The sequence below is a fragment of the Mycolicibacterium novocastrense genome (assembly GCF_001570485.1).
In the GTDB taxonomy this organism is placed as follows: domain Bacteria; phylum Actinomycetota; class Actinomycetes; order Mycobacteriales; family Mycobacteriaceae; genus Mycobacterium; species Mycobacterium novocastrense.
In genome coordinates this window covers 1-42,341 of record NZ_BCTA01000030.1, presented here as the reverse complement: position 1 = coordinate 42,341, position 42,341 = coordinate 1, and the positions used below count along the sequence as shown (strand labels likewise).

At 67.0% G+C, this 42,341-nt stretch carries 37 protein-coding genes, 1 tRNA gene and 4 pseudogenes; 22 read left to right on the top strand and 20 right to left on the bottom strand.

Annotated features, from left to right (window positions below; all coding sequences use genetic code 11):
• Positions 1-139: 139 nt before the first annotated feature.
• Positions 140-529, top strand: coding sequence for a nuclear transport factor 2 family protein (locus RMCN_RS12955; RefSeq protein WP_067389720.1), 390 nt, complete (start codon positions 140-142; stop codon positions 527-529).
• A gap of 48 nt (positions 530-577) precedes the next feature.
• On the opposite strand, the gene RMCN_RS12950 is transcribed toward RMCN_RS12955, so the two are convergent.
• Both RMCN_RS12950 and RMCN_RS12945 read right to left on the bottom strand, forming a co-directional pair.
• Complete coding sequence (locus RMCN_RS12950; RefSeq protein ID WP_067389716.1) at positions 578-886, bottom strand: hypothetical protein; 309 nt, start codon at positions 884-886, stop codon at positions 578-580.
• A gap of 66 nt (positions 887-952) precedes the next feature.
• Positions 953-2,926 (bottom strand): acyl-CoA dehydrogenase family protein, encoded by a 1,974-nt coding sequence (locus RMCN_RS12945; RefSeq protein WP_067389713.1) that lies wholly within the window; start codon positions 2,924-2,926, stop codon positions 953-955.
• Between the two features lie 101 nt (positions 2,927-3,027).
• Here RMCN_RS12945 and RMCN_RS12940 point away from each other — a divergent pair, with 101 nt between their 5' ends.
• Entirely contained in the window at positions 3,028-3,741 is a 714-nt protein-coding gene (locus tag RMCN_RS12940; RefSeq protein ID WP_067389710.1) for a VIT1/CCC1 transporter family protein, read from the top strand.
• A gap of 714 nt (positions 3,742-4,455) precedes the next feature.
• Complete coding sequence (locus tag RMCN_RS12935) at positions 4,456-5,202, top strand: cytochrome P450 (protein WP_234787652.1); 747 nt, start codon at positions 4,456-4,458, stop codon at positions 5,200-5,202.
• An 8-nt stretch (positions 5,203-5,210) separates the two neighbouring features.
• On the opposite strand, the gene RMCN_RS12930 is transcribed toward RMCN_RS12935, so the two are convergent.
• Positions 5,211-5,960 (bottom strand): acyl-CoA dehydrogenase family protein, encoded by a 750-nt coding sequence (locus tag RMCN_RS12930; protein ID WP_234787651.1) that lies wholly within the window; start codon positions 5,958-5,960, stop codon positions 5,211-5,213.
• Between the two features lie 12 nt (positions 5,961-5,972).
• Positions 5,973-6,335 carry an acyl-CoA dehydrogenase family protein gene (locus RMCN_RS31475; RefSeq protein WP_234787650.1) on the bottom strand — a complete coding sequence of 121 codons (363 nt, stop codon included), beginning with the start codon at positions 6,333-6,335 and terminating at the stop codon, positions 5,973-5,975.
• A 118-nt stretch (positions 6,336-6,453) separates the two neighbouring features.
• Here RMCN_RS31475 and RMCN_RS12925 point away from each other — a divergent pair, with 118 nt between their 5' ends.
• The 3 genes and pseudogenes from RMCN_RS12925 (at position 6,454) to RMCN_RS12915 (ending at position 9,007) form a co-directional block, all read left to right on the top strand.
• Entirely contained in the window at positions 6,454-7,656 is a 1,203-nt protein-coding gene (locus RMCN_RS12925; RefSeq protein WP_067389707.1) for an acyl-CoA dehydrogenase family protein, read from the top strand.
• Between the two features lie 28 nt (positions 7,657-7,684).
• Positions 7,685-8,166, top strand: a pseudogene (locus tag RMCN_RS12920) (MlaE family ABC transporter permease); the annotation flags it as partial.
• 46 nt (positions 8,167-8,212) lie between these two features.
• Entirely contained in the window at positions 8,213-9,007 is a 795-nt protein-coding gene (locus RMCN_RS12915; RefSeq protein WP_067389704.1) for a FadR/GntR family transcriptional regulator, read from the top strand.
• Between the two features lie 4 nt (positions 9,008-9,011).
• Here the strand turns inward: RMCN_RS12915 and RMCN_RS12910 are convergent.
• The 7 genes and pseudogenes from RMCN_RS12910 to RMCN_RS12880 all read right to left on the bottom strand — a co-directional run bounded on the left by RMCN_RS12910 (position 9,012) and on the right by RMCN_RS12880 (position 16,609).
• Positions 9,012-10,144, bottom strand: a pseudogene (locus tag RMCN_RS12910) (CaiB/BaiF CoA transferase family protein).
• Between the two features lie 124 nt (positions 10,145-10,268).
• Positions 10,269-11,402: a DUF7064 domain-containing protein gene (locus tag RMCN_RS12905; RefSeq protein ID WP_067389701.1), complete on the bottom strand. Its 1,134-nt coding sequence runs from the start codon at positions 11,400-11,402 to the stop codon at positions 10,269-10,271.
• A gap of 91 nt (positions 11,403-11,493) precedes the next feature.
• Positions 11,494-12,348: an acyl-CoA thioesterase gene (locus RMCN_RS12900; RefSeq protein WP_067389698.1), complete on the bottom strand. Its 855-nt coding sequence runs from the start codon at positions 12,346-12,348 to the stop codon at positions 11,494-11,496.
• A gap of 29 nt (positions 12,349-12,377) precedes the next feature.
• On the bottom strand, positions 12,378-13,952 hold the full coding sequence (locus RMCN_RS12895) for an AMP-binding protein (RefSeq protein ID WP_067389735.1): 1,575 nt from the start codon (positions 13,950-13,952) through the stop codon (positions 12,378-12,380).
• Positions 13,953-14,032: 80 nt separating this feature from the next.
• Positions 14,033-15,463: a FadR/GntR family transcriptional regulator gene (locus tag RMCN_RS12890; protein WP_067389695.1), complete on the bottom strand. Its 1,431-nt coding sequence runs from the start codon at positions 15,461-15,463 to the stop codon at positions 14,033-14,035.
• Positions 15,464-15,467: 4 nt separating this feature from the next.
• On the bottom strand, positions 15,468-16,211 hold the full coding sequence (locus RMCN_RS12885) for an enoyl-CoA hydratase/isomerase family protein (protein ID WP_067389692.1): 744 nt from the start codon (positions 16,209-16,211) through the stop codon (positions 15,468-15,470).
• Positions 16,212-16,336: 125 nt separating this feature from the next.
• Positions 16,337-16,609: a Zn-ribbon domain-containing OB-fold protein gene (locus tag RMCN_RS12880; protein ID WP_110765832.1), complete on the bottom strand. Its 273-nt coding sequence runs from the start codon at positions 16,607-16,609 to the stop codon at positions 16,337-16,339.
• Positions 16,610-16,653: 44 nt separating this feature from the next.
• On the opposite strand from RMCN_RS12880, the gene RMCN_RS12875 reads away from it, so the two are divergent.
• From RMCN_RS12875 to RMCN_RS12845, 7 genes and pseudogenes are all read left to right on the top strand, one after another.
• Positions 16,654-17,823, top strand: coding sequence for a thiolase family protein (locus RMCN_RS12875; protein WP_067389690.1), 1,170 nt, complete (start codon positions 16,654-16,656; stop codon positions 17,821-17,823).
• Positions 17,802-17,999 (top strand): annotated as a pseudogene (locus tag RMCN_RS31995) (hypothetical protein); the annotation flags it as partial. The gene RMCN_RS12875 and the pseudogene RMCN_RS31995, both read left to right, overlap by 22 nt.
• Positions 18,000-18,018: 19 nt before the next feature.
• On the top strand, positions 18,019-19,395 hold the full coding sequence (locus RMCN_RS12870) for a class I adenylate-forming enzyme family protein (protein WP_234787649.1): 1,377 nt from the start codon (positions 18,019-18,021) through the stop codon (positions 19,393-19,395).
• A gap of 23 nt (positions 19,396-19,418) precedes the next feature.
• On the top strand, positions 19,419-20,273 hold the full coding sequence (locus RMCN_RS12865) for a mycofactocin-coupled SDR family oxidoreductase (RefSeq protein ID WP_067389688.1): 855 nt from the start codon (positions 19,419-19,421) through the stop codon (positions 20,271-20,273).
• Positions 20,274-20,293: 20 nt separating this feature from the next.
• On the top strand, positions 20,294-21,298 hold the full coding sequence (locus RMCN_RS12860; RefSeq protein WP_067389732.1) for an LLM class flavin-dependent oxidoreductase: 1,005 nt from the start codon (positions 20,294-20,296) through the stop codon (positions 21,296-21,298).
• Complete coding sequence (locus RMCN_RS12855) at positions 21,295-22,320, top strand: spirocyclase AveC family protein (protein ID WP_082680865.1); 1,026 nt, start codon at positions 21,295-21,297, stop codon at positions 22,318-22,320. The genes RMCN_RS12860 and RMCN_RS12855 overlap by 4 nt, the downstream gene beginning before the upstream one ends.
• 228 nt (positions 22,321-22,548) lie before the next feature.
• Positions 22,549-23,136: pseudogene (locus RMCN_RS12845) on the top strand (amidohydrolase family protein); the annotation flags it as partial.
• Here RMCN_RS12845 and RMCN_RS12840 read toward each other — a convergent pair.
• A complete protein-coding gene (locus RMCN_RS12840; protein ID WP_067389685.1) occupies positions 23,129-23,566 on the bottom strand; it encodes a MarR family winged helix-turn-helix transcriptional regulator in 438 nt (145 codons plus the stop codon). The pseudogene RMCN_RS12845 and the gene RMCN_RS12840 overlap by 8 nt on opposite strands.
• 92 nt (positions 23,567-23,658) lie before the next feature.
• Here RMCN_RS12840 and RMCN_RS12835 point away from each other — a divergent pair, with 92 nt between their 5' ends.
• Complete coding sequence (locus RMCN_RS12835; protein ID WP_067389682.1) at positions 23,659-25,698, top strand: ABC transporter ATP-binding protein; 2,040 nt, start codon at positions 23,659-23,661, stop codon at positions 25,696-25,698.
• Positions 25,695-26,540 (top strand): CbiQ family ECF transporter T component, encoded by an 846-nt coding sequence (locus tag RMCN_RS12830; protein ID WP_067389679.1) that lies wholly within the window; start codon positions 25,695-25,697, stop codon positions 26,538-26,540. Before RMCN_RS12835 ends, RMCN_RS12830 begins: the two co-directional genes overlap by 4 nt.
• A 3-nt stretch (positions 26,541-26,543) precedes the next feature.
• Here RMCN_RS12830 and RMCN_RS12825 read toward each other — a convergent pair whose 3' ends face one another.
• Genes RMCN_RS12825 through RMCN_RS12815 form a run of 3 tightly spaced genes read right to left on the bottom strand, consistent with a single transcriptional unit; the run spans position 26,544 to position 29,555 of the window.
• On the bottom strand, positions 26,544-27,875 hold the full coding sequence (locus RMCN_RS12825; protein WP_067389676.1) for an ABC transporter substrate-binding protein: 1,332 nt from the start codon (positions 27,873-27,875) through the stop codon (positions 26,544-26,546).
• Positions 27,872-28,699 (bottom strand): carbohydrate ABC transporter permease, encoded by an 828-nt coding sequence (locus RMCN_RS12820; protein ID WP_067389673.1) that lies wholly within the window; start codon positions 28,697-28,699, stop codon positions 27,872-27,874. The genes RMCN_RS12825 and RMCN_RS12820 overlap by 4 nt, the downstream gene beginning before the upstream one ends.
• Positions 28,686-29,555 (bottom strand): carbohydrate ABC transporter permease, encoded by an 870-nt coding sequence (locus RMCN_RS12815; RefSeq protein WP_084377382.1) that lies wholly within the window; start codon positions 29,553-29,555, stop codon positions 28,686-28,688. Before RMCN_RS12815 ends, RMCN_RS12820 begins: the two co-directional genes overlap by 14 nt.
• A gap of 46 nt (positions 29,556-29,601) precedes the next feature.
• Here RMCN_RS12815 and RMCN_RS12810 point away from each other — a divergent pair, with 46 nt between their 5' ends.
• The 4 genes from RMCN_RS12810 to RMCN_RS12795 all read left to right on the top strand — a co-directional run bounded on the left by RMCN_RS12810 (position 29,602) and on the right by RMCN_RS12795 (position 33,543).
• Positions 29,602-31,122, top strand: a complete 1,521-nt coding sequence (locus tag RMCN_RS12810; RefSeq protein ID WP_067389667.1) for a TldD/PmbA family protein — start codon at positions 29,602-29,604, stop codon at positions 31,120-31,122.
• Positions 31,119-32,492, top strand: a complete 1,374-nt coding sequence (locus RMCN_RS12805; protein WP_067389664.1) for a metallopeptidase TldD-related protein — start codon at positions 31,119-31,121, stop codon at positions 32,490-32,492. Before RMCN_RS12810 ends, RMCN_RS12805 begins: the two co-directional genes overlap by 4 nt.
• A 52-nt stretch (positions 32,493-32,544) precedes the next feature.
• Positions 32,545-33,351 carry a carboxymuconolactone decarboxylase family protein gene (locus RMCN_RS12800; protein WP_067389729.1) on the top strand — a complete coding sequence of 269 codons (807 nt, stop codon included), beginning with the start codon at positions 32,545-32,547 and terminating at the stop codon, positions 33,349-33,351.
• A 118-nt stretch (positions 33,352-33,469) separates the two neighbouring features.
• A tRNA-Ile gene (locus RMCN_RS12795) sits at positions 33,470-33,543 on the top strand.
• Between the two features lie 158 nt (positions 33,544-33,701).
• Here the strand turns inward: RMCN_RS12795 and RMCN_RS12790 are convergent.
• Positions 33,702-34,025, bottom strand: a complete 324-nt coding sequence (locus tag RMCN_RS12790; protein ID WP_234787648.1) for an excalibur calcium-binding domain-containing protein — start codon at positions 34,023-34,025, stop codon at positions 33,702-33,704.
• A gap of 416 nt (positions 34,026-34,441) precedes the next feature.
• Here RMCN_RS12790 and RMCN_RS12785 point away from each other — a divergent pair, with 416 nt between their 5' ends.
• From RMCN_RS12785 to RMCN_RS12775, 3 genes are all read left to right on the top strand, one after another.
• On the top strand, positions 34,442-35,116 hold the full coding sequence (locus tag RMCN_RS12785; protein WP_131808546.1) for a glycine-rich domain-containing protein: 675 nt from the start codon (positions 34,442-34,444) through the stop codon (positions 35,114-35,116).
• Positions 35,117-35,177: 61 nt separating this feature from the next.
• Entirely contained in the window at positions 35,178-35,981 is an 804-nt protein-coding gene (locus RMCN_RS12780; RefSeq protein WP_067389723.1) for a crotonase/enoyl-CoA hydratase family protein, read from the top strand.
• A gap of 144 nt (positions 35,982-36,125) precedes the next feature.
• A complete protein-coding gene (locus tag RMCN_RS12775) occupies positions 36,126-37,433 on the top strand; it encodes a S1C family serine protease (protein ID WP_064414254.1) in 1,308 nt (435 codons plus the stop codon).
• Between the two features lie 49 nt (positions 37,434-37,482).
• Here the strand turns inward: RMCN_RS12775 and RMCN_RS12770 are convergent, their stop codons facing one another.
• The 4 genes from RMCN_RS12770 to RMCN_RS12755 all read right to left on the bottom strand — a co-directional run bounded on the left by RMCN_RS12770 (position 37,483) and on the right by RMCN_RS12755 (position 42,047).
• On the bottom strand, positions 37,483-38,790 hold the full coding sequence (locus tag RMCN_RS12770) for a cytochrome P450 (RefSeq protein ID WP_067389658.1): 1,308 nt from the start codon (positions 38,788-38,790) through the stop codon (positions 37,483-37,485).
• 4 nt (positions 38,791-38,794) lie between these two features.
• The gene (locus tag RMCN_RS12765; RefSeq protein ID WP_064405940.1) at positions 38,795-38,980 is read right to left on the bottom strand and encodes a hypothetical protein; all 186 of its coding nucleotides are present in this window, start codon (positions 38,978-38,980) and stop codon (positions 38,795-38,797) included.
• 530 nt (positions 38,981-39,510) lie between these two features.
• Positions 39,511-41,139 (bottom strand): ABC transporter permease, encoded by a 1,629-nt coding sequence (locus RMCN_RS12760; protein ID WP_067389655.1) that lies wholly within the window; start codon positions 41,137-41,139, stop codon positions 39,511-39,513.
• Entirely contained in the window at positions 41,136-42,047 is a 912-nt protein-coding gene (locus RMCN_RS12755; protein WP_409366051.1) for an ABC transporter ATP-binding protein, read from the bottom strand. The genes RMCN_RS12760 and RMCN_RS12755 overlap by 4 nt, the downstream gene beginning before the upstream one ends.
• Positions 42,048-42,341 lie beyond the last annotated feature (294 nt).

Sequence of the window (42,341 nt, the reverse complement as noted above, 5' to 3'; positions counted from 1 at the left end):
CGCCACCACACGAAAACCACTACCCAACAACACAACTCGGCATCACACCGAACCCACACCAATTACCACGCAAAATCCGGGCTAGACCGGCCACGCTCTCGCGGCCGAAGTTATCGGATGCGCACAAAGGAAGATCGAAATGTCCGAGCAGGAAAACAAGGAACTCATCCGACGCGGGTACGAGGCTTTCGCAGCCGGAGACATGGAGTCGTTGATGAGTCTGTTCGACGACGACATCGAATGGGTTCAGCCCGGCGAGAGCGCTGTCAGCGGCACTTACCACGGCAAGACCGAGTTGATGGAGTACCTCGGCCGACTTGCGCAGAGGCCGATCAGCATCAGGGTCGACCAGATGACCGCCGAGGGGGACACCGTCGTCGCACTCACGGAAATCAGCGTCGACGGCCAAATCGGCCGGGATGCAGACGTATTCACGGTTCGTGACGGAAAGACAATCGCCGTGAGGATCCATGGCGACACCGCCCTGATGGAGCGCGTGTACGGGAAGAAGGAGCTGGCCGCGGGCTGAGCGCCACGTGCAGGATGGCTCGTCGTCACGGGGCGGCGGGCCGTCCCGTCAGGCACCGCAGTAGATGGGCGTCCCGGTGAACAGGTCCCTACCGCAGATGGCGCCGGGCGCCGGCGGCGGCGCCGGATAGAGGCGACCGCTCTCATCGATGAGATCGTTGCCCTGATACCGGTACTGGTGGCAGACGTTCCAATTCCAGTCCAGGTTGCGGTCCGACGCTGCCGAGGGCGGACTCTGGCCGGGGCACCAGCTGAACCAGTAGTAGTCGGCACCGGCGCCGCTCGCCAATCCCAATCCGGCCAGCGCAAGACCGCCGGATACCGTCGCTGCTGCGGCGAATCGCGAAAGTTGTTTCATGATCGCTTCCTTCGTCGTGAGGTGCGATCAAGTACAGACCGTCAGAGCGGCTACCGATCCCAAGAACTACTTCGGTTCGATCGTGCCCGAGCTGATCGCGTTCTGCTCGGTGTGCTCGTCGGCGTCGGGGATGCGCTCGGGATGCAGCATCTCCGCGTAACGCAACTGTTCGGGGATGCCGAAGCCGTCGACGAGAAGTTCGGCGTACGGGCGCAGCGTCCGGCAGCGTTCGTTGACGCCACGGGTGACGGCCTTCGCGCGTTCGGTCGAGATGAACCTGTGCTCGATGAACCACGCTCGGTCCTTTTCGATCACCGACAGCGCGTACAGATCGCACACCATGTTCAGGATCTTGCGCGCCTCTTCGTCCTCGCACGCATCGATGCCGGCGACGAAGGCTTCCAGGATCACCCGGTCGATGTGGGCCTGGGCGCAGTGCAGCACGTGGTCCTGCACCGCGTTGAAGGCGTCGAACTCGCTCATCTCCTTCGACTTGCCCTGCAACCGGCGCGCCACCGTGGACAGCATGTATTCCTCGCGGTCCTCGAACATCTTGACCTGAGTGCCGCGGTTGAACAGGCTGCCTTCCTCCTCGTTGTCCTGCCGGGTGTCGAGGATCGTCTGCATGATCGTCTCGGCCGCAGTGCGTTTGAGCACCCGTTCACCGGCGAAGTTCGCGGCGAACCGCACCCATTCGACCGGGCTCATGCTCTTGACGTCGTCGGCGTACGCGGTGAGCAGTTGCTTGGCCACCAACTGCGTCAGGACGTGGTTGTCGCCCTCGAAGGTGGTGAACACGTCGGTGTCGGCCTTCAATGCGATCAGCCTGTTCTCGGCCATGTAGCCCGCCCCGCCGCAGGCCTCGCGGGCCTCCTGGATCGCGCGGGTGGCGTGCCACGTGTTGGCGGCCTTCAGCCCCGCCGCGCGGCCCTCGAGCTCACGCTGCTCCTCCGGGTCGGGATCCTCGGCGCTCTGCAGGTCGTGGCATTTGGCGACGAGTTCGTTCTGCGCGAACTGCAGCGCATACGATTCGGCGATCAGCGGCAGCAGCCGGCGCTGATGTACCAGGTAGTCCATGATGACCACCTCGTGGTCCTCGCCCGGCGCCTCGAATTGCCTGCGCTGCAAGCCGTATCGCGTGGCGATGTCGAGTGCGACGCGGGCCGCGGCCGCCGCGCTGCCACCCACCGTGACCCGGCCCCGCACCAGCGTGCCGAGCATGGTGAAGAAGCGGCGGCCGGGGCTCTCGATCGGTGAACTGTAGGTGCCGTCGGGTGCGACGTCGCCGTACCTGTTGAGCAGGTTCTCCCGCGGGACGCGGACCTTGTCGAACTGGATCCGGCCGTTGTCGACGCCGGGCAGACCGCCCTTGTAGTGGCAGTCCGACGTCGTCACCCCGGGCAGGTCGTTGCCGTCCTCGTCGCGGATCGGCACCAGCACACAGTGCACACCGTGGCCCTGCCCGTCGGGAGTGATCAGCTGGGCGAAAACAGCGGCGATGCGGGCGGTCTCGGCGGCTCCGCCGATGTAGTCCTTGCGGGCGGTCGGTGTGGGGGAGTCGACGACGAACTCCTCGGTGGCCGGATCGTAGGTGGCGGTGGTCTCCAACGCCTGCACATTGCTGCCGTGACCGGTCTCGGTCATCGCGTAGCAGCCCAGGAGCTCGCAGTCGATGATCGGCTTGACGTACTTCTCGTGGTGTCGCTCGGTGCCGAGGTTCTCGATGGCCCCGCCGAACAGCCCCCACTGCACACCGGCTTTCACCATCAGCGACAAATCGCTCATCGCCAGCATCTCGATCTGGGTGACGGCCGCACCGACGTCGCCGTTGCCGCCGTGCTCCTTCTTGAAGCCGTCCTCGGCGGCCCCCATGGCCGCCATGATCTTGAGCTGTTCCGCCACCTTCGTACGGGCGATGACGGTGTTGGGGGTGTAGTGCGGTCGGAAGATCTCGTTGGAGAGCTCCTCGCGCATCCGGTTCTTCACATCGCGCCAACGGCCGTCGAGCGCGTTGCGCAGATGTTCCGCAGTGGTGGTCATGACTCGACCGTAGCCGTCCGCGCGCTCCCGCAAACTGTGATGTGCTAAACCCAGGCAATCCTCACTGGACCAGGCGAAATCCGTGGCGTTGAATCATCCTCATGTCCGCCCCGACCGGAGTGCCGCACACCTCGACGCACCGCCACGCCGATGTGACCGGCGGCTGGTTGCGCGCGGCCACCTTCGGGGCGATGGACGGTCTGGTCAGCAACACCGCGCTCATCGCGGGGGTCGCCGCAGCGGCCGACCCCAACACCGTCGTCATCAGCGGCGTCGCGGGGCTGTTGGCTGGCGCGTTCTCGATGGCGCTGGGGGAGTACACCTCGGTGACCACCGCCAACGAACAGATCGAATCCGAGGTACTGGTCGAGCGACGAGCCTTTCGCAAGCACCCGCAGGCCGAGAGGGCGGAACTGGTGGCGATGCTGATGGACATGGGCATGACCCGCGATACCGCGCTCAAGGCCACCGACGAGGTCCATCGCGACGAGAACCGGGCCTTGAACTTCCACCTGGTCCAGGAGCTCGGCGTCGACCCCCGGGAGAAGCCTTCGCCGTGGGTCGCGGGTGGGTCGTCGTTCCTGATGTTCACGCTCGGCGCGATCATCCCGCTGATCCCGTACCTGCTCGGCTTCCACTCGCTGTGGGCAGGGCTGGCGTGTGGTGGCGTGGGCCTGCTCGTCGCAGGGGGTGTGGCCGCGCGTTTCACCGGGCGACCGATATGGTTCGCCTCACTACGTCAGCTGGCATTCGGGACGATGGCGATCGCCGCGACCTATGTCGTCGGACTGTTGGTGGGTACGTCCGTCACGTGAGTTCGGCGGTCCCCGTCGTGACTGTGTCTGCTGAATCTCTGAAGGCGCCTCGCCGCCGCACGACTGTTGATACGGTCCAGGCGTTCTGCGTATCCCTCCGTGAGAAGCCAAGGAACTGCGAATGACGACGGACGTTCCGACCGCGGGTGCGCCGTCTGGCCGCAGTCCCGTCCTGGGGACATCGCATGTGTGCCGAGTGGCGAAATCAGCTGGTAGACAAAGGAAGCGAAGTTCGCTGACGAGAGGTTGACGATGTGACGGCTCAACAGCGGGTTGGACAATGCCCGGTGGACACGTTCGAGCTGGCGGGTCTCGCCGGACCGGCGTTGACGGGTTTCGCGAACATCGATTCTCGCCAAGACCGGATGCGTCCGGTGTTCCGCAACACCGAGGGCGAAGCCGGCTATTGGATGTTCACCGACTACGCCGCCATCCTCGAAGGCCTGCAACATCCGGAGATGTGGTCGAGCAGCGTGATCGTGCCGACCGATCCCGACCCGCCCTATCGGTGGATCCCGGTGATGGTCGACCCGCCGCAGCACGCCAAATGGCGACAGGTGCTCGCCGAGTACTTCTCGCCGGGCCGGGTGAAGGGTCTGCGCGACGAACATCGCAGGCTCGCAGCCGAACTCGTCGAGCAGGTCTCGGTCGCCGGCTCCTGCGAGTTCGTCAAGCAGGTGGCCAGGGTGTTTCCTTCACATCTTCCTCGACATCATGGGCATGCCGATCGAGCGACTGGACGAGTTCCTCGACTGGGAAGACAAGATGCTTCACCAGTCGGGCACCGGCGACGAAGCCATGGCGATCCGACTGGAGGGCATGACGCAGGTGGTGGGCTATTTCCAGACGCTGATCGACCAGCGCCGTACCGACGCGGATCCCGATGCCCACGACATCGTCACGGCCGCCCTCGGATGGACGATCGACGGTGAGCCGGTCAGCGACGGCGACCTGCTGAACTGCTTGCTGCTGTTGTTCATGGCGGGCCTGGACACCGTGGCGAGCCAGCTGTCGTACGCGATGCTGCACCTGGCCACCCATCCCGCGGACCGCGCTCGCATCACGGCCGAACCCGATCTCATCCGGCGGGCCATCGAGGAGTTGCTCCGGGTCTATCCGATCGTGCAGACCGCCCGAAAGGCGACCCAGGACATCGATTTTCACGGATGTCCGGTCAGGGCCGGCGACATGGCCTCGTTTCCGCTCGCGGCCGCGGGACGGGACGAGACGGTGTTCCCCCGGGCCCGCGAGGTCGATCTGGATCGCGGCATCACGCGGCACATCTCGTTCGGCGCCGGTCCGCACCGCTGCCTGGGTTCGCACCTGGCGCGCCAGGAGATGACCGTGTTTCTCGAGGAGTGGCATGCGCGCATCCCGGACTACCGGGTCACGGCACCACCCGTCGAGCACGCGGGGCAGGTATTCGGGCTGGACTCGCTGCAGCTGAGTTGGGAGAACTGAGGAAGTCGTCAGGCGGAGGCGAGGGCCTGCGCCCGGAACAGCTGCTCGCGGTGGTGGTCGGCGTCGCCGTAGAGCGCGGCGCCCACCCGGGCCCGGCGCAGGTACAGGTGCAGGTCGTGCTCCCAGGTGAAACCGATACCGCCGTGCAGCTGCAACGCCTCGCCGGCGAGCCTGTTGACCGCGTCGGAGACGTACGCCTTGGCCACGCTGGCGGCGTGGGCGCTGTCGTGGTGTTCGCTGTCGAGGGTCATGGCGGCGAAGTATGTTGCCGCGGCGCAGGATTGACTCCAGATCCGCATGTCCGCGCACTTGTGTTTGACGGCCTGGAAGCTGCCGACCGCCCGGCCGAACTGAACCCGTTCCTTGACATAGGCCACCGTGACCTCGAGCAGCCGCTCGCCGATTCCGACCAGTTCGGCGCAGGTCAGCACCGCGGCAAGCTGGCCGGAGCGGACGATGGACTCCTCGGCGGCGGCCCCCTCGGCAAGCACCGCCGTGCCCTCCAGCGTCACCCCGTCAAGCACGACGTCGCAGAATCGGCGGGTCACGTCGAGCGTGTGCTGGCGCTCGATCTTCACACCGGTTGCCTCGGCGGGTACCAGGAAGCGCGCCGGACGTCCGTCGAGCACGGCGTCGACCAGAAGCGTCGCCGCCGAATCGGCGTCCTGCACCGATGCCTTCGCGTCGTTGAGCACGTACCCGGAACCGTCCCGTGTGGCGGTGGTCTGGATTCCCGCCACCGACCAGGGTCGTCCCACCTCGGCGAACGCTCAGGTCGCCGTCTGCGCACCGGAGGCCAGCGCCGACAGCAGCTCCGCTCGGCCCTCCACGGTCGAGCGGGTGACCGCGTCTGCGACCACGGCGGTCGGCAGGAAGGGCGTACTCGCCAGTCCGCGACCCAATTCGACTGCGACCAAAGCCCATTCGATGATCTGCTGACCCAGCCCCCCGTCTGCCTCGAGAATGGCCAAGGCGGGCCAGCCCAGCTCGGCTCCCTTATGCCACAACTGCTGGTCGTATCCCGCCGGCCCATCGATCAACGCCCGGGCCGCCTCCACCGACGACTGCCGCTCCAACAACTCGCGGGTGACCTCGATCAGCCCCCGTTGCTCGTCGGTGAGGTCGAAATTCACGGTGTCTCCTTGGCTCTGATCGGTGACGGAAGGACCGGATCCGGAAAAGCCTTCACAAGATACAGGATACTGATTAAGCTCGATTGCTGGTTCGACCATTCGATGGAGAGGGGTTGAATTGCACCTCGAACAGGACACGCACCTCGACTTGTTGCGCGAGCGGGTGCGTGCCTTGGCCGCCAGCTGTCAACCGCCTCGACATGGTCGAACCGGCGTTCGGGCTCCGGAAGCGCACGACATCCCGAAACTCCGGGAGTGGACCGCGCGGCTGTTCTCCGAGCAAATGCTCGGCGTGAATTGGCCGGTCGAATACGGTGGACTGCCCGACGCGCATCCGCTGCACGAGTCGGTCGTGATCGACGAGCTGATCCGTGTGAACGCGCCTGGCCCGGTGGGTGGCGGGATGTTGGCTGCCGCGGCGATCATCGCCTCAGGGTCCGCCGAGCAAAAGGACTACTTTCTGCCACGCATCCGGTCCGGGGAGCACATCTGGTGTCAGCTGTTCAGCGAGCCGGATGCCGGCAGCGACCTCGCGGGCCTGCGCACCCGCGCACGTCGCGACGGAGACGTGTTCGTCATCGACGGCCAGAAGGTGTGGACCACCAATGGCCAGCACGCCGACTGGGGCTATTTGCTGGCCCGCACCAATACTGAGGTCCCCAAGCACGCGGGCATCACGGCCTTCGCTCTGGACATGTCGCTGCCGGGAGTCACGGTGCGGCCGCTGCGCGAGATCACCGGGACGGCGGACTTCAACGAGGTCTTCCTGGCCGGGGTGCGCGTTCCGGCCGAGCACGTGATCGGCGAAGTCGATCAGGGCTGGGCCGTGACCACGGCCAGCTTGGTGCACGAGCGTGCGGGTGCGGGCAGCGGTGCTTCGCTGTTCGGTGCGCTGCAGCGGCTCGTGCGGTTGGCGGGCGCGCTGCCCGACGGCTCCGGCTCCGAGGACGGTGCCACGGCCGGCTCGGCGCTCGACCGCCGGGACGTGCGTCAGGCGATCGGAGGCTTCGTCGCCGACGTCCACGTCAACTCGTTGGTCGCGGCATACAACGAGAGCAGGGCGCTGCACGGCGGCGCCGACCTCGCTGACGCGCCGGTGTCGAAGATCCTGTTCAGTCAGATCAACCTTGCGCTGCACGAATACGGTCTCCAGCTGCAGGGCCACGACGGCGTTCGAATCGAGACGGATCCGCATGTGCGCGACGGTGGTTGGTGGCAAGATGCGTTTCTCTACGGACGGGCGTTCACCATCGCCGGAGGGACCAACGAGGTTTTGCGTAACGTCATTGCAGAGCGGGCGCTCGGACTACCACGTGGCTGACGGCTCGTGAGTGCGGGATGACTGCGGAATGAGTACGCCACGTCAGGTGTACCCCAGCCCGCTTGGCGAGGTCGGCGACTGGGGACGCGGCTATGTCCAGCGCCACCCCGTCGCGGCGCTGAATACCGTTGGCAGTCAGTGCATCCTCGGCCTGCAGGCAATCCGGTACCTGATCGTCGACATCGTCAGGTGGCGGTTCCCGTTCTGGGAGTTCGTCGAGCAGGCCGCGTTCATGGCGTCGACGGCGATGTTGCCCACCATGTGCGTGGCGATACCGATCGGGGTGACGCTGCAGATCCAGTTCGCCCTGTTGGCCGGGCAGGTCGGCGCCACCTCGCTGGCCGGCGCCGCCAGCGGACTCGCGGTGATTCGTCAGGGCGCGCCGCTGGTGGCCGCGCTGCTGATGGGTCCGCTGTGGGTTCGGCGATCTGTGCGGACCTCGGATCGCGCACCATCCGTGAAGAGGTGGACGCCCTTGAAGTGCTGGGTATCTCGGCGGTACGTAAGCTGAATTAGCTATTTCGTTGTGGTCATCGGCGGGCAGGGCAGGAGGGCGATGGAACTGAACGGCCGTGGTGACCGCTCGTCCAAGCTCGTCCGTGCCCCCAAGACCGCCGAGTTGATCGCCGACCATCTGCGCAGCAGCATCGTGCGTGGTGTGCTCAAGAAGGGCGACGCACTGCCGACCGAGGTGGAACTGGTCCGGCAGTTCGGGGTGTCGCGACCCACGTTGCGCGAGGCTTTCCGGATCCTGGAGAGCGAGTCGCTGATCGTGGTGCGCCGCGGTTCGCGCGGCGGGGTGCTGGTGTCCTCGCCGGAAACCGCGGTGGCCGCCCGGGATTTCGGCCTGCTGCTGCAGATGTCGAAAACCACGCTGGCCGACGTGTACGAGGTGCGTAAGGTCTTCGAACCGGCCGCCGTCGAGATGCTGGCCAAACGGGCCAAACCCGACGACATCGCCGAATTGCGGTCCGCCTGTTCGGCTTTGGCGGACCTGATCGCCGAGGGCGCCGAGGATGCCGACCTCGGCGAGTGGTCGGCCGTCGTCTTCCGGTTCCATGACGTGATCCTCGAGCGTTCCGGAAACAACACAATGGCCTTGGTCGGTGCGGTGTTGCGCGATGTCGTCACCAAGCACATGCAACGGGCGGTCACCACGGCCGCCGGTCCCGGAGTGGTCGAGAAGCAGTTCAAGCAGACGCTGCGTACCTTTGAGAAGTTCATCGCCCTGGTCGAAGACGGAGACGCGCCGGGAGCAAGGGAACTGTGGACCGCCCACATGAATCGTGCGGGCCGCCAGATGCTGTGGGGCGACCTCGCCAACGAAACGGTCCTCGACCTGTACTCCTGACACGTCAGCCCAGCACTCCCTGGTCGCGCAGGCCGGCGATCGTGTCCCAGTCCATGCCGCAGTCCAGCAGGATCTCCTCGGTGTGCTGGCCGAGTTCGGGTGCCGGACCCACCGGAGTGGTTGGCACGCCATCGAACTGGTAGGGCGGGGCCACCAGACGGAACGGTTTGCCGTCGGTGCCGACGACCTCGGGGAGATAACCGTTCTCGGCGACCTGGGGGCTGGCGCAGACCTCCTCGAACGTCGCGGCGGCCGACCACACGCCGGAGAATCCGGCCAGCGCGCTGCGCCATTCCTCGAGCGTGCGGCTTGCGAATGTGGCGTCCAATTCCGCGACGCACTCGGCACTGTTGGCGAAGCGCGAAAAGGCGTCGCGGAACCGCTCATCGTCGATCAGGTCGTCGCGCCCGATCAGTGTGCACAGTTCAGGCCAGAACCGGTCGGCCTGCAGGCACACCAGGTTCAGCCATCGGTCATCGGAAGTGCGGTAGTAGTTGACGATCGGATTCGGTGCCGCCTTGCGTTCGATGCGCGGCAGTTCCCCGGAACCGGTCGCCGCTGCGGCGATGTCGGGCCCATCGTCCACATGCCGGTGTTCAGCAGCGAGACGTCGATCAGCGCGCCCTCGCCCGAGCGTTCTCGTCGGAACAATGCCATCGCCACCGCACCGGCGATGGCGCTCGAGCCCTGCAGGTCGAAGAACGCGGCCGGTTGCGCGGCGGGGTCGGTTGCCCCCGGGGCCGTCAGCTTGTTCTGCACTCCCGCCGCCGACCATGCTGCGGCGGAATCGAACCCGCCCGTTGAGGCGTTGGGACCTGCGCTGCCCCAGCCGGATCCCCTCACGTAGATCAGCCGAGGATTGTCCGCGCGCAGATCGTCGGGATCGATCCCGAGTTTGGCCCGGACCTTCGGCAGGTAGCTGGTGAGGAAGACATCCGCGGTCTTGACGAGTTGGCGCAGCGCGTCAAGGCCGGCCGGGGTGGTCAAGTCGAGGGTGATGCTGCGCTTACCCCGATTGGGCACGTGCAGAAAGGGGTTGGGCGCACTGTCGTCGGCGTTGAGCGCATTGCGCAGCGCGCGCTGGGGATCACCGGTCGGGGGCTCCACCTTGATCACGTCGGCGCCGAGGTCGGCCATGATGGCGCCGGCCCCCGGCACGAAGGTCCATGCCGCCACCTCGACGACGCGAACACCCTCGAACGGTCCAGCCATGCTCATCCTCCTCCTGCTGCTCGCGAAGGTTCGAATTCCGATGGGAGGGTCACCGCACCGCCTGCAGCGCGTCACGCATCCGAGCGAAGTGCTTGGGCGCCCAGATGTCCTGGTCCTCGCCCCAGCCGATGCGCCCGTCCATGTCGAACCGCATCAATGCCGTACTGCCGCCGCCGTATTCGCTGATGTGGCTGACTGTGAAGCCCTCCGTGGCCATTTGCCTGCCCAGCACGTCGGTCAACCGCAGTTCCATGTGCGAACTCCACCCGGTGACCGGGTCGCGGTAGTTCTTCATGACGCTGGCCGATTTGTCGAGTGAGGCGAATTCGCCGTCGCGCAGCAGCCACCCGTGGTTGAGCGGTGACCAGCCGTCAGCCCCGCCCTCGGCAACCCTGACGAAGGCCAGGAAGCCGGCCTCCGGCCCGGTGTGGGCGAACACGTACTGGATGCGCCCGCGTCCGCGCTCGCGTTCGATCTGACGCCACAGCGGCCCGCCCGGGTGCAGGATCCGCCCGCTGTCGTCTGACCGTTTGCCGCTGCCCGGTTTCCGAGGCGCGCCCCGCGGTGCCCAGGACCGGTCGCGCACCGAGTAGCAGTCGATCGGGATGTGCTCGCCGTCCAACGTCAGCGCGCCGGTGACGTGTCCGACCTGGTCGAAGTGGGTGTGGTTCATGAACGGTGGCTCACCGGGGGTGAACCGGCGCGGGTCGTGCAGGCCCTCGAAATGCAGGCGGATGGCGAAGTCGGCTGCCGCATCGGCGAACTCGACCTCGTATTCGCGCAGGGGACGCAGCATTCGCACCGAGAAGCCGCCGCCGGGGATGGCGATGTCGCGCAGGTCGGGGTTCGGTTCGGTCACCGGCACCTCGGTTTGCATCCGGAAGTAGCGCAGCTCGTCCGGATGGGCACCGCGGGGGTCCCACAGGTACACGCGCCAGGTGACGGTGCGCCGGGTGGTGTGGAAGGTGGCGTGCAGCCAGCAGCCGATCTTGCGTTCCGGGATGTTGAACGACCACCAGGTGGTCTCGGCCCAGTAGGGGTCGCCCTCCGGGGCCCGGTGGAAGTTGTCGTCGGCGGGGAGCATCGGCGTATCGGCGGTGATCACCGAGGTCCGATCCGCCTGGTGTTTCGTGTCGGTGCGATCCGTCCGCGTCGCTGCGTCCGGACTGCTGGCCCGTGGCATGGCGTCATCCTAACGTAAAGGATACTAATTTAGGCGATACTCTCGAGATCGGCGTCCGTAAATCTGCGACGGGCGTGATCCGCACGAATCCTCATGTGGCCGAACGTGTCTCGGCTCGCGCTCGAGGGATGTCGAAAAGCGACTCCTGGGCCAGCGTGGCCACGATCGTGCCCTGTGTGTTGTAGAGGTGGCCGGAGTACATTCCGCGCCCGCCCGCGGTCGCGATGGGATCGAGATCGATCAGCAACCAGTCGTTGGGGTCCGCGCCGCGGTGCAGCCACACCGCGTGATCGACGCTCGGCAGCAGGCCGACCTGCTCGATCTGCGGCGCCCGGGACAATCCGGTGCAGAGGTCGGACAGGAACACCACACCGCAGGCCCGCATGTTGGGGTCATCGGCCAACGGTTCGCGGATCCGCAGCCACATTCGCGCAGGCCAGCGATACCACGGCCGGGTGTCGTCGGGGACGCGCGCCTCGACGTCGAAGGTGCGGGAGGCGTTGAGTTGGTGGGTGTCCAACTCGTCGGGCCGCTGCACCCGCGGTAGTTCGGCGGCCTGGAATTCGGGTGCGTCGGGTTTCGGACGGCTGAACGAGCAGGACATCGAGAAGATCACCCCGTCGCCCTGGACGGCGGTGACGCGGCGGCCCGAGTAGCGCCCGCCGTCGCGGTCGCGTTCGACCCGCAGCTCGATCGGGGCGCTGGCATCACCGGCGAGCAGGAAATAACCGTGGATGGAGTGCGCGACGCGATCCTCGGGCACCGTGAGGCTCGCCGCGCGCAGGGCTTGGGCCGCCACCTGCCCGCCATAGATCGTGCGTCTGCCGGTGACGCTGACCGGGTCGGCTCGAAACCGGTCGTGGGGCAGCGCCTTGATGTGCAGCACCTCGGCGACGGTGGTGGGGGTGAGCTGCTCGCCGTCGAAAACCTCGCGCGTCAAGCTCATTGCGATCCCCGGCTCGCGGTCGGTCTCATTCAGACCAGCCTGCCGGCTTTGGCCCAATAGGCGTCCCTGATCGAACGTTTCATCAACTTCCCCGTCTCGGTGCGTGGCAGTCGGGTGGTGAACTCCACCGAGCGCGGACATTTGTAGCCCGCAAGCCGGGACCGGGTGAACGCGATGAGTTCCTCGGTCAGGGCGTCCGACGGCTCCGCGTCGGCGACGAGTTCGACCACCGCCTTGACCTGTTCGCCCCACTCCGGATCGGGTATCCCGATCACCGCCACGTCGGCGACGGCCGGATGGCTGGACAGGACACCCTCGACCTCGGCCGGGTAGATGTTGACGCCGCCGCTGATGATCATGTCCTTGGCGCGGTCGCAGATGAACAGATAGCCGTCTTCGTCGAGGTAACCGACATCGCCCAGCGTGAAGGCGTTCCCGCGGTGCACGGACGCGGTGAGTTCGGCGTCGTTGCGGTATTCGAAGCTCTGCCCGCTGCGCGATTCGATGTAGACGTTCCCGATTTCGTTGGCGGGCAAGAGGTTTCCCTCATCGTCGAGAATCTTGACGCTCATCCCGCGTACCGGCCTGCCGACCGTGCCGGGCTTCTCGAGCCAGCGGTGCGGTTTGGCGATGGTGGCCGCACCCTCGGTGCCGCCGTAGGTCTCCCAGATCACCGGCCCCCACCAGTCCATCATGTCCTTCTTGACCTGCAGGGGGCAGGGCGCGGCCGAGTGCACCACCGACCGCAGGCTCGAGACGTCGTACTTGGCGCGGACCTCGCGCGGCAGCTTGAGCATTCGCACGAACTGGGTGGGCACCATGTAGGCCGACGTGACCGGGTGCCGGTCGATGGCGGCCAGGGTCTGCTCGGCGTCGAACTTGCCGAGGATCACCAGCGCCTGACCGACGTTGAGAGCGCCGAGATAGAAGCTCTGGCAACCGGCGTGATGCATACCCGTCGACACCAGGTGCGCGCCGTCGAAGGGGCGGAAGTCGAATGCGCGGCCGAACACCGCCATGGCGTTCGCGGCCTCCGACGGATCGCGGTCGTCGAGTGCGCGCATGATGCCCTTCGGCTTGCCCGTGGTTCCCGACGAATATCGGATGGAATCGCCCTGTCTGCGACGGGCGGGCGGGGTCGACGGTTCACCGGCCACCAACTCGGCGTCGGTGATGAATCCGGCGGGCAGGTCGTCTTCGGGCGCGGCGCCGACAACCACGCGCAGTGCGGCGCGGCCTGCCGCGGTGCGGCACCGGTCGAGGTAGTCGACGTGGGACACCAGCGCGGTGGCGCCGGAGTGTTCGAGGATCGAGGCGAACTCGTCGGCCGACAGTGTCGGGTTCAGCGTCAGGTAGCGCAGACCGATCTCGGTGGTCGCCAGTTGCCACACCACGGCGTCGACGTCGTTGGGCAGCGCGTAGGCAACCGCCTCGCCGTCTTGGAGATCATGGGCGCGCAAGGCGTTGGCCACGCGGTGGGCCGCCGCGGCGAGTTCACCGAAGCTCATGGTGCGCCCGCTGGGCGACTCGGCGATCGCCGGTGCGTGGGGGTGATCTTCGGCGATCCACCACACCCCGAGCCGCCGGTCCCACGGATGCTTCACGAGCACTCCCCTCTTGAATTAGCTTAAACAGTATACTCAACGCCGGGCTCTGAACAGGCCCCGATTGGACCGCTGAGAAGTCACCGCCCCTGCGGTGTGGTGGCCGCGATGTGCGCGCGCATCCGCACCACGGCCAGCTCGCTGTCGCCGGCCAGCAGCGCGTCGGCGATGCTGCGGTGCGCCGGATCGATGGCCTTGGATGCCCGCTCGAGCGCCTGGGGGTCGTCATCGACGTACTGGGCGAAGAAGTTCCACCCGAGTCGCATGGTTGCCCGGTGCACGAGTTCCAATGCCCGATTGCCCGAGAGTCGGGCGAGCACGGAATGGAAGTCCTCACGTTTGGCATACGCGGCGGTGACGCCCTGTTCGGACTCGGTGGCCAGCGCCTTCTCGATCATCGAGGCGTCGACGGTGCCGGAACGCACGGCGGAGGCTGCCCGCTCGGCCACCGCGAGTTCCAGCCCGGTGCGCAACTCCTGGATGTGTTGTGCGTTGACGCCGTGGCGGCGTAGGTAGATCGAGATGATCTCGGTCAGCGCCGAACTGTCGGGCTCCGCGACGAACAGGCCGCCACCGGGGCCACGCCGGGTGAGCGCGATCTGCTGGTACTCGAGGATCCGGATGGCCTCGCGCAGCACCGCTCGGCTGGCCTTGTACTTGGCCATCAGCGTGGCCTCCGAGCCGATGAACGTGCCGGGTGTCGCGCCGGTGTCAAGGACCCAGGCGAAGATCTGCCTGGCCAGCGCCTCGCCGCGCTTGTCGCCGTCGGTGCCCGCCAGGGCGGTGGTGGGGTCGAGGACCTGCACCGTCGCCGGCTGACGGTGAATGAATTCCGCTTCCGCGCGGAGATGCCTACTCATCCGCTCGCGGGCCACGCCGGGGTTGTTGGTCAGGATCGCCCGCGCGATGCTCGCATGCGCGTGCTGTACCTCTCTGCTCATGCCGGTGGGCAGCGCGGCCTCGTCGGCGAAGTGGAAATCGATGACGCGGCTGAAGGTTTCGACGAACAGCTGCAACACCGGATTCCCGGTCAGCGCGGCCAGTTGTGTGTGCAGAAGCCGGTAATCCGTGAAGTTGCCCGCCGATTCCTCGGCCAACGTTTCGCGCACGGTGCTGATATCGGCCTCACGGGCACGCTGCGAGGCCAGTTCGGCGACCAGTTCCTCCAGGATGATCCGGGTGTCGAAGAGTTCGTCGAGGGTGGCTTTGGCCCGCAACAGGTAGATCACGGTCGGACCGATCACCGCGTCGACGTCGGGTTCGTCGATGACTAGGCCGCCACCGGTACCGCGGCGCATGCGGGCCACGCGCTGATGCTCGACGAGGCGCACGGCCTCCCGCAGCACCGCCCGGCTCACCCCGTAGCGCTCGAGCAGCTCGGCCTCCGAACCGAGCACATGACCCACCGGCCAGCCCAGTTCGATGACGTCCGCGACGATCTGCTCGGCCGCGCGGCCCGCCAACTTGGCCCGCCGCGAGTCGATGCGCGGCGCGATCAGGTCTTGATCCACCGCATCACCGGTAAGTGGGTGGTCCGTTGCGCCGTGGCGTCGCCCGGCGTTCGGCCACTGGCGGGTTGCCGATATGGGTGTAGGCCATGCCGTTCTGCAGCGCGGTCGACCTGGTCATGTCTAGAGATTCCCATATCGCCCGGATGGTTCCCTGGATTGCCTTCGTATTCCGCTCGGCGATGGTCGCCGCGATCTGGTGGGCGCGCTCCCAGAGCTGTTCGCGGTCGACGACCTCGGTGACCAGCCCGAGCCGCAGCGCGGTCTGTGCGGAGATGCGTTCCTCGGTGCCCATCAGCGCCCAACGCAGCACGTCGCCGAGCGGAACACCGCGCTGCAGCATCCCGATCGGTTCCAGCGCCGAGACGATCGAGGCGTTGGCGTGAGGGTCGAAGAACGCCGCGTCCTCGGAGCAGATGATGATGTCGGCCTCGTTGAGCAGGTACTGCCCGCCGCCGGCCACCAGTCCGTGGACGGCGGTGATCACCGGCTTCCAGCACCGGTGCGCGATCTTCGGCGACACCCACACCCCGGGATCGAAGCTGTTCCACACGTTGGACTTCAGGAACCAGCCCCCGTCGCCCTTGACGTCGACACCGGTGCAGAAGGCCCGATCGCCCGCCGCCCGCAGCACCACCACGTGGATGTCGTCGGTGTCGCGCACGGTCTGCCAGACCCACACCAGCTCGCGGGCCATCCGCTCGGAGATGGCGTTCATCGCGTCCGGCCGATTCAACGTCACCGTGGCCACATGGTCCGAACCGACCGCGAAAGTGGATCGTGCAGACCACCGGCGCGGACCGAGTCGATCAGCGGGTCGCGCGGCAACCGATCGAAACCGGCGACGGCCACCGTGGCGCTGCGCCGCCCGGCTGGTCAAGTACCACCATCCCCGCGGCCCCCTGGCTGCCCGGTCACGGTGAACGTGAACACGGTGCCGCGACCGGACACCGCGACGAACTCCGGATCCGCGCCGCACGTCGGACACGCCGCCCGTGGGGGATGGAAGTAACGCCCGCACGGGGAGCAGTGGGCGATGAGCAGTCGGCCTTCGGCGCCGCCCGTCCAATAGGGACGCGAAGCGTCGTCGAGGGTCGGCAGGATGCGGGGGGCGTGCGAGAAATCCGAGGTAACCGACGTATCAGACACGCCATAAAAGTACACTGATTAAGTTCATTTCCGAGGGAGGTCGGATGTCCGCCCCGCCCAGCGCACCGGTCATCGCGGGCGCCGGAATCTCTGCGATCGGCCGCCGCACCGGCGTCCCGGCGCTGGACATGACCGTGCAGGCCTCCGGGGCCGCCATCGCCGACGCCGGCCTGACGCCTGCCGATATCGACGCGGTTCTCACCATGGGTGACACCCCGGCCGATGAAGCGGCCGCCGCGCTGGGGGTTCGCGAGGGCGGAGACGACGGCCCGATGCTGGGTCGCTACGGGCTGTTGACCCCCGTGGTCGCGGCGCGTGACCTGATCGCCGAGGGCAAGGCCCGCCATGTGCTCGTCTACCGGACGGTGCAGATGATCGGCGGCACCGTGGAGCGCCGCGCCGCAGACCGGGCGCCGGAGTCCGGCGGAAAGCGCGCCGAGGGCGGCATGGACATGACCGAGGTCGGCTACCTGCTTGCCGCGCACGCGTATTCGGCCGCCAACTGGCTCGCCATGCACTGCCGCGCCCACATGGACCGTTACGGCACCACCAAGGAGCAACTCGGCTGGATCGCGCTGAACGCCCGACGCAACGCCGCGCGCAATCCGCTTGCGGTGTACCGCGATCCGATGACCATGGAGCAGTACCTGGACGCCAGGCCGATCTCCACGCCACTCGGTTTGCTCGACTGTGACGTGCCGGTCGACGGCTCGATCGCGCTGGTGCTGTCGCATCCCGGGCACCGGGCCGATGCACCCAACGGGGCGGTCACCATCGAAGCGGCAGGCGGCGCGTCGGGTGCCGGGGGATGGACCGGCCGCCCCGACTATCCGAAGATGGCGATGCACGACGCCGCGGCCGACATGTGGTCCAAGACCGACCTGAAACCGGCCGACGTCGATCTGGCCGAGTTGTACGACGGGTTCAGCTATCTCACGCTGGCGTGGTTGGAGGCCCTGGGCTTCTGCGGCGACGGTGAGGGTGGCCCCTTCGTCGACGGCGGTGCACGCATCGGCATCGACGGCGAGTTGCCGTTGAACACCTACGGCGGTCAGCTGTCGGCCGGCCGGATGCACGGGTACTGGGTGCTGTACGAGGCGTGCCAGCAGCTGCGCGGGCTGGCCACCGACACCGCGGTATCCACGCGCCCCGAAGTCGCCGTCGCCTCCGCCGGCGGCGGCCCGATAGCCGGATGTGTGCTGTTGTCGTGCTGACCGAACCCGGCCGCCGCGCAGGGACAGCCGCGGACACCATCCCCGACGAGATCGCCGGGTTCATCGGCGAGCACCCCGACACCGCGGTCATGGTGCACAGCGACGACCGTCCCGATCAGTTCACCGCCGCCGAGTTGTTCGACGAGAGCATGCGGTTGGCCGCCGGGCTGGCCGGGCTGGGTATCCGGCCCGGCGATGTCGTCGCCGTCCAGCTGCCGAACTCGGCGCGAGTGCTTCTCCGTGCACGCCGCCGCCTGGTTGTGCGGTGCGGTGGTGCTGCCCATCGTGCCGATCTACGGCCCTGCCGAGGTCGCCTTCATCGCCAGGCAATCGGGGGCCCGTGCCATCGTGCTGGCTCGCGAGCTCCGCAACCGCGACACCGGCGCGACCGTGGCGGCATTGGCCGATCTGCCCGACCTGCAGCACCGCGTCGTGCTGGGCGGTGCGCACCAGGGGACCATCCCGCTCGAAGAGCTGACCGCCACGGCGGCAACGGGTTTCACGCCGTGTCGTCCCGACCCTGAAGGTCGCGCGGTGCTGGTGTACACATCGGGGACGACGGCGGAACCCAAGGGGGTCCAGCACACCCACGGTTCACTGCTCGGTGAACTGCGCGCGATGGATGCGCTGCGCAACACCGATGCCGACCAGACCACGTTGGCGGTCTTTCCGGCCGGACACATCGCAGGCACGCTGGGCATCCTGCGCATGATGTGCCGCTCCGGAGACACCATCGCCATGGACGCATGGAACCCCGAGGCCGCCGCCCGGCTCATCGCCAAGCGCGGCGTGAGCGTCTCGGCCGGCGCGCCGATCCATCTGGGTGGCATCCTCGACGTCGCCCAACGCGACGGTCTCGATGTGTCGAGCCTGCGCGAGTACACCACCGGCGCGGCCGGTGTCGCGGGCACGCTGATCCGTCGCGCCGACCGGTTCGGCATCGGTGCCTACCGCTGCTACGGATCCAGCGAACACCCCACGATCAGCGTCGGCCGCCCGGAGGATCCACTGGACAAGCGTGCCGACACCGACGGCCGGATCGCCCCCGGCACCCGGGTCCGTCTGGTCGACGAGCACGGGCGCGACGTACCGGCCGGCCACGACGGCGAAATCCTCACGCAGGGGCCCGAATTGTTCCGGGGTTACACCGATCCCCGCTTCACCGAGGCCGGCTTCATCGACGGCTGGTTCCGCACCGGTGATGTCGGGCGGTTGGATCCCGACGGCTTCCTCACCATCACCGACCGCAAGAAGGACATCATCGTGCGGGGCGGCGAGAACATCTCGTCGAAGGAAGTCGAAGACGTGGTCAGCAGCCACCCCGCGGTGGCGGAAGCCGCCGCGGTGGGCGCCCCCGACGAGAAGTACGGCGAACGGGTCTGCGTGTTCGTCGTGCTGCAGGCGGGTGGGTCATTCGACACCGCCGATGCCGCCGCGCACTTCGCCGCCTGCGGGCTGGCCCGGCAGAAGACACCCGAACGCATCGTGGTGGTGCCGGAACTGCCGCGCACCATCAGCGGCAAGGTGCAAAAGCACCGCCTCAGAGAACAACTCGACACGACCGGTCAATAGATATCCGACGGAAGGAAACGAACGTGGGCAGAGTGCAGGACAAGGTCGTCCTCATCACCGGTGGCGCCCGAGGCCAGGGCCGGTCGCATGCGGTGCGGCTGGCCGAGGAGGGCGCCGACATCATCCTGTTCGACATCTGCGGCGACGTCGAACACAACGATTACGCGCTGTCCACCGAGCACGACCTCGAAGAGGCGGGTTCAGAGGTCGAGAAGACCGGACGCCGGGCGGTGACGGCCGTCGTCGACGTGCGCGACCGCGCCGCGCTCGCCGATGCGCTGAAGTCCGCGGTGGACGAACTCGGCAAGCTCGACGTGGTGGTCGCCAACGCCGGCATCTGCCCGCTGGGGTCGGACCAGCCCATCGACGCCTTCGCCAACGCGTTCGACGTCGACTTCGTCGGCGTGGTGAACACCGTTCACGTTGCGCTGCCGTATCTTTCGGCCGGAGCCTCGATCATCACCGTGGGGTCGGTCGCCGGGCTGCTGGCCGAGAAGGCCGGGCCGGCCGCGAGCATGGGGCCCAACGGTTCGGGCGGAGCGGGTTACAACCTGGCCAAGCAGTTCATCGACAAGTACACGATGGCGCTGGCCAACCAGCTGGCGCCGAAGTCGATCCGGGTCAATGTGGTGCACCCGACCAACGTCAACACCCCGATGCTGCACAACGAGTCGATGTACAAGATGTTCCGGCCCGACCTCGAGCATCCGTCCCTCGACGACGCGTTGCTGACCTTCCCGATGATGCAGGGCATGCCGATTCCCTACGTGGAACCCGAGGACATCTCACACGGGATCTGCTACCTGGCCTCCGACGAGTCCCGATACGTGACGGGGTTGCAGCTCAAGGTCGACGCCGGCGCCACCGTGAAGTTCTGATCGGACGGACATCCATGGCGATGCAGTGGGCGATGCCGTGGCCGGGCGGCGATCTCGCGAGACAGGCCGAATCCGCTGGAGCAGCGGCGTTCTGCGCGGGCGAATTCGCCGACACCGGCGCCTACGTCACGGCCTCGGAGATGGCACACCAGACCAGCACGGCGCGCATCGGGCCGGGGATCGCGTACGCGTTCGCACGGTCGCCGTTCGTCCACGCCGCGGCCGCCAGGCATCTGAACAAGATCGCACCCGGCCGGGTGTTCCTCGGGCTGGGCGCGGGAACGGGAAGGATGAACCGCGACTGGTTCGGGGTGGACTCCTCGCATCCGGCGCCGCGGATGACGGAGCTGGTGCGCTGCATCCGCGCGTTCCTGGAGGCGGAAAACGGTGAGCGGATCGCCTTCGACGGCGACTTCTACCACATCGACGCCCGCATCCAGGCGCCGGTGCTGGGACCCATAGACGTCCCGATCCTGCTGGGCGCGTTCAACGTTCACATGCTGCGCGCCGTCGGCGGCGTGGCGGACGGGGTGCTCGGGCACGGATTGTTCACCGACCGCTGGTGGGCCGAGGTGGTCGAGCCGAACCTGGCGTTGGGCGCGCGACGCGCCGGTCGCGACCCGACCGGCCTGTTGCGTTGGGGTTGGGTGATCACCGCCATCGGCGACGACGATCCCCAACGCGCGATCGACGACGCCAAGCTGCAAATCGCGTTCTATCTGACCGTCAAGACCTACGACTCGTTGGTCGCGCTGCACGGCTGGCAGGACCAGGTGGCCGCGATCCGGGCGGACTTCGCCGGTAAAGACCCTCGCGCGATCGGCAGGCACGTCACCGACGAGATGCTGTGGGCGATGGCGGCGTGCGGCGACACCGCGCAGGCGCGGGCGATGCTCGCCGCCCGCAGCGCCCTTCCCGATCTCGGATTCCATTCCCCACCGGGCTTTCTCGTCAGTCCGCGGCGGCGCAAACAGTACGGCACAAAGGTCGTCGAGGCCTTCACGAGGACAGGAGCAGTCACATGACCGCCCATCAGCACGCCGAAGCCCCCGAGTTCCTCCCCGAGACGCCGAAGACCTACCGGGATTCGCCCCCGATCGTCTGGCTGGCCCGGCTGGGTGCGCTGTTCGTGGTGTTCCAGCTCTACGTCTACGGGCGCTGGATCTTCTCGGACGAGTTCGCACCCGCGCCGACCGGACCCGACCCCATCCCCACGTCGAGCATCGCCTGGATCCGGTTCTGGGAGATCGGATGCATGATCGGCGGGGTGATCTTCCTGATCTGGATGATCCGGAAGACGCGGCGGGACAAGCAACTTCCGCCGGTCGGCATCTTCGTGGTGGCCTGGCTACTCGCGGCGTGGCAGGACCCGGGTGTGAACGCCGTCAGGCCGGTGTTCGGGTACAACGCGGGCTTCTTCAACATGGGCACGTGGGGTGAGTTCATCCCCGGGTGGGTGCACAAGGGCGCGGAGAACCCGCAGCCGATCATCTACTTCCTCGCCAGCTACATCCTGTTGACGCCGCTGGCCATCATGGGCATCGATCAGGTGATCGCCCGTATGCGAAAGGTGTACCCGCGCATCAACACCGCGGGCGTGCTCGCGGCGATGCTGGTGCTGTTCATCGTGCTCGACATCGTGTTGGAACAGTACTTCCACCGCATCGGACTGTGGACATACCTGCGGGTGGACGACACCTGGTCGATCTTCGGTGGCACCATGTACCAGTTCCCGCTGTACGAAGGCATCGTTTTCGGCGGGCTGGTCAGCGTCTCGTCCATCGCCATCTACTGTCTGCGGGACCGCAACGGCCGGATGATCTCCGACATCGGCATTGATCAGCTCAAGAACAGGCGAACCGTCACCGCAGTGCGCATCCTGGCTCTGGCGGCCGTGTTCAACCTGATCATGCTGGTGTTCAATCTGGGCTTCAACCTGGTCAACCAGCACGCCGAGGTGCAACCACCCGCCACCGAGGTGCCCAGCTACATCCATCACGGAATGTGTGGAGTGGGACCGAATCCGCCCTGCCCGCCCCGGCCATGAGAGCGGCGACGGCGGTGCGCGTGACGAACGGCTACTCGGACAGATTGCGTTTCGCGGTGCCCGAGTATCCGAAGAACTTCTCGAAGTTGGCGTCGTTGATGCGTCCCGCGCTGTTGCGCTTGGCGGCCGACTCCAGCGCGGCCAGGCGAGCGCGGGCCTGCTCGAGTGCGGAGGTGTCGCCGCTGGCCTCCGCCTTCTCGACAGCCGCTCGGGTGGAGGCGATCTCGATGCTCCGACGCGAAAATGCCGGTGTCGCTGCACTTCGGCTCCGGCTCGTTCGTCCCGGGCTTCTCCTACTCGGCGCTGGCCAACTCGCCGACCCCGGCCTTGCCGGACGCGCCGTTCGCGGTGGCGATCACGCTGTTCTCGACCAACCTGATGTGGACCACCGTCGACCTGTTGTTCTCCGGCAAGCTGCAGAAGTTCCCGGATCTGCAGTTCTCGTTGTCCGAGGGCGGTATCGGTTGGGTGCCCTACATTCTGGAGCGCGCCGACTACGTGTGGGAGCGGCATCGGTACTACCAGCCGATCGATTTCGATACGCGGCCTTCGGATCTGTTCCGTTCGCACTTCTACGGCTGCTTCATCGACGACGAGCACGGCCTGGAGAACCGGTACACCATCGGCGTGGACCGCATCACGCTGGAAATCGACTTCCCGCACTCGGATTCCAATTGGCCGAACTCGCGCAAGCGTGCCGCTGAGGTGTTGGCCGGAGTGCCCGACGAAGAGTGCGCGCTGATCGTGGAAGACAACGCCCGGCGCATGCTCCGCTTCCCGCGGGTGCAGAGGGAGCAACCCGCGGGAGTCAGCTGACCGCTTTGGAGGCCGACGCCTCGTCGAGCAGCCGTCGCAACACGCGCACCGCTTGGCTGAGCGTCTCCCGGTCGGCGCCGTCGAGCCGCTCCAGGTACGGATCGATCGCCGCGCCGCGGTCCAACCGCACCTGCCGGAGCGTGTCCACTCCCTTGGGCGTGATGCGGATCAGCACCGCCCGTGCGTCCTCGGGGTCGACGGTCCGCGACACCATGCCGGCCTCCTCGAGGCGGCGGACCTGGGTCGTCATCGTCGGCTGTGAGCAGTGGTCGAGCGCGGCCAGATCGGAGATGCGGGCCTCGCCCTGATCCTCGATCGTGGACAGCAGTCGCGCCTGGGCGTAGCCGAGGGGCAGGCGGGTCCGCTGGGTGGCCAGTCGGTTGATCCGGGCGACCACGGACAGCAGATCGGCTCCGAGCGTCTGGGTCATGCCGACAACATTATGTGTTCCAAGCGCCGGTTCCGGCCCAACCGATCACAGCGCCGTGTGGCCGGCCCGGTCGCGACTGGCAGAATCGTGCAATGACCGCGACCGGGGGCCTGACTCGCCGTACCGGTCGTTTGCGTCCCGTCGAACTCGCGCAGGCCTCCGTCATGGCGGCGCTCTGCGCGGCCACCGCGATCATCTCCGTGGTCGTCCCGTTCGCGGCGGGACTCTCGCTGCTGGGCACGGTGCCGATGGGGCTGCTGGCCTACCGCTACCGGCTGCGGGTGCTGCTCACCGCGACCGTCGCCGGCGGCATCATCGCGTTCCTGATCGCGGGCATGGGCGGGTTCATGACCGTCGTCAACTGCGCATACATCGGCGGGCTGACCGGCATCGTCAAACGCCGCGGACGCGGCACCCCGACCGTGCTGTTCGCCGCGCTGATCGCCGGGGCGGTGTTCGGCACGGCGGTGGTGGCGGCGCTGTCGATCCTGTCGCGGCTGCGTCACCTGATCTTCGAGTCCGTCACCGCCAACATCAACGGCCTGGCCGCGGTGATCGCCCGCATCCCCGATATGGAGGGTGCGGCCGAGCGACTCAAGCGCGACTTCGCGACGGCGCTCGACTACTGGCCGCTGTTGTTCTTCGGCGCCGGGGTGATGTCGATCACCTTCGTCAGCCTCGTCGGATGGTGGGCCCTGTCGCGGGTGATGGAGCGGCTGGCCGGCATCCCCGATGTCCACAAACTGGAGTCCTCCAGAGACGTCGGCGCGATCGCCCCGGTCCCGGCCCGGCTGCGCGACGTCCGGTTCCGGTATCCGAGCGCCGACCACGACGCGCTGGGACCGGTGTCGCTGAGCGTGGAACCGGGTGAGCACCTCGCGGTGACGGGCGCCAACGGCTCGGGCAAGACGACGCTGATGCTGATGCTGGCCGGGCGCGAGCCGACGGCCGGGGTCATCGAACGGCCGGGCGCTGTCGGACTGGGCCGCATCGGCGGCACGGCGGTCGTCATGCAGCACCCGGAGAGTCAGGTGCTCGGCACCCGCGTCGCCGACGACGTGGTCTGGGGGCTGCCACCCGGTAAGGCCACCGACGTCGGTCAGTTGCTCGCCGAGGTGGGTCTCGACGGGCTGGCCGAACGCAACACCGGCGGGCTGTCGGGCGGCGAACTGCAGCGCCTTGCCGTCGCGGCGGCGCTGGCGCGCGAGCCGTCGCTGTTGATCGCCGACGAGGTCACCAGCATGGTCGATCAGCAGGGCCGGGAAGGTCTGATGTCGGTGCTGTCCGGGTTGACGCGGCGCCACCAGATGTCGCTGGTGCACATCACCCACTACAACGACGAGGCCGACGCCGCCGACCGCACCGTCGACCTGTCCGGTAACGGCGGCGCCACCGACAACACCGACATGGTGGAATCGGCCGACGCCCCAGCCGGGACAGTCGCTCCGGGTGCCGATGCCGCTCCCGTGCTGGAACTGGTGGACGTCAGCCACGAGTACGGCAGCGGCACACCGTGGGCCGCGACGGCACTGCGCGACATCACCTTCACGGTTCACGAGGGCGACGGCCTGTTGATCCACGGCCTCAACGGGTCGGGCAAGTCCACGCTGGCCTGGATCATGGCGGGTCTGACGGAACCCACCGCAGGCCAATGCCTGCTCGACGGGAAGCCGGCGTCGGATCAAGTTGGCGCCGCGGCGATCTCGTTCCAAGCGGCGCGGCTGCAGCTGATGCGCAGCCGGGTCGATCTCGAGATCGCGTCGGCCGCCGGGTTCTCGCCGCGTGATCGCGCGCGGGTCACCGAGGCGCTCTCGACCGTCGGCCTGGATTCCACGCTGGCGCAGCGGCGCATCGACCAGCTCAGCGGGGGACAGATGCGTCGCGTCGTCCTCGCCGGACTGCTCGCCCGCTCGCCACGGGCCCTCATCCTCGACGAGCCGCTGGCCGGCCTGGACGCCGCGAGTCAGCGGGGCCTGCTGCGGCTGCTGGTCGACCTTCGCCGCCGCGCCGGGCTGACTGTCGTCGTGATCTCGCACGACTTCGCCGGGCTGGAGGAATTGTGCCCGCGCACTTTGCATCTGGAAGGTGGCGTGCTGGTGCCCGCACCGACGACGGCGGGGGGACTGTCATGACGGCGCCGACGAAGCGTCGACAGCGCAGGGGTGTCGTGCTGCTGCGGCCCGTGCCCGGCAACAGCGTGATCCACCAACTGTGGGCGGGTACGAAGCTTCTGCTGGTCGCGGCCATCGGCGTATTGATGACGTTCTACCCGGGCTGGGTGCCGATCGGCGCGGTCGCGCTTCTGGTGCTCGTCTCGGCTCGGCTGGCCAACATCTCGCGCGGCGTGCTCCCGTCGATACCCGGCTGGCTGTGGTTCCTGCTGTTCCTCGGCGGATTGACGGCCACCTTCGCCGGCGGCAGCCCGATCATCTCGATGGGTTCGATCGACGTCGGGCTTGGCGGCCTGCTGAATTTCCTGCGCATCACCGCGCTGTCGATCGTGCTGCTCGGTCTGGGGGCGATGGTCTCATGGACGACGAACGTCGCCGAGATCGCGCCTGCGGTCGCGAAACTGGGCAGGCCGCTTCGGGTGTTCCGGATACCGGTCGACGAATGGGCGGTGGCACTGGCGTTGGCGCTGCGCGCGTTCCCGATGCTGATCGACGAGTTCCGCGTGCTCTACGCCGCACGCAATCTGCGCCCGAAGCAGGTGCACACACGCCGCCGCGGACGGTGGCGTCGCTGGTGGCTCGAAGCGATCGATCTGTTGGCCGCCGCTATCACCGTCGCGCTGCGGCGCGCCGACGAGATGGGCGATGCGATCACCGCACGCGGCGGTGCCGGGCAGATCTCTGCCGCACCGTCGGGACCCAAAGCCATTGACTGGTGGGCGTTCCTCATCGTCGCCGCAGTGTGCGGGACGGCGTTGGCGCTGGAGTTGACGGTGGCGGGAACCAGCGCCGTCACTCGGTGATGGCTACCGCTGCGCGGCGGCGTTCGCGGCCTCCTGAGCCTTGCGCAGCGTTGTCGCCACGTCGCGTCGGCCGAGGAACATCTCGTCGAAATAGGGCTTGAGCGCGTCGAACCCCGCGGCGAAGCCGGCGCCGCCGGGTGCCTCGATGCGAACGCCGTCGAGCACATCGAAGAACGGGCTGACGTCGACGCCGCGGGAACGCCAGTACTCGTGGTAGACCCGCCGCGCGTCGAGCACCGCGGGAATCGCCGCGCCACCGGCACCGAGATACGCGTTGCCGCGGGCACCGCCCATCCACGCCAACACCTCGCGCACCGCCTCCGGATGCGCGGTGGCCGAATTGCCGGCGGCGGCAATCCCGTTCGTCACGCTGACGCGACCGACTGGGCCTTCGGGCAGCAGCGCGACACCCCAGCGGAACGGGGCGGCATCGGCGACCGCCGCCAGGTTGTACGTTCCGGACTGAAACAGCGCCATCCTGCCCTGCAGGAACTGGTTGCGGGAGAAGTCTCCGTTGTCGTTGGTCGCCGACGCCGGCGGGGCGACGTGCTCGGTGTTGATCAGCCCCACCAGATAACTGAACGCCTGGGCGGCCTGCGGGTTGTCGAACGCGAACCGGTCGCCGACGGCGAAGACCCCGCCCGCCGAACCGATGTAGTTGAGGTAGATGCCCTGCAGATCGTTGGCGGCGTTGTAGCCCCACTGCCGGATCCGCTGCGCGTCGAAACCCGCAGCATCGGCGGTGCGGCCCTCGTGGTCGAGGGTGAGGCGGGCCAACAGTGGACGCAGTGTGTCGACGGCGGAATCCGGGGACCAGCGCAGCGTGGTCAACTCGCCCTCTTCGATACCCGCCGCGGAAAGTAGGTCGGCGTTGTAGTACAGCGCGATGCCGCCGTCGGTCAGTTGCGGTACCCCCCACAGAGTTCCGTCGCGGGTGAACTGCTCGACGACCGATGGTTCCCACGCCCGCGCGCCCATCGTGCGATCGATGTCCATCAGGCGGCCGCTGTCGGCGTATTCGGCGAAGTAGGCGTTGCTGATCCAGAAGATGTCGTCGGCGCCACCACCCGCGACATCGGTGCGCAGGCTGTCGAAGTACGTCGAGTAGGCGACGACGTTCACGCGCACCTCGATGCCGGGGTGCGCGCGCTCGAACTCGGCGAACGACTCGCGGTAGGCCGCGGCCACCTGCTCGTCCCACAGTCGCACGGTCACCACGGTGCGCCCGCCCGCGTGGTCCGGTTGCCCGAGCAGCATGGCCGCCACCAGCAGCAGCACACCCGTCAGCGCCACACCCGCAGCGAACAACGTGGAAAACCTCGGCCGCACACTCATTTCAGCCCCGTCACCACGATCGAGCGCACGATGTGGCGTCCCAGCGCGACGAACAACACCAGCAGCGGCACGATCGCCACCGTCGTCGCCGCCATCACCAGCGGCCACTGCGCGTTGTAGCGCGACTGCAGACCCGCCGTCGCCACCGTCAGCACCTGCCACTGGTTGCCGCTGGTGATCACCAGCGGCCACATGAAGCTGTTCCACTGCGAGACAACGGTGATCAGCGCCAACGTCACCAGGATCGGCCTGCTCGCCGGCAATACCACGTGCACGATGACGTCCAGCGTGTTCGCGCCGTCGATGCGGGCGGCGTTGATGAGGTCGCCCGGGATGCCGCGAAAGTACTCGCGCAGCAGGAAGATCGCGTACGGCGAACCGAACATGAACGGCAGCACCAACGCCCAGAAGGTGTTGCGCAGGCCCGCCTCGGCCATCATCAGGTACAGCGGCACCACGGTGACCGTCGCCGGCACCATCAGCGTCGCGACGTACCCCCAGAACAGCGCGTCGCGCCCGGGAAACCGCAGACGTGCGAACGCATACGCCGCCAGCACGGAGAACGTCAGTTGACCGAGCAGGATCACCGCGGTCATCAACGCGGTCACGACGACGGCCCGCCCGAAACCGGCATCGGCCAGGTTCGCGTAATTCTGCAGTGTCGGCGGTGACGGCGGTGACAGCGGTGAGGCCGTATCGAATGTGCGCGGATCGCGCAGCGAGGCCATCGCGCCGAGGATGAACGGCGCCAGCGTGATCAACGCGCCCGCCAGCAGAACGGGGTAGATGAGGACGGCCGACGCGACCCGGCTAGGTGAGGTCATAGCTGATCCGTCGACGGAAATACAGCTGCTGGACGATGGTCACGCCGACCAGCAGGCCGAACAACACCACCGCCATCACCGCGGCCCGACCCACCGCCGCAGTGCCGAACGCCTCGGCGTAGATGCGGTGCGCCACCAGGTCGGTCCGGTTCTGCGGACCGCCGCCGGTCAACGCGTACACGGTGTCGAAAACCTGGGCGGCGCTGATGATTCCGGTCACCAGCACGAAGAACAACGTCGGCCGCAACATCGGCAGGGTGATGTGCCGGAACCGCTGCCACGCCGTCGCGCCGTCGGTGCGGGCGGCGTTGTGGACGTCCTCGGGGATGTTGAGGATGCCGACCAGGAAGAACAGCGTCACGTATCCCACGTTGGTCCACACGACCACCGCCGACACCACCGGCAGTGCGAGCGTCGGATCGGTGAGCCATCCGACCTGGCGGCCGAGCACGGCGCTGACCGCCCCGTCGGTGGGTGCCAGGATCCAGCGCCACAGCACCGCGATCGCCAGCGGTGCGCAGATCCACGGCAGCACGTACAAGGTCCGGAAGAAGCCGCTGCCGGGCAGCCCGCGGGCCAGCAGCGCGGCGGCGATCAATCCGAGGACGGTCTGCACGGGCACCACCAGCACGACGAACACCACCGTGACGACCAGCGAGGTGCCGAAGGACGGGTCGGTCAGCACCGAGTGCCAATTGCGCAGGCCCACAAACTCCATCGGGCTCAGCAGGTCCCACCGGTGCAGCGACAGCCAGGCCACCACCAGCATCGGCAGCAGCATGAACGCGACGACTCCGAACAGGCTCGGGGCCAGGAGTGCGTACGCGGTCGCGGTGGTGCGGCGCCGTTGTGCCATCCGAGTCATTAAAGCGGCCCCACGGCGGCACCACTACGGTGGTGGCGTGAGGGCTACCCGACCAGTGGACTCCGACTTCCTCGACCTGCCGCGCACAGAGCTGGCCGACGCGGCGACGTCGGCGGCGCTGGCCGCCGGCGCCAGCTACGCCGACCTACGCATCCACGCGATCACGTCGGAGTTCGTGCAGTTGCGCGACGGGGAACTGCAGACCGCGGTCGTCGACCGGGAGATCGGCCTGGCGGTCCGGGTGCTCGTCGATGGGACGTGGGGTTTTGCCTCGCATGCCGAGCTCAGTGCGGAGGTCGCCGCCGCGACCGCGCGCCGCGCCGTCGGGGTGGCACGAACTCTGGCGGCCCTGAACGCCGAGCGCATCGAGTTGGCTCACGAACCCGTGTATTCGGACGCCACTTGGGTTTCGGACTATCGGATCGACCCGTTCACCGTCGGCACATCCGACAAGCTGGCGGTGCTCGGTGAATACTCCGGGCGACTGTTGGCTGCCGACGGTGTCGACCACGTCTCGGCCGGCCTGCACACCGCCAAGGAGCAGACGTTCTACGCCGATACGTTCGGCTCGACGATCACCCAGCAGCGGGTTCGGGTGCAGCCGTCGCTGGAGGCGGTCGCCGTCGACGCCGCGGCCGGGACGTTCGAGACCATGCGCACACTGGCCCCGCCGACGGCACGGGGATGGGAGTACGTCGCCGGCGACGACGTGTGGAACTGGACCGAGGAACTGGCCATGCTGCCGGCGTGGCTGGCCGAGAAGGTCAAGGCGCCCAGCGTCACGGCCGGGCCGACCGATCTCGTCATCGATCCGTCGAATCTGTGGCTCACGATCCACGAATCGGTCGGCCACGCCACCGAATACGACCGGGCGATCGGATACGAGGCCGCTTACGCGGGGACGTCCTTCGCCACGCCCGACAAGCTGGGCACCATGCGCTACGGCTCACTGGCCATGAACGTGACCGCCGACCGGACCGTTGAATACGGTTTGGCGACGGTGGGATTCGACGACGAGGGAGTGCAGGCGCAGAAGTGGGACCTGGTGCGCGACGGTGTCTTCGTCGGATACCAACTGGACCGGGTGTTCGCACCGAGGCTCGGGGTGAAGCGCTCCAACGGGTGCGCCTACGCCGATTCGCCGCACCACGTGCCGATCCAGCGGATGGCCAACGTGTCGCTGGAGCCGAGCGCCGACGAGGTGAGCACCGAGGACCTGATCGCCCGCGTCGACGACGGCATCTACGTCGTCGGCGACAAAAGCTGGTCGATCGACATGCAGCGCTACAACTTCCAGTTCACCGGGCAGCGGTTCTTCCGCATCCGCGACGGCCGGCTCGACGGCCAAGTGCGCGATGTCGCATACCAGGCGACGACGACGGACTTCTGGGGCTCGCTGGAGGCCGTCGGTGGACCGTCGACGTGGCGGCTCGGCGGGGCGTTCAACTGTGGCAAGGCGCAACCCGGGCAGGTGGCGGCGGTGAGCCACGGCTGCCCGTCGGCGTTGTTCCGCGCAGTGAACGTGCTCAACACCCGGGCCGAAGGCGGACGGTCATGATCGGCGCGCAGCAGGTGGTGGAGACCGCGCTAGCCGAAGCGGCCCGGTTGGGTGGGGCCGACGACACGGTCGTGTTGGTGACCGATCGGGCCGACGCGTCGTTGCGGTGGGCGGGCAACTCCATGACCACCAACGGCGAGTCGACCACGCGCTACACCACGGTGGTCTCGGTGGTGCGCAAAGGCAGTGCATTGCATGTCGGCTCGGTGCGGTCCAGCGAGGTCGACCCGTCGACGATCGCCGGTCTGGTGGCGGCGTCGCAGGAGGCGGCGCGCTCTGCGCCGGAGGCCCGCGACAGCGCGCCGTTACTGGCCGGGGGCGACGCACCACCGGATTGGGATGCGCCGGTGCCGAACACCGGAGCGGAGGTGTTCCTGCCGGTGGCCGACGGCCTCGCCCGTGGGTTCCGCGGCAGCGACCGGCTGTACGGCTATGCGCGGCACATCCTGGAGACGACGTTCGTGGCGACTTCGGGCGGGCTGCGGCGGCGGTTCACGCAGCCGACGGGTTCGGTGGAGATCAACGGCAAACGCGACGGCGCCAGCGCGTGGGTCGGTGTCAGCACCGCCGACTTCGTCGATGTGCCAATCGATTCCATGCTCGACGAGTTGTCGACACGCCTGGGGTGGGCCGCGCGCACCGTGGAGTTGCCCGCCGGCCGCTACGAGACGATTCTGCCGCCGTCGGCGGTCGCCGACTTGATGATCTTCTTGACCTGGGCGATGGACGGGCGGGGCGCGCAGGAGGGCCGCACGGCGTTCTCGGCGCCGGGCGGTGGCACGCGGGTGGGGGAGCGGCTGACCGACCTGCCGTTGACGCTGTACTCCGATCCGTTCGCATCGGGACTGGCGTGCACGCCGTTCGTCGCGACCTCGATGTCGTCGGAACGGATTTCGGTGTTCGACAACGGGATGGACATCGACCGGGTGGACTGGATCCGCGACGGCGCGATCAACTCGTTGGCCTATTCGCGGGCGGCCGCCGCGGAGTTCGACGCGGCCCCGGCGGTGCCGGCGGACAACCTGCTGATGACCGGTGGGGAGTCGGAACTGGCGGACATGATCGCGGGGACCGAGCGCGGGCTGCTGCTGAGCACGCTGTGGTACCTGCGGGCGGTCGACCCGGCGGTGCTGCTGTTGACGGGACTGACCCGGGACGGCGTGTATCTGATCGAGGACGGGGAGGTGACGGCGGCGGTCAACAACTTCCGGTTCAACGAAAGCCCGTTGGACCTGCTGCGCCGTGCGACGGAGGCGGGCGCCGGCGAGGTCACGTTGCCGCGCGAGTGGGGTGATTGGGCGACGCGGGCGTCGATGCCGTCGTTGCGGATTCCCGACTTTCACATGTCCTCGGTCAGTCAGGCGCAATAATCGGTGTGTGGGCGCTGATGAGCTTGCCGATCGAATCGCCGGCTTGGTGGCGATGTCCTCGGGTGACGGCCAACGGGACACGCTGATCCGGTTGACGTGCGGCCGGTCGTTGTCGTTGCCGCCGCTGGCGGTCCATGTCGACCTTCTCGACGAGGCCACCGAAGCGGACCGGGTGGTGGCGGCGTTCGCCGAGCAGTTCGCAACCGACGTGTCCGGTATCGGCGACAACCAGCGCAAGCGGCTGTTGGAGACGTTGGGCGACAACGCGTTTCGGACCGTCGTCGCGATCTTCATCGCGGACTTCGTGCCGCGGGCGTGGGCGGGCTGTGAAGCGCTGGGCTTGGGTCGACCCGGCCATGTCAGTGAGGTCGAGTGGGATCCGGTCTCCGATCCCGTCGATGCGCTGCTCAACGGGTTCGCACCGGCGGTGGCGCGGTTACGGGAGCTCGATCCGGTGACGACGGAGATCGTCCGGTTGCGGGCCGCGACCCAGCACAACTGCAGGTTGTGCAAGTCGTTGCGCGACGGCGACGCGTTGGATTCGGGCGGCTCGGAGGAGATGTACGGGCAGATCGAGGACTATGAATCCGCCGAGAGCCTGACCGAAGCGCAGAAGGCGGCGCTGCGGTACGTCGATGCGCTGATCTGGTCGCCGGCGAGCATCGAGGCGGATGTGGCTGCGGCGGTACGGCGTAATTTCTCGGAGAAGCAGGCGTTGGAGCTGACGCTCGATGTCATGCGCAATGCGTGCAACAAGATCGCGGTATCGCTGGGCGCCGATGCGCCGCGGGTGACATCGGGCACCGAGCGATACTCGATCGGCGGCGATGGGCAGCCGGTGTACGCCGATATCGCCTGACGGCTCCGGGGACGGTGCTGTAGGTGCCCACCTTGCAGCGAAAATTCGCTGCCAGCGAATTAGTCGCTGCGAGGTGGGCACATCGCGATATGGGACGATGGTGCCGCGCAACGCGCCGGGGGCGGTAGCTCAGTCGGTTAGAGCCGCGGACTCATAATCCGTTGGTCGCGGGTTCGAGCCCCGCCCGCCCCACGTCAGTGGGTGTATTACTGCGGTTGATGCCTGACATTTGGTCTTCGGGTGATGCCTGACAGTATTTCGGCTGATGGTTGACAGTTACTTCGGCTGATCCTTGACACTCCCTGAATGAGGGAGATGAGCGTGGCGGCCCGCCCGCCTTTGACCGCTCGTCACTTTTCGCACGCAACTCCGTCGCCGTCGCGATCAAGCCCGTAAACATCACTCTTGCCGGGCACTAGATACACAGGCCCGTCGACATACCCGGGGCCGTTCCCGCTTCCGCCGGCGCAGTCGACGTCGCTGTAGCCGGTCGGCACGCAGGCACCAGAGTAGTTCGGATGGCAATCGCCCTGGGCCAGCGGTAACGGCTCGGCGCCCGCGAGTGGAGCCAGAGCAACTCCCATCGCCACACTAATTATTGGAAGCGTCAATTTTTCCACTTGGTAAATGTATCCCAACCCGTATCGCTTCCTGATCTCCTCGGCGGTGACCATCGACAGAAGTTGTCGGATCGAAGCCAACTGCTCGGCCGCTGTCGATGAACTATCGGCGTACACAGGAGTGGTTGAAGGCCGGGGGTTTTCGTTTCTCGGCCGACTTTGACAGCTCATCGCAACCCGACCTCTCGCGTGGAGTCCTCCGATCGGTGGACGGCGGTTCCCCCCTCGGATCCTCCAGTTTGCGGACTGTTCGAGCTGTCGCCGCAGGCGATAGTTGAAGCACCGAACAGGCCTCGACCAGCGGGCCTGGCAACAGAAAGGTAGCCAACATGAGCAAGATGAAGAACGCCACACAGAAGGTCGCCGTCGGCAGGCTCACCATCACCAGCCCCGCCGGACGATCCGCTCCCGCCAATTGCGGGTGCATTCAACCCCGCGCCGATGTTTCGTCCGGGAGACGGTGATCTGCCGTGGCGCTTGAAGGTCGACTTGAAGCGGCGTTGGCGTTCGAAGCGCCCTATGTGATCGATCGACTTGTCAGGGACCGGGTCGTCGCGAGCCGGGAGTCTGCCGAACAACTCTTCACCGAGGCGAAGAAATACCTCGTGCTGTGCGCGGCAACCCCTGACAAGGCGTTCGACATGTGTTCGGCGATGGTGGACGAAGCCTGGCACGCCTTCGTGCTGTTCACCACCGAGTACACCGACTACGGTCAGCGTTACTTCGGGCGCTACGTCCACCACGCGCCCGCCGGTGAGCGCGGCGGGCCCGAAACGACGCTACTGGACGGTCGCCCACAAGAGACCGCTTCCTTCGACGACTTCTGCCGGCGATACGAGGAGTTGTTCGGCCACCCGCTTCCAGCAATCTGGTACGACAGCGACAACGTCGCTCCGTGCACCCGGGTCATCAACGATATGGCGCAGACTTTGACGGTCACCACCGAGAACCACACCATCCACATAATGAATAGCACGGGCGACACGGTGCTCTCGGTCGATGAAATGGCAAGCGAGGCAGTGGAATTCATCGTCGATACGCACGCGTTCTACGTCCGCGAGCTCCCGGGTGACCTTACCGCGGCCGAGAAGGCCGGCGTGATCGAGCCCCTCGTGCGCTTGGGCGTGCTACGTCTGGCACCGTAGCCGGCTCGTCAAGCGAGGCCCTCACCCCAAATCGGCACCGCTGCGCGGTATGTTGCCACGCGTGAGCCAAGACAGGGTTCGAGTGGAAATCAGCGAGAGCGGCGTGGCCACCGTGACGATGATTCGCGCAGACAAGCACAACGCGCTCGACCACGCCATGTTCGAAGGCCTGGTCAATGCCGCTGAGCAGGTCGCCGGCGTCCCCTCGATCCGCGCGGTCGTGTTGCATGGCGAGGGTAAGAGCTTCTGCTCAGGCCTGGACGTCGCGAGCTTTGCGGCCCAGCGGGGTGGCACGAACGTCCTGTTGAACCGAGACGCCGATCACCCGGCCAACTTCGCCCAGCGCGTGTCGTACGACTGGTCGCTGGTGCCGGCGCCCGTCATCGCCGCGATCCACGGCAACTGTTTTGGTGGCGGTCTTCAGATCGCGCTGGGCGCAGACATCCGGATAGCGGCCCCCGACGCGAGGTTGTCCATCATGGAAATCAAGTGGGGCCTCGTTCCCGACATGGGCATCACGCAGACGCTGCCCCGGCTGATACCGATCGACGTCGCCAAGGAGTTGACGTTCACCGGGCGCATCGTCTCCGGCAGTGAGGCGTCGGAGCTCGGTTTGGTCACTCGAACCGCGGACGATCCGCTTGCCGCTGCGTTGGAACTTGCCGGTGAGATCGCGCAGAGATCTCCGGATGCCGTGCGCGCCGCCAAGCGTCTCTACAACGCGACCTGGGTCAGTGATGACGCCGCGGCGGCGCTCTCGTGTGAATCACAGTTGCAGACCGGACTGCTCGGCAAGCCCAATCAGATCGCTGCTGTCATGGCCGGGATGTCGGGGCAGCCGCCCGTCTTCACCGATCCGGAATAGAACCGCTTCCTCGGCGGTGTGACGATCACAATTCGATCTCTCGGAATTTGTTGAGTCAGTTCTCAGTCCACTCTCAGTCAACGCGGGGACTGTGTGCTGAGGCCATGTGGGCTGATCAACGATCCAGAAAGAGAACGAACGCAAATGACCAACACTCCGCGGTATACCACGGACCAGCCCGCGAGTTCGGCTGCGGCGCAGTCGTATCTGCACTACCAGGCTCACATCCCCTCACATCTGCGCTATGAGTGGCGTCACGGCCAGCCGCCACCCTTTGACCTGAATCACCCTGCGCAGCAAGCCGATACCGCTCCGATCCCCAGGATTCAACTGAAGAAGTCTCGCCGCGGACTCGTCGTCGCCGGCGCTGTCGTTTGCGCGGTGGTCGGCGGCGGGATCGGCGCCGCTGTCGTGGGCATCGACGACCGTACGCACCACCCGGTGGCCGCGCAGACACCGATCGGTAGTGCGCCCCTCACACCACGCGCCGCGGCCACCGCGCCCGCGGGCACGGTCGAGGAGGTCGCGGCCCGGGTGCTACCGAGCGTCGTCCAGTTGAAGATCGACTTGGGTGGTGAGGGCCCTTCGGGTTCGGGGATCGTGTTGAGCGACGACGGCCTCATCCTCACCAACAACCACGTCGTGGCTGCCGCGGCCGGAGGCGAGCGGGGAGTGTTTCCCAGCTCGCGACGTGGCGCGCCCACGGCGACCGTGGCCTTCTCCGACGGCAGAACCGCACCCTTCACCGTTGTCGGTACCGACCCATCGGGCGACCTTGCCGTCGTTCGCGCCGAGGGGGTTTCCGGATTGACGCCCATCGCCATCGGATCCTCGGCGGACGTGAAAGTCGGCGAGCAGGTCGTCGCGATCGGCTCGCCCCTCGGCTTGCAGGGAACGGTGACGACGGGCATCGTCAGCGCGCTGAACCGGCCGGTGTCGGCCGGCGGCGAGGCGGGTGGCGACGTCACCGTGCTCAACGCCATCCAGACAGATGCCGCGGTGAACCCGGGTAACTCCGGCGGCGCATTGGTGAACATGCGCGGCGAGTTGATCGGCGTGAACTCCGCAATCGCGAGCATGGGCGGCGGCTCCGGCGGTCCGAGCGGTTCCATCGGGCTGGGCTTCGCGATCCCCTCGGATCAGGCCAAGCGTGTCGCCCACGAACTGGTCACGACGGGCTCCGCCAGTCATGGTGCGCTCGGTGTGAAGCTTGGTAGAGAAGCCACCAAGGCCGGCGGCGCAGCCGTCGCCGTCGTCAACGGTGGGCCCGCATCCGCGGCTGGACTGCCGGGCGAAGCAGTGATCACCAAGATCGACAACCAGCCGATCGACGGCCCTGAGGCGCTCGTGGCGGCGATCCGCTCGCGCGCCCCCGGGGAGAGCGTTTCCGTCACCTATCTCGACGGAGCGGGGGCTGCTCAGACGGCGCAGGTCACGCTGGGCGAAGCGTAGGGCCGGCTTCCGGACCAGCAGGCGAATCCTCGCGGTGGCGCTGATCGCCTCAGATCGGCGTGAATTCCAGGTGCAGTTCCTTGAGGCGTCGAAACAGGAAAGTCCGGTCCCACGCGAACCGGCGATCACCTGCCGGCCCGTGCCGGTGCTCCGAGAGGCGGATATCCGCCATCCGGTCAAGGACCCGTTCCAAGGTCAGGCGTGCCTCGGCCCGGGCGATGGGGGCGCCCGGGCAGGTGTGGATACCGCGTCCGAACGCGATGTGCTGCAGCACGTTTGGTCGGTCCAGACGGAACTCAGCGGGCTCGTCGAACCGTCTCGGGTCGCGGTTGGCCGCGCCGTTCATCACGAGGATGCTCGCACCTGCCCGCACATCGACGTCGCCGATCCTGGTCGTGCGCCGCGCCATGCGGAAGTTGGATTTGATCGGGCTTTCGAATCGAAGCAGCTCCTCGATGAACGGCGAGATCTTTGATCGGTCCTCGCGCAGTTGCGCTTGGAGGTCAGGCCGTTCGGCCAGCATCAGCATCGCGCTACTCATGAAGTCGACCGAGGTGCCGTGGCCGGCGGCGAACATGAACGTCGCGACGCGAGCGACGTCCATCGCGCCAGGTGTGGTCCCGTCGGGGAACTTCGCCGTCGCGAGCTCCGTGAGGACGTCGTCAGCCGGCCGGCGACGACGCTCTTCGATGTAGTGGACGAACCACTCCTCGCGGGCGCCGACGAAGTCTCGGCGTTCACCTTTGAGCCTGCTGACTTCCGCGGCGCTGCGGAATCTATCCAGGTCGGCCTCCGGGACGCCCAGCAGATGAGCGATCGCCACCACCGTGAACGGGAAGCTGTAGTCGAGGACGAACTCGCACTTCCCCCGCTCGACGAAGCAGTCGAGCTGCTCATCGGCGAGACGCCAGAGGAAGTCGGCGTTGTTCTTGAGTTGCTTGGGCGTGAACAACCTGCTCAACAAGGAGCGGTGCGCGGTGTGCTTCGGCGGATCGAAGGTGATGAAGTAATCACCGAACGTCACCTTGTGCCGGTGGCGTTCGATCAGATCGGAGATGTCATCGCTGTTGGTGTCGACCGGAATCCCCGACCAGGGGCCGCTGACGATATTGCATACCGACAAGTCCTGGGCGGGATCGCGTTGCACGGCGACGGCCTCGTCGTACCCCGACACCATCACCACACCGTGCGCCGGTTCACGCCGCACGGGGCAACGACGTATCGCGTCGTAATAGTCGTAGGGATCCTCCACGAGCGACCTGTCGGTGAAGAAGTCGAGGTCCTCGCGGCTGCTGACGCTGCGCCCCTTTTGAGGTCTCAGAAGGGATACCTCGGACGCATGCAGGCGGTCGCGCATCGGCTCATTGCGCTAGCTTCGTGGCCTTCTGAACGCGTGGCAGAGATCCACTGTTCGCTTCCACATACAGGTCATTGGCCCGTTTCTGTTCCACCGCAAGTACTTCTAGCGCCGTGACGGCACGTGTGAGGAGTTCGAAGGCTTCCTCGACCTGTTCCTTCATTTCGCCGAAGACCGGTATCAATCCCATGCGGGTTTCCCTTCAACGCGAGCCGCGACCACCCAGGTTGTCGAATGCGTCTGCTGCTCCGATACATCGTAGGTCAGCCCACCGAACCTCGGTCGCGAGTTCGCCAGACGTCCGCGACGGACACGGCGACAGCGCCGAGATGCGGTCAAAAAGTTTCCTAGGCAACTGCATTCAGGGCTGTTGATAGCGGGCGGGAGTGTGGGCCGCACAGCCAGCGGGTCGCCGGTCGGCATCCTCCTCCGGCAGAGCGTATGGGGGCTTGGCGCACCCGGCTGCCTCCGCCTTCATCCGTGATGCCGACTTCACTCAATTCGGGCGATACATGCGTATGGCCTGGGGTGGAATGTTTTTCTCCGATGAACTCACGTCGCGCCGGTATGCGCAGGAGACGATTTGCTCGTCGTCAATACGAATACCGGGGAATCGATTCGAAGAATGGTTGTGCGCACAGATCCTCGGTCAAAGACGAGGCGAGATATGCATACAACTCATTTAGCGATTGCCGATGCGCAGTCGAGTCCTGCCGCGGCTCACGTCGCCAAGTCACGCCCAACATACCCATGAACCCCCACCGCGACTGACCCCACGCCAATGAGCACGAGAATCGCGGCTGCCGTCCAGTCGAACGGTGCGCCCGCAGCGGTGGTGAGGTGCGTCCACGGCGACAGTCCGGCGATCCACGACGGAGAATTCGTTGTCTGGGCAACCACATTGATCATGTAGCCACCGACCAGCGGGAGTGCGCCGAGCACACCGACGGCGGAGGGAAACCACCCAACGCCGACTGCGGCCAGACCGATCGCAAGCCACGCCGCCGGCACGAAGATCAGCGCATTCGCGAGGGCGTCGGTGAGCTGCATCGGGCCACCGGTGATCCTGGCGCCACCCCAGACGGCGACTGCAGCCGAGCAATGCAACACGAGCACTCCACAGGCGGTCACGGCGATCTCGGCAGAGATCAGCCGCGAGCGAGAAAGTGGCTGAGCCAACAGCAGGGTCCGCCGGCCCGCATTCTCATCTGCGACGGTTCGCGCGACCTGCATCGTCGCGTAGAGCCCGGTCGCGATGGCCAGCACGCCGAACATAGACGTCGCGAAGACCTCCGGTATTTCGTCAACACCCGTTCCGGCTGCAACCGCTAGTTGAGCGAACCGCGAATTGGTGGCGAACATGTCGAGGACCGAGGCTAGCAATGCGCCGGCGACCAGGAAGTAGGCCGAGATGCCCAATGCCCACCACTCGGTGATCCGTAGGCTGCTACGAACGGCGAAACCCTCGACGGAGTGCAGCAGTCGGTATCGCCGCCGACGGGTCTTGGGCATCGCCACAAGGCCGCTCGCCAGATCACGACGCTCTGCAGCGGCGATAGCCGCACCGGCCAGCACCACCGGGAGCATGCTCAGTATGAGCAACGGCAGGATTCGGTTCTCCGCGTAAGGTGCCGTGCGGTTCATCAGCCCGAACGGTGTCGTCCACGCCAACCACGCCAGTTGACTGCTTCCATCGGCGAGCATGCGCAATGCGAGGGCAGTTCCGAGAACCCCGGTCGCCAGTGCCGTGGCGCCGAACCTCGTCGTGGCCAGTTGCCCGGTGAGTACCCCCGTTATAGCGAAAGTCGAACTGACACAGGCAATACCAATCGAATAGATCACCGTACCGGCCGTCTCCGTACCGGCCGCCAGAAGTCCCGCCGCCACACACGCGCCGATCAGAGCGGCGGCGCCGACAAGGACCGCGAGACAGCGGACGACAAGGTCCACAACTCGCAATCGGCTCGCAAGGAGGAGATCCCACCTTCCGGCGTCTTCCTCACCGCGAGTGATACGGGTCGCGACGAGGATGATCCATACGCTGGCGAGCAACGTCACGGGAATGCCGGTGCGCCACACGGCGAAGCCACCGGGATCGTCGAGAGCGATGGGCGGGCCCGAGAGGATCCGGACCGCGGGATTCTCCGAAAGTGCCTCCATGCCCGACTCATCCAACAGATCGCCGATCGGTTGGTATTGGTTCGCGACCCACGCCGACATGACCCCGCAGACCACCGCAACCGCCACGGCTCCACCTCGCACCTGGTGCACCGCAAGTCGGGCCACAGCCCGCCCCGGCGCCAGCCGGAGCCCGACGGCCGACGAACCGGGCCGCGTGTCGGTGGTCATGGCGGCGCCTCACCGTAGTAGTCGAGAAAGATCTCCTCGAGTGTGGGTTCGCGCATCGCGAGTGCGGTGACATCGGCGGCGGCCAGCGCCTGCAGTGCGGGTCCGGGCGGGCCGGTCAGGCTGAACCGCAACCGCTCTCGGCTCAGTTGCTCGACGTTCGCCACGCCTGCTACCCCGGTGAGGGACGGCGGGGCACCGCGACAGGACACCTCGACCACCGTTCTGCGCAGCCGCCGCAGATCGGCGATGCTGTCGATCTCGACGATCCGCCCGGCGCGAAGTATGGCCACGCGGTCGCACACGGCCTCCACCTCGGCCAGCTGATGCGAGCTGAGGAACACCGTCTGGCCCCGCTCGCGTGCCTCTGCGACGCAGCAGCGAAACTCCCGCTCCATCAGGGGATCCAATCCGCTCGTCGGCTCGTCGAGTACCAGAAGCGGAGCACGGGTGGCGAATGCCGCCACGATGGCGACTTTCTGGCGGTTGCCCGTCGAGTACGTCCTTGCGGGCTTGTCCAGCTCGAGCCGGAATCGGTCGACCAGGTGGTCGCGGTAGGGCGCGTCGACCCCTGGGCCCAGGGACCCGAGTAACTCGAGGGTCTCGGCGCCAGTCAGTCTCGGCCAAAGCGCTACATCAGCGGGTACGTACGCGAGGAACGAATGGGACCTCCGAACGTCCCCGACAGCGCAGCCGAAGATCTGCGCGCTCCCTGCCGTCTGACTTATCAGTCCCAGCAGTAGGCGGATCGTCGTCGACTTGCCGGCACCATTGGGTCCCAGGAAACCGAACACCTCGCCGGGCTCCACGGTCATCGTCACGTCGTTGACGGCGACCACATGGCCGAACCGCTTGGTCAGCCCCTTCGCTCGGATAGCAGGGCCGCCGCCGGCTCGGGCCTGGGATGGCACTCTCAGAGGGTAAGTCAGCGCACCGTAGGCGCCACGGTCTTTCGCCAGCTCGCGCGAGGTCGGGGCGCGTCACAAGCGGCCGCATCAAATAACGGGGTTTCGGGCGTTTTACCAGTAATTCGAAAGGGTAAGTCCCCTGGGGTGGTGGGGTTTCGGGGGTGAGGCGAGCGAGCCGGGACTGACTTGAGGTGTGTCGGTGAGCCTCTTGAAGTGGGGCATCGCGTAGTGGTCATTGAGTTACCGACCAAAGTGACTCAAGTAAAGGACGCACCACGCGATGACCCAGGACTATTC

What these genes read in the sequence shown, in the direction of transcription:
- RMCN_RS12955 (WP_067389720.1), top strand. Translation starts at nt 140, where the DNA reads ATGTCCGAGCAGGAAAACAAGGAACTCATCCGACGCGGGTACGAGGCT.
- RMCN_RS12950 (WP_067389716.1), bottom strand. Translation starts at nt 886, where the DNA reads ATGAAACAACTTTCGCGATTCGCCGCAGCAGCGACGGTATCCGGCGGT.
- RMCN_RS12945 (WP_067389713.1), bottom strand. Translation starts at nt 2,926, where the DNA reads ATGACCACCACTGCGGAACATCTGCGCAACGCGCTCGACGGCCGTTGG.
- RMCN_RS12940 (WP_067389710.1), top strand. Translation starts at nt 3,028, where the DNA reads ATGTCCGCCCCGACCGGAGTGCCGCACACCTCGACGCACCGCCACGCC.
- RMCN_RS12935 (WP_234787652.1), top strand. Translation starts at nt 4,456, where the DNA reads ATGGGCATGCCGATCGAGCGACTGGACGAGTTCCTCGACTGGGAAGAC.
- RMCN_RS12915 (WP_067389704.1), top strand. Translation starts at nt 8,213, where the DNA reads ATGGAACTGAACGGCCGTGGTGACCGCTCGTCCAAGCTCGTCCGTGCC.
- RMCN_RS12905 (WP_067389701.1), bottom strand. Translation starts at nt 11,402, where the DNA reads ATGCCACGGGCCAGCAGTCCGGACGCAGCGACGCGGACGGATCGCACC.
- RMCN_RS12900 (WP_067389698.1), bottom strand. Translation starts at nt 12,348, where the DNA reads ATGAGCTTGACGCGCGAGGTTTTCGACGGCGAGCAGCTCACCCCCACC.
- RMCN_RS12875 (WP_067389690.1), top strand. Translation starts at nt 16,654, where the DNA reads ATGTCCGCCCCGCCCAGCGCACCGGTCATCGCGGGCGCCGGAATCTCT.
- RMCN_RS12870 (WP_234787649.1), top strand. Translation starts at nt 18,019, where the DNA reads ATGTCGTCGCCGTCCAGCTGCCGAACTCGGCGCGAGTGCTTCTCCGTG.
- RMCN_RS12860 (WP_067389732.1), top strand. Translation starts at nt 20,294, where the DNA reads ATGCAGTGGGCGATGCCGTGGCCGGGCGGCGATCTCGCGAGACAGGCC.
- RMCN_RS12855 (WP_082680865.1), top strand. Translation starts at nt 21,295, where the DNA reads ATGACCGCCCATCAGCACGCCGAAGCCCCCGAGTTCCTCCCCGAGACG.
- RMCN_RS12840 (WP_067389685.1), bottom strand. Translation starts at nt 23,566, where the DNA reads ATGACCCAGACGCTCGGAGCCGATCTGCTGTCCGTGGTCGCCCGGATC.
- RMCN_RS12835 (WP_067389682.1), top strand. Translation starts at nt 23,659, where the DNA reads ATGACCGCGACCGGGGGCCTGACTCGCCGTACCGGTCGTTTGCGTCCC.
- RMCN_RS12830 (WP_067389679.1), top strand. Translation starts at nt 25,695, where the DNA reads ATGACGGCGCCGACGAAGCGTCGACAGCGCAGGGGTGTCGTGCTGCTG.
- RMCN_RS12825 (WP_067389676.1), bottom strand. Translation starts at nt 27,875, where the DNA reads ATGAGTGTGCGGCCGAGGTTTTCCACGTTGTTCGCTGCGGGTGTGGCG.
- RMCN_RS12820 (WP_067389673.1), bottom strand. Translation starts at nt 28,699, where the DNA reads ATGACCTCACCTAGCCGGGTCGCGTCGGCCGTCCTCATCTACCCCGTT.
- RMCN_RS12815 (WP_084377382.1), bottom strand. Translation starts at nt 29,555, where the DNA reads ATGGCACAACGGCGCCGCACCACCGCGACCGCGTACGCACTCCTGGCC.
- RMCN_RS12805 (WP_067389664.1), top strand. Translation starts at nt 31,119, where the DNA reads ATGATCGGCGCGCAGCAGGTGGTGGAGACCGCGCTAGCCGAAGCGGCC.
- RMCN_RS12800 (WP_067389729.1), top strand. Translation starts at nt 32,545, where the DNA reads ATGTCCTCGGGTGACGGCCAACGGGACACGCTGATCCGGTTGACGTGC.
- RMCN_RS12790 (WP_234787648.1), bottom strand. Translation starts at nt 34,025, where the DNA reads ATGGTCACCGCCGAGGAGATCAGGAAGCGATACGGGTTGGGATACATT.
- RMCN_RS12775 (WP_064414254.1), top strand. Translation starts at nt 36,126, where the DNA reads ATGACCAACACTCCGCGGTATACCACGGACCAGCCCGCGAGTTCGGCT.
- RMCN_RS12770 (WP_067389658.1), bottom strand. Translation starts at nt 38,790, where the DNA reads ATGCGCGACCGCCTGCATGCGTCCGAGGTATCCCTTCTGAGACCTCAA.
- RMCN_RS12765 (WP_064405940.1), bottom strand. Translation starts at nt 38,980, where the DNA reads ATGGGATTGATACCGGTCTTCGGCGAAATGAAGGAACAGGTCGAGGAA.
- RMCN_RS12760 (WP_067389655.1), bottom strand. Translation starts at nt 41,139, where the DNA reads ATGACCACCGACACGCGGCCCGGTTCGTCGGCCGTCGGGCTCCGGCTG.